Below are 57,671 nucleotides of genomic sequence, written 5' to 3' on the forward strand. Positions count from 1 at the left end.
TTTAAATAGTACAATTCTGTTAATTTTTTAGTGCTATTTTTTTCGGAATAAATAGAAACTTCATAGTTTTCATTGATAGAAAATACCTTAACTTCTTCGCCATCTCCATTGCTATTACTTATTTCCAAACCATCTATTAATTTACCATTTTGTGTTGTAATTAGATACATTAATTCACTATCTCCACTAATATTGCTTATGATATATAAGTCATAGTTACCGTTCGATGGAAGTTTGGCCATAGCATCTATACCTAACTGATATTTTTGTTTAAATAATATCTCAATATTTTTTTCAGATTTTGCCTCTAATTGGATTTTAGTCCCAATATCTTTATAATCAAATGGTAGCAGTTGTTTTGATACTGAGTTTTTCTGAGTGTTTTCTATCTTACTTTCTCTTTGCAATATACATTCATCAGGACTATAAAATAGTCCTTGTGGAGACTTAATAACTTTCCATTTTAAAGTACCGTCATTATTAATGATAATTTCTGCTTTTCCCTTATCATTTTGACTACTGAAAAAACTATAAAAATCAACAATAATTTTTCCTCTATTTACAGTTCCTTTAACATTATATTCTATGTCATTTTCACAATCTATTTTCCCACCACTATTTGCAATTGCACAATATTGAGCTTTTATATTATTATCAGTTTGAATTATATTTAATGTAAACATTTCTTCAGGGACAGTTGAATTTTGATCCTTTTTAACATATTTCCATTTCCCTGATATATCAATGAAATTTTTATCAGATATTTTTATTATTGAATCTTTTAAATTTATTTTATCACCATTAATGGCTTTCGAATTATTCTCTTTACAGCTTAAAAAGAAAGATATAAGAGGTAATAAAGTTAAAAAGGGTTTCATCATTTAGTTTTATTTATTCTTTTTCTAATTCCTGCCAATCTTTATTTATAAATCTCTTACTTTTTATAAAATATTTTTTATTCTCATTTTTTAAGTAAAAGTCATCGATATCATCTTGATCACATTTTCCTTTTGCATGTAAAATATTATCCTCGTTAATTAAACGATATTCTCCTTCACACCAATAATCTTCCACATTTTTTGCTCCAATACTTAAAATTGCTTTTTGGTTCGATTCGACCGTTATTGAATAAAGAATATTTGTTTCATTATTATCAAATTGACTGATGGCTTTGGTTGAAATTTTATAAGAGCCTTTCCAATCATTATTGCTAGTTGTAAATTCTGTATTTTTAATACTTTGATTGTCAGTTGTATTGCTGTCAATATTTTTTGTTTCAGTTTCTTTTTTTACTGTTTTCTCTTCTAGCTTCTTTGAACATGAGAGAAATATAATTAATAATAGAATTGAAAAGGTTTTTATCATTGTGTTTTATTTATAAGTTTTTTATTCAATTTCATTTCCATATAATGAAAGTTTATTGAAAAAATCACTGTTCAAATTCTCTATATATATGTTTTGAAGTTCTGAAGCCCAACCGGATGTTTCTTCTTTTTTACCATCAAAAGATGATGTAGAATAAAACTTTCCGGTAATAAAATTAAATGATTTTGAATAATTTTTTTACCTTTTTTATAGCTTAAATCATATCCGATAACCTGTATTTTTTTGTTCTTATTATCAAATCTAAACTTCATTTTTTCAATTACATTTTTTTTCTCGCCGGAAATATTAGGCTTTGTAACTTGGTCTGCATAATCTACTCTAATGGTAATAATTTTATTATTAATAATAGGATCACTTAAATAATAATCAGCTTCAGTATTGTTATATAGAATACTATTGTTTAATATAGGGATTTCAACCGTTTTGTTTAATGAAGATAAGTCGATTGATAGTATAAAACTAGATAGTTCCGTATTTTGTTTTGCCTTAATTATAGCTTTATCTTTAATATGATCATCATCAAAATATGGTGTTTCATATTGTGTTTCATTGGTGTCCATAGCCCTCACATTGTTCTCTTTACAGCTTAAAAAGAAAGATATAAGAGGTAATAAAGTTAAAAAGGGTTTCATCATTTGATCAAGTTATTTATTCAGATTTTATTCTACTTTTATGAACATATCCTTTTTTACCTGCCTTAGAAACCACTAACCACCAATCTCCGTTTTGGTCTAAAACTTCAACTTCTTCACCTGTGTTGATTTTTTCCAGGATTTGGGAAGAAGAGTTTTTCTCCTTCCTTAGATTGGTAAAACCATCACTATCCTGAATGATAAAATTGGTATTACTTTCTTTTTGGTAAATGTATTTCACATAGTCTTTTAAAGTAGGTAAATCATAAAATTTATTTTTTTCCAGATTTGATTTATATGTTGGATTTTTATTTAAATAGCTCTCAATATCACCTTGTATTCCAACTCTTAATTCTCTCTCAAATAAATAAGATATTGTTTTTTCAGGTTCAAAATATTCTTTTGGAGATGATGATATTTTACTTATAATATCACCTATTCTTAAATAACCATCACCTTCTTTAGCATAAGAAAAGTCTTCAACTTTACCTTTATAAATAATAGTTTCTATGTCGTCAAATATTTGTTTTTTCAATTTTTTATACCCGCCAGAATCTATAAAAATTAACTGCTCCATATCGGAAAGACTATTAAAATCGAATTTTTTAAATACTGATTCTACAAGCTTTTTATCCTTATTGTATCCATAGTAAACAACTAAATCGTATAAAAGACTGGAATTGTTTGTTTGCAGCCAAACATAAGATACGGGAGTATTATAAAATATATAAGAATTAAAATGATACAACAAGTCAGGATTCATAAACTCTGGTTCGGCAGCACCAGCATCCTGAATGAAAATAAATTTATTTTCTTTAATAGCTACCTCTGGAAACATTGCCGGACGTAAAGCAATTATGGAATTTTTATAATCTTTCAAATTGAAAGAAAATACATCCAAAATTTTTTGATTAAAGGTATTTTCATCAGGAAATTGAAATTTTCTTTGCTCTAATACTTTTTTTGCTTTATTGATAAATTCAGGAGACAGGTCATCATAGTTTGATTTTGTGCCGTCTCCTGCATCTGTAATGTTACAAGGTTTGTCTTTTAATGAGTTTATTTCTTTGATATTCTGCAATTGAAGTTTACTTTCTTGTCCAGTGCAAGAAAGTACAAATGAATACAAAAGAGCTAAAGAAATGTTTTTTATCATTTGTGTTTATTTTAGAATCCAGCAATCAATTGCAGAAGTTCTATCTTAATCAAATTGTAATAATTATTTTTATTTTTTTAATATTACATTTTTTAATCCATACTTTTTTTCTGTGTATTCACTCTCAAACAGTAATTTGCCTTTATCATATTGAAGAATACCAAAATAAAGTGGTTTATCTGCATCACCAGTGTATCCATTAATCACCTCTGAATATTTTAAAAATATTTTTCCATCAATAGTCTTAACTTGTTTAAGCAGGTATTGATTATACATTTTCCCCATATTTCCAGATTCTGTATAAATGATCGAATCTTTATCAATTTTCAATGAAATTCCATAATCATCTAACTTCTCGTTGGTTGCAAAATATTCTCCTGACGGAATTGAAATCTGTTGTTTTGATAGTGGAATACTTCCTACAATTTTCTGTAAATCAGATTCAATGGTTTGGGTATTAAGGTCATCTTTTTTTTCTTTATTCAGTACGCAGCTTTTTCCCTTTTGATTATTGACTGTTTTAAAAGAGATTCCCTGTTTTTGCTCAATACCTTCAATTTTTTCTTTTGAAAAACTTAAACAATTAGGATCATTTGTGCTAATATTTTCGAGATAAGTAATTCTATCTTTATCAAAAGCATAAACGTTAAAAACGGGGTATTCTTCTGTATAACCTGGTAAAAGTAAAAAACCTTTATTTATGCTTGAATTATATAAAATTTTAATATCTGCTTCTGCATCTTCATAAGAACTATCATAATTGAAATTGTAAGAAATTTGATGCCAATCAGAAATTATCTTATCATCTAATTTATACTGTAAATATGTTCTGTCTTCAACAAATTTTAATGTATAAGTAATATTTTTAAATTTTAAAACTAAACTTTTTAGGTTTGTATTTTGATAATCGCTTTTTTTATCAAAAGAAATTTCAGAAAATATGATATTTTCTTTCTTTAAACTTTCAGATAGTTCCTTCTTTTGGTTAGGGGTTTCTTTACAACTTGATAATGTAAAGAAAACTAAAAGAAGTATTGTAAACATGTTTAAAATAATGCTATTTTTTACCATATAAATTTTTAATTCTTGTTTTAGCCGTTTCTTTTTGTAAATTTAATTCATTCTCTGATTGCTCATGTGGTGCTTTAAAGTGAATGTAGAATCCAGGATTACATCTATAATTTAATCCCATACCTACTGCATAGACAGTTGTAAATATTTCAAAATGTAAATGTGGAGCGCAAGTTCCTTTTTCAACACCTGAAACTCCACTTTTTGCAATAACTTTTCCTGCATTTACTTCTGTTCCTTCTTCAACCAAAACTTGTTCTAAATGTGCATAAAATAAAAATATATCTTTTGTTTTATCAAAATTACTACTTTGATTTATTTCTCCATTAGAAGGATAGAGTAGTGAATAATCTCTTTTATGATTAAAAAATGATTCTTTATCAATTATCTTTATTGTCATAGTATTACCATAGCCAGCATGCCATTTTACTTTATGAACAATTCCTTTTACACATGCATACACATTACTTCCTGGTATGACAAATAAATCTAATCCTTGATGTTTGCTTCCATTTCTAGTATTTCCAAATAATCCCCAATGTTCTCCAATAGTTCCTTTTCCACCACCTCCACTTTGCATGTATAAGGTACAGATTGGATTATCAACTGGATCATGCCATTTATTTGTTTTTACAGGTTCGAGTTTTGTTTCTTGTGCATTTTGACAAGTAAACTTTTGTACCTTATTTTGTTTACCTTTATCGTACCATATTTTTATATTTTCCGCAATTTCCCAAACATAAGTTTTTCCTTTTTCTTTTGCCTCTTTATGAAATGATGGGTTTGCAGCATAACCGACATTTCTCCAATAGTTAAGATTTTTAATAGCTTTTCCATTTTTGTACGAAATGGGTAAACTATCATCAAAAACAATATGATTAGGCTGATTCCCTTTTCCGCAATCAACAGGAAATAATACAGCTAAATAAAAATCTGTTAATGTATTTAGCTTTCCTCTAACTAATGGCAGATATAAATATTTTTCAATATAATCTAACTGCTTTATCTGATCCATTGCTAACAACTCTGTTCTTGTAATTTTCAAATCAGTAGCTGCATCTTTTCCGATTTGCAATAAACCAACATATCCTTCTTCATCTTCATTTTTTTTCTTTTTAAATGTTCCGCATGTAGGATCGAAAGTTCCTCCTGTTTCATGAGCCATGGCTGCCATAAGATTGTTGGGATCAATGCCAGCTCTTTTACTTATTTGAAATACTTTCTTCCTAAACTCACAACTTACTTTTCCACCCCATATTAAGTCTTTGTATTGTTCCTGACATATACAACTTCCTGGTTTATCTGGTTTTTGTGTATTCTGCACCCCCGCCGCACTTTTCACCTTCTCCACCTGCATCAGTCCTTCCGAATTTACCCCAAATTTCTGAGATTCCGCAGAAAGATCCTTGGAGATAATTTCGATGAAATAATTTTGTGTACCGGAGTCAGGGTCACCGATAGGGGAGTCTATTCCTTTTCCGAAAATGTCTTTGGTAATGACAAATCCTGAAGTATCACATACATCGGCAGGAATTTTAATATTTCCGCTTCTGTAAACTTCATCATTGGAAGTGGTATCATATTCCCAGACTACATATTGGATGTGTTTTCCCACCATATTTTTGGAGTGGATTCTTACCCTAACTTTATCTCCTACAGCAACTTTGGAAAGTTCATTTCCTTTATCATCTATGAAAACAGCTTCTATAATATTACCTTTAGGATCCGGCTGTTTGGGACCACCTCCTTGTCCGGCCGGGAATTTTGGCGTGTGTTTCTCAGGTTGCGGCTTGGGTTTTGGCTGATTTTGAGGCTGCCCTTTATAATCAGGGTTGGCTACATCTACATTCACCTGGCTGGCTCCCTGAATTTGCCCTGAATAAGTGGCTGTAACATAATATTCATGATTCGCGCCTTCATTCCTGTCACCTTTCATCAGAAACTGATTGGCCATCTGACGAAGGATTTTTTCATCAGACATCAGGGGTATTGACACTTCTGCAATCCCTTTTTCATTGACGCGAGCCTTATAGCTGCGGGTGTGACGGTTGTTTTTGTTAATACTGGCATCGTGCCCTTTTCCAGGAGCGTCATCTTCCCAAAGATGAAACTCAATCTCTTTATTAAACATTGCAATACAATGAGCCTGCGCAATAAGAGTATCGCGGTAGCTGGCTTTATTGACGTCTTTTGCTCCTCTGTTGAAGAGTACTACTTTATCAATCTTCGGAACTTTGTTGCTTGTTGGTATTAATACACAGCTTCCAGCCAGTTCTCTGGTAGAGGGAAGACCAGGTAAAATACCTTTTTTAGTTTCATAGACTTTCATTTGAAACTCTATTCCCAGTGCTATTTCCCCAAAGTTGTACGTTACCTTCTCACCGGTCTTTGGCTTTCCGGTGATGTCTTTCCAGCTTCCGTTCTTTTGTTTCTTAAAAAGATACCATTCATAATCACCTTTAAGACCAAATGAAAGGCCTGAAGGTTTTATTTCGTAGGTATAGGTTGTTCCTACCAGAGGATTCTGATTCCCAATAATAGTTCCTGTCATGGCTTAGCTGTAATAAAGTTCGTCTGTATCTTTTGTATCTTCCTTGAATTCATCAAAATCCACAACAGGATTATAAACCTGCTGTTCCTGCGTATTTGCTTTGGGAACCTGGCTTTTACCGACTTCGCTTTGCTGTCCGTGTTTGAGGATGGTAATTTTCCCTCCCGTACTGCACATGAGTTCTGAGATTTCCGTAAGACAGCTTTTCCCCATCACTTTTACTTTTTCATACGTCTTCTGCCACTTTCCGGCTGGAGCATAAGCACACGGAAGATATCCTCCTGAAGTTGGCTTGAGCTTGCATTGTCCAAACGGCTGTGCCGCAGGATCGAGCTGAAGATCATCCTCTGTTACGGCCAGATAATCAGCGTTTCCTTCTTCATCATTCCAGTAGTGTTTCTGATGGCTGGTCACTTTAAATTTTGGAAATTTAAATCCCTGATTACATTGCACGGTTCCTTTCTGCACAATGAAATATTTTCCTTCATGAGGACTAGAACCACTGTCTTCTTTTTGATCTTCCTTTTCTTCTTTATCACTTTGTTGTTCCGTTTTTCCGGATGACTGCTCTTCATTTCGTGGAGTTTCTTCCGTTGAATTCCCTTCATAAGAACCTACATTTTCTGTAGATTCCTCCTGGGAAGATGCAGCTATATTTTGAGGTTCTGTTTCCTCAGCCATGAGCTGTGGATCTTCCGGAATCAAGATCGTTTTTCCCGGAACAGGTTCCTGCATGACATCTTCCGGCGGACAGTGGAGATTATGGTAAGTTTTTAAAATACCTTCATTTTTCAGCTTAAACTGCCGGGCCAGAGAACTGAAAGTATCGCCTTTTTGTGTGACATAATTTTTCATATTATCCTTGTGTTATATTGATGTGATGTTGGTGTATCAATACCTCTTCATGACTGAGTAAAAACGAGGCTTTAGCCTGAAGAAGATTCTTATTTTTAGTGTGAGTGGTGTATTCTAATACAATATTTCCTGAAGCAGGTCTTGCAGCCGGTTTTTTGAGCCTGATCCCGCGCATGATCTCCTGTGAGGTACATAATTCAGTGATTTTTCCATGTAAAATAGTCAAAACAGAGTCCTCTTCTTTATTTTTATGTTCAGGTTTGATTTCACAGGCTACCGGAAATGAATTTTGTACAAAATAAAAAGATTCTGTCCACTTTATTTTTCTCCTGAACCAGTCTGTTTGGGGAAACAGAGTCTGAAACAGCAGTGTGCTCTGAAATTGCTGTAATAAAAACGCTTCATTGCTGATGTTCCTTTCAAAAGAATCCATATAATTTCGAGCGACTTCACCTACATAAAACTCTTCAAGATCTTTACGCTGTCTGCTAAAAGTTTCCGTGATTTTTTTATGATCTGCCAATCCTTTTATCCTGCCATGTTCATTAAGAATAAATTCAAGCGGCATAATACTTTTCATGCAGGCTATCGAAAGGCCGCTTACCTTATCATCCGGTTCATTTCCTCCGGATTTAAAGTCTCTCTGACTGTAGCTAAGGATATACAGACCTGTGTTTTGGTCTTTTCGGAGATTTACATCAATGGTATAATCGATGTTAACTGAAGATTCGAAAGAGGTTTCAAAAGTCTCATTAATACTATAAGTTTGGGCCCAAAAGGAATCAGAGAACTGGCCGGGAAGACTGTTATTCCTTTCATTTTCCTTCTGTGATTCTGTTTTAAAATGAGTAGGGACAAAAATATTTTTAACGTCATTAAGGTTTTCAAACCAGACTTTATCCATTTTCGGGCAATGGGAATTATGAAACAGCTTAAGCTCCTCACCGGTCATACCCAGCCGGGAAGCGATGGAGGTGAGCGTGTCTCCGTTTCGTACCTGATATTGTAAGAAATCAATTTCCATCCAATGTGAATTATCAGATAAAGCTATTAAAAAACACTGTTGGAAATAAATTTTTGGGGTTAAATTTTAAAAATTGTAGTAGAATTACGACATGAAACTGATGGTGTGAAGAAACCACTCCGAAAACGACCCCGTCAAAAATTCTTTGAATTTTCGCCACCTCTCCGGAGGATGGGAATTGTACGTCTTCAATTGTGATGCTGGTCAGGATTGGAGTTTTGTTGATGCTTTTCTTGTTGGTTTAAAGTGGCTGGATTTCTACGGAATGGCAAACTAATGGTAAGACAAGTATTCCAATTGTATCATTCTGTAGGAATCTTAGCTGGTATAAGGATTTTCAAAGCTAAAACAGTTATTTGTAACTTTTGTGGTTTCATTATATGCAGTACAACCAAAAGTTATTATTAATTTTAAAGCTACAAAAAAGAAAATATGAGGAATAGATTCTTGCATGGAGTTTTCATAATATTGATCAGTTTGAGTTTTGCATATGCTCAGAAGTCCGGAGATCAGTCGCCCGTTTTTTTCACTATCCAAGCACAGGATACTGTAAAGAAGGGAGAAGCATACAATGAGAAAGATACAACAGGAAACAAGAGTTTAAAAAATAGGATAAAACCTATTCAGGCAAATTTTAAAAGAATCAATTCCGTGACAAAATGGACTGCTGTCAAAAAGAAAGATATTGAAGGAGAATCTGCAGAAGGCGGGGAGGCCACATTTTATTACACAGATGAAGGTCTGCAAAAGGTAATTGCGAAACATTATGGAGAAATCGGGCAGAAGCTGACAGAATATTATCTTCTTAACGGACAGCTTTCTTTTGTTTTTGAGAAAGAGTATAGGTATAACCGGCCGCTTTTCTATAATGCTAAAGCAATGAAAGAGAATAAGGATACGGAAGCCTTTGATTTCAATAAGTCCGAGGTTATCACAACAAGGAATTATTTTGAAAACGGAAATATCATTATGATCACCAATACTACAGGACGCGGATTTAGTATCGGTGCGGATTATCCCGCTGAGCAGGAGGAAAAAATCAAAGAGGATTTTAAAAGGCTTCTGAAGCTTGTAAACTAGAGTAGTGTTATGATTTATCAGCCTTGATAATATTGAGCCTTTCTTCCACCTCATTGATTCTTTTAAGCCAATAGTTAATACCTTCCTGATTGGTCACTGTTTCTTTGAAAGCATTACGGTTGACGGCCCATAGGTGTGAGCTGTTTTTCTGATAGTCCAGTTCGCGTTCTTTTTTATTTTCAGGCTCTATGCGGTATCTCCAGAATACCAGAGATTTCATGTATTCTGAACGAACTTTTTCCAGATGATCAATAATGGCCTTCCGGTCCTGAGGAATATATCCGGGACCAGAGCATCCACATGAATGAAAAGTGATTCCAACCGTATACAAATCCCGGATATGAGCCCATTGCTTATCATCATTTTTGGGCGGGGATTTAAAGTCAAGTCCCATATTGGCCATCAGATTCCCACATTCCGGACACTTGGCTTCCACAGAGGTCTGAGCATCCCGGTCCACATCTTTCAGGTGGCGGCGTTTGAATGTTTTCTGGCAGTTGAAACAGGCATAATGACCTTTGTAAACCATCATGGCATATCGGCACATAGTGTTCTCTTATTCTTTGGTTATAAGTTATTTTTATTTGTTTTCCTCCTCATTAAAATTGATTCCCATAAAGCTGGCGGCGCTTCTCGGGTCGTAAACCGACCACACATCTCCCCAGGGAAATCTGAAGGTGCAGCCGGGATAAGGTTTTTTCTTTTTTTGGGTGGGTGATATTCCAAGGACTTTGGTCAGGAAAGTATTATTCCGGCGGAAAACATTCATTTCTTTTTCCTCTGTCCATTCATTCCAGTCTTTGGCATCGGTCTTTTCAGAGGTATTCATATGGATGAGATCCAATTGATCTCCAAAAAAACACAGACTGAAAGATACCTGGTAGCCTGCTATTTCTATACTTTTAAAATAATACCAAAAATATCCGGTTTTTACGTCCCACAGATCATGATACTTTTCTTTATAAAAATCAGACTGTTTCAGCTGATCAAGACTCATTCCTTTATAAAGTGTGGTAGCAAAGGCTTCCAGCTCAATAACTCCATTTTCACTGTTAATCAGCATGTCCCAAAAAATTGAAGCTATAAATATACCCGTTTTTTCTTTACAGACAACGACTAATATTTACAGCTTCAATAGAAATAGAAATATCGGTATGTGTTAAGTGTTATGGATTTGATATTATTAATGTTGATGGGATGTCAGACAGCCATAGACTTTTTGTATCAATCAGGTTTTTCCAGCTTTTACTGCTGATGAGCATCAGATCCTGAGAACCCAGAAAATCTTTTTCAATCTTTTTCTCATTGTACAGCGTGATGTGATTGGGAGCTACCTGTTCAATGCTTCTGATCAGTTCTTTTACTTCAATATTATTTCGGATCTGTCCTGCCGCATCCAGAATGATAACCTGGGAATTATTGTTATTAATCAGCCTTTTCGCATATTCAAGAAGGTAAAAATCACTCAGATTGAAGATCGGAACAAATACTTTGTCGGCTGCTTTAAAGTCCTTTTCCACCAAAATTCCTACGGGAATATTGGTTTTGTCGAGAATCTGAAGAGTAAAATCGTCAAAAGGAGAATTGTTGAATATATTTCCTTTGCCTTTTACCGTGTTCAATAGTTTTTCAGGATTAATAATTTTGGTGGTAAAGCCTAATAATCTTCCTAATAAACTTCCCTCATACATAGATTTTCCAAGCATGATCAGGAGAAGGTCATAATGTCCTTTGTTGGTAATGCTGGTAAGATCACTTTCGATATCAGTAGACGCTTTGAAGAGGGTAGTGACTTCCAGATTCAGATCTTGAGAGGTTTCAATGACATTCTGAAACTGTGACTCTTCATACTCGTTGATGTCATAGGCATGCATTTCATCTACCGGAGCAATATTCATCGCAGTGATGCTTTTATTACCGTTCATTTTATGGGTGAAATTGTGTGCAAGTTTCAACAAAGTACTTCCGGATTCCGGTTTATCAAATGAGAGAAGAACGCGGTATTTGGAATCATTATCCTGAACAGACTCGTCCTGATTCTTTTTAGATTTAAAAATAAAATTAATAAAATCCAGCGCCGGCCCAGTCATGAAAGTAGTGAAGAGCGCCATGATTACAAGCATTGCAAAAATTTCAGGACTTAAAACGCCAAGGTCATATCCAATGTTGAGTACAATAAGTTCCATAAGGCCTCGTGTGTTCATCAGAGCTCCTATCGTCAGACTTTCTTTCCAGTTAATACCTACAAATCGTGCCGTCAACGCACTTCCTGCAAACTTTCCGAGAACCGCGGTCAGAATAATAAATCCGGCGGTCATCCACAGATGACTGTCGTTAAGAAGGCCGATCTGGGTACGGAGTCCTGTGAATACAAAGAATAATGGCAGCAGAAGTACTAATGCCACATCCTCTACCTTATCAATAAAAAGGGTACGGAACTTTGTATTTTCCGGCATAATAGCTCCCGCCATAAAAGCTCCGAATAAGGCGTGAATACCAATGACCTCAGTAGCGTATGCAGACAGGATCAGAGTCAGGAAAAAGATAGCCACCATGGGTTTGCTGATCGTATTTTTTCCGGCCTGAAGGTCTCCGACTCTTTTCAGGAAGGGTCTTACAATTTTAATCATTAAAAATACATAAGCAACAGCCATGATAATCACATAGATAGAGCTTGCAAAAGAACCTGCTTTTACAATAGCAATTACGGCAGCAAGAATACACCATGCGGTAATATCATCGGCAGCAGCACAGGTAATAACAATTGTTCCCAGTTTGGTTTTCTGGAGGTTTCTTTCCTGTACGATTCTCGCCAGTACCGGAAATGCTGTGATACTCATCGAAATGGCTATAAATAAAGCAAAAGAGGTAAACTGGATACCATCCGGAGCAAATTCCTGATACACAAAATAGGAAAGTCCTATTCCCAGAGCAAAAGGAATAATAATACTTGCATGGCTGATGACAACCGCATCATGAGCTTTTTTCCTTAATACACTCAGATCCAGCTCCATTCCAACAATATACATGAACAGGATAAGACCTATCTGGCTCAGAAACTGAAGGTTGCCTAATGATTCTTTTGGGAAAAGAAAGGCGGAAAACTCAGGGAAGTACATTCCCACAAGTGAAGGACCGAGTACAATCCCTGCAATCATTTCTCCGATAACCGTAGGCTGTTTTATTTTCATACAAATCCATCCGAAAAGCCTTGCTGTCATAATAATCGTGACAATTTGTGCCAGTAATAGCGCAAGCGGATGGTGAAGATTGGTTTTAAAGGATTCCAGGAAATTATCCCAGGTAGAGCCGCTGCTGGTATTGGCAACGATATTTTCTTTTACTTCCAGCGTCTGCCCTTCGATGATGAAATAATACATCAGAGCGGAAAAGACTGCGATGGTGGTAATGTAGAAAATTAAATTTTTGTATTTCCCCAAATTCATGATTCCAATATTTTATGCAAATTTGATAAGAATATAGTTATGTTAAATATCCTTTTTTTTTAAATGTAACGAATGCTCTGAAAAATGTAATAAAATCTATATGAAAGAATATTTCATTATAAAATCAAATAAATTTATGCAAAAGTAAAGGGATTACTTACTGAAAAAGGGGAGTTGTAATAAAGGACTTATATTCTGTAATGAAACCGGAAAGATTTGAAAAGATCTATTTTCCGAAGAGCTCCATCAATGAATTTTTATAAGCATCTCCGATCTGAAGTTTCAGAAAAGAGTGATCTTCCGCATGAATGGTGGTAATAATTTCGTTGGTTGAAAATACCTTAATGGAAGACAGCGCAATGATTTCTTTTTTATTCACCTGAGCAAAATCTTTTGATGGCAGCATTTCCAGAAGGTTTTTGAAATTCAGGTTTTTTAAAACGATGGTTGTTCCGTCAATAAGCATAATATCTTTATCCCTGCTGTCGATTTCAGAGGTTTTGATGTAGGAAATCTGTTCTGTGAATATAACGGTTTTTCCAATATTGGTATTCCACTCGATAAAAGTTTTTTTAGGAGCATTTTCTACCAGTTCTTTAGCTTTTTCGAAAGCTTGAATCAGTCTTTCTTTTTTGATGGGTTTCCTTACATAATCCACCACATTCAGATCGAAAGCTTCAGCAGCATATTCTTTGTAAGCTGTTGTAAAGATGATTTTTTTAGAACCTGAAATAATCTCAGCCACCTGAAGACCTGTCATTCCGGGCATTTCAATATCCAGAATGCACAGATTACAGTCGAGGCTGTCTATTTCATTCAAAAAAATTTTAGGATCATTGAATGCTTTTACCACCTCTACATTCTCAATCTGCTCGCATAGAAGTTTTAAATAGCTGATCGCCAGTAATTCATCATCCAGAATAACGCATTTTATCATAGAATTCTCCTAAATTGATTTTTAATTCCGCCGTAAATATTCCGTTTTTTGAGCTTCTTTCCAGCTGATAATAGGTACTGTAGATCATTTTAAGCCTTTGATCAAAAGACTGGCTTCCAAAGCCGCTTTTTTCTTTTTCCAGAATATTTTTAAGAGACGCTTTATTACTGACTTTCATAGTGAAAATGCCGTCTTCAAGTTCCATATAAATAGAAATAAAAGAATCCTGAGCCAGAAAATCTGTATGTTTGAAGGCATTTTCAATAAGATCCACAGAGATCAGCGGAGCAAATACCTTTTCTTCATACAAAGCATCAGATTTATTGATTCTGGATTTAATTCTGAAGTCAAAAAGTGGATTGATCTTGATTTTATTAATCTCAATAAGGCTTAAAGCAAAATTAAGCTCTTCTTTCGGGCTTACATACTTATTGTTGCTTTCGTATAAAATATAATCAAGCACATTGGCCAGCTTATCCAGTGACATATAGGTCTGATAGGCATGAGACTGCACCGAATTCAGAATATTTTTAAACAAATGCGGATTCAGCTTTGTGCCGATATGTTCCAGACGGACTTCATTCAGGCGCTGCTCAATAAGTTTATTGGTTTCCGATAATTTGGTATTCCTCTGTTTCAGCTTCTGATTCTGGCTGAAGAGATAAATACTGATAGTCAGAAACAGGAAAATGGCAAAAACTCCGATGAATATCAGATAATCATGAATCATGTAGTAATTGCCGTCCATAGCTTGTACTTGAAACTATTTCAGTTTTTTAAGACTGTTTACCGTCACCGTTTCTTCACATTTTTCATACGTGATCTCATAAGACGGATTTTTTTCAGGATAGGTTAAAAGATAGTCCGGACATGGTTTCTTTTGTGCATGGCTGCGGTCAAAATCTACCTTTCCGTTGGTAATGATGCTGTCTTTTATAAATTTCTCATCAATCTTGTAGGTTGCCATTGCATTTTTAGCTTCTTCAGAATATTTGAATTCTTTGGAAAGACTTTCAGCAATCACACGGCTGTTCGGTAAATATCCGCTGCAGCTTGCTCCTTTTTTGTTTAAAATAAAAAATACGATCAAAAGCCCCGGAACGAAGCCTATTGCATAAAATTTCAGTTTCTTCATTAGAAAATTAAAAGATTGATATCGTGGTACGTAAGTCCGAAACGATCGCAGATGATCTTCTTGGTATGTCTTCCTTTGTACATATATAAGCTCTGCTTCATTTCGTTTTTGCGGATCAGCATGTTTTCAAAGCCGCCCTCTTCGTCATAATTTAAAATATAGGAAAGGAAGAAATTCGAGATGGCCTTAGTGGTAGTTCTCGGCATTCTTGAGGTAAGATTCGGAAGTCCGCAGTGGATGACACCGTGTTTGATGACATAAGGATCCTCCATGGTAGTAAGCTCTGAAGTTTCGATCACTTTACCGTTATCTATGGTAATATCGATGATGACACTGCCTTTTTTCATTTTCATCACCATATCTTCAGTAACGATAGGGGTCATATTCAATCTTGGAAGAGCTCCGATCACTACATCAGCACGTCTTAGACTTTTGCTGAGCTCTTTAGGATCAATAATAGAAGTCGGTACACGGCTGTCAACAATCGTGTGAAGCCTTCTAAGCTTGGATAAAGAATTATCGAAAACTTTTACACTTGCTCCTAAACCAATGGCTGCCTTTGTAGCAAACTCACCTACAATTCCGGCTCCAAGGATAACAACTTCTGCAGGTCTTACTCCTGTAATTCCTCCCAGCATTAACCCGTTTGATAAGGCTAATAATTCGGAGGCATATAAGATTGAAACGGTTCCTGCAATTTCCCCGACTAATCTTACCAAAGCCAGCTGCTTGTATTCATCAACGATAAATTCAAAAGCGATGGCGTTTATTTTTTTCTCTGCAAGCTTTAAGAAATACTCCTTGTCTCTAAGATTAATTTGAAGTGCCGAAACCAGATACGTATTAGGCTTCATGTACTCAATTTCATCTTCTGTAGGAGGGTTCACCTTCAGGATAAGATCCTGCCCGAAAGCTTCTTTTGGATCATTGGTGATCTTCGCTCCAGATTCGGAATACTGTAAATCTGTAAAAAATGAACCTTGTCCGGCCCCTGATTCAATAATGATCTCATGGCCGTGCTCTACCAACACCTGTACGGCGTCAGGAGTAATACAGGTTCTCCTTTCGTTGAGACAGGTTTCTTTAGGAATTCCAATACTGAACTGTTTCCCTTTCTTTATAACCTCCAATTTTTCCTCTTTCGGCATTAATTCTTCTTCTGTGAAAGGAGTAAAAATATTTGTACTCATCCTTAAATTAAATTATGTCTTACAGATTGTTTTTTACACTCAATTAATGAGCAAAGATACATAATATTTAATCGAATGAAATCTCTCTGTTTTCACCCGTATTTACAATGCTCATTGTATGGTAGTTAAGACCGTAAAGGTCCTCTTCATAGACTTCCGGCCATTCGATGATGCATAAAAAAGAGTTGTCCAGATATTCTTCAATTCCGATATCATAGACTTCTTCAATGTTTTTTAAGCGGTAAAGATCAAAATGAAATACTTTCCCTTTTTCGGTATTGTATTCATTGACAATAGAGTAAGTGGGAGAGTTTACTTCGTCATTACTGCCCATGTTTTTAAGCAGAAATTGAGTGAATGTGGTTTTACCTGCTCCCAGGTTTCCCTTTAATAAAAGAATATTATGTTGTAATTGAGGAATGATGGTGTCAACAACTTCCTGCCAGTCTTCGATTGTATTGATAGTGAACTGCATATAGTAGCAAATTTATTTTGCAAAAATAATGATAAAACTTACTAAATATAATGCACTTGTATTATATAATTGTAAGGTTTTTTTTTATGTGTATTTTTGTACTATGATTTCCAAACAGACCATTGATAAGATATTCTCCACGATCCGCGTTGAAGAGATTGTGGGCGAATATGTGCAGTTGAAAAGAGCAGGGTCTAACTACAAGGGGCTCAGTCCTTTTCATGATGAAAAAACACCCAGTTTTGTAGTTTCTGCCAGTAAGCAGATCTGGAAGGACTTCTCCACAGGAAAAGGAGGAACGGCAATCTCTTTCCTTATGGAAATTGAAAATTTTACGTATCCTGAAGCACTACGCCACGCTGCAAAAAAATACGGAATTGAAATTGAAGAAGACCAGCGTGAAATTTCTGAAGAAGCAAAAAATGCCCAGACAGAAAAAGATCTGCTGTATAAAATTCATGAGGTTGCCAATACGTATTTTCAGGAGATCCTTTGGGATGATCAGGAGGGCAGAAGCATAGGACTTTCTTATTTCAAAGAGAGAGAATTAAGGGATGATATTATTAAAAAATTCCAGCTGGGATATTCTCCGGAGAAAAAGAATGCTTTCACGGCTTATGCGCTTGAAAAAGGTTATAATAAAGAAATTCTTGAGAAATCCGGACTTTCCATCTTCCCGGAAAATACACCTGCAGGGGTTGACCGTTTCAGGGAAAGGGTAATTTTCCCTATTCACAGTTTTTCAGGAAGGGTTTTAGGTTTCGGAGCAAGAATCCTGAAGAATAATGTCAAAACAGCAAAATACCTCAATTCACCGGAAACGGAGATCTACCATAAATCCAATGTTCTTTATGGATTAAACCAGAGTAAGCAGGCGATTTCAAGAAAGAATGCCTGTCTTTTGGTGGAAGGGTATATGGACGTGATTTCACTTCATATGTCTGGAATTGAAAACGTAGTGGCAAGTTCCGGAACGTCTTTGACGACAGAGCAGATCAAACTGATTAAGAGGCTTACGGAAAACGTAACGATTCTTTTTGACGGTGATAATGCCGGTATCAAAGCCAGTTTCCGAAGTATTGATATGCTGCTGACTGAGGGAATGAACATCCGTGTCTTGCTTTTCCCTGATGGAGATGACCCGGATTCCTTTGCCAGAAAACACCCGCAGGAATACGTTGAAAAGTATATCGAAAATGAAGCGATGGATTTCATCGATTTCAAGGCGGAAATTCTCCTGAGAGATATCGGAAATGATCCGATTAAAAAGGCTGAAGCAATCAGAGATATTGTGAAATCTGTCTCTTTCGTACAAAATGCCCTGAAAAGAGAGGTTTATCTGAAAGAGGTTTCCAATAAATTCGGGCTTTCTGAGCAGAGTCTTTTCAATGAACTGGATGTTCAGAAGCAGATCACACAGAATCAGACCCATCATGTTCAACAGCAGCAGAAAGAGAAAACAGCCGCTCCAAAGATGGAGGTTGTGCCTTTGGATCAGGAAAAAGAAGATCCTTTTCTGTATGATGTACTGTTCATGGAGAACAAACTTGTTGAACACATGCTGGCATTTGGAGATATTATTCTGAAACGTAGAAATGAACAAGGAGAAGAATATCAGATTACAGTAATTGAGGAAATTCTTCATCATTTTGAAGAAGAGCAGTATGAATTTTTAGTTAAAGGGAATGAAATCATTATTACTCAGGTGAGGGAAGGAATTCAAAAAGATGAGTTGAGAAGTGGAAACTTTTTTGTATCTTTTATGGACGAAGAAATTACCACAAAGGTTGTAGACGCTCTGATCCCGTTGGATGAGCTTGAAAACTGGGCTTCCAGAAATATTTATCCTCCCAATTACGGTGATAAAGTGGCAGATCAGATCAAGGGAGATGTTTTGCTGCACAAATTCAGATATATTGATTATTTAATTACAGAAACAGATAAAGAGCTGGATGTGTACAGGGATACTGATGAAGGAAAGTACTATGAGCTTATCAAGAAAATTACGTTATTGAAACAGGCTTCCATGCGATTGAGTAATATCATTGAATATTCACCTATCAAAGGAATCTATGGTAGAAAACGGTAATTTTTAAGTCAGTTATTTTAATATTCTGTGACAAAAAGTCCTATAAAATTTTAGGAATAAATATTGTAATTTAAACTTCGAGAATATTTAAAAAATAATACATAATAGAAATATGGACATTAAAAAAGAATTCAGAGATTTCTCTGTAAAACATTTAGGAAACAACGGTTTGGTTACCGATCAGTATATGGGAATGTATGGCCCAACGAATCTTACTCCGTACATCATGGAAGAAAGAAGATTAAACGTTGCTCAGATGGACGTTTTCTCCCGTCTGATGATGGACAGAATTATCTTCCTGGGAACAGGTATTGATGATCAGGTAGCAAACATCGTTACGGCTCAGCTTTTATTCCTGGAAAGTGCTGACCCTTCAAAAGATATTCAGATCTACATCAACTCTCCTGGTGGTAGTGTATATGCGGGTCTGGGTATTTATGACACCATGCAGATCATCAAGCCGGATGTAGCAACCATCTGTACAGGTATGGCTGCTTCAATGGGAGCTGTATTACTGGTTGCCGGAGAAAAGGGAAAACGTTCTGCGCTTAAGCATTCAAGAGTAATGATCCACCAGCCTTCAGGAGGTGCTCAGGGAGTTGCTTCTGATATGGAGATCAACTTAAGAGAAATGTTGAAGCTGAAGCAGGAGCTTTATGAAATCATCGGTCATCATTCAGGACAAACGTATGAGTGGGTAGAAAAATCTTCTGACAGAGATTACTGGATGACTTCTGAAGAAGCTAAAGGTTACGGAATGGTAGACGAGGTTTTACAAAGATCTACTGAGAAAAAATAATTGATGATACAATCATTAGAACCGCACCCATCTGGTGCGGTTTTTTTGTTGGATGATGTTTAAAATTTCTACTATTTAGCTTCTGCGGAATGACACAATTGGAATGGAGGTTTATCAATACAGCTTATCATTCCGAAGAAATCCGGCTGCAATAATCCGGAAAAAAATACTTCACAAGAAATCTACAATTCTGACCAAATTCCAACTGAAGACGTTAAAATTCCCATCCTCCGGAGGGGTGGCAAAAATTCAAAGAATTTTTGACGGGGTGGTTGTAAAGGTCTATAACCATTCAACATTTCTGTCCTGTAACAGAATCGCTTTTCTTTTTAGATCCTATTGTTAAAAAACAATTATCATTATATTTAAGATCAGTTTACAATCGATTTATACTTTCGCAGCCATAAAAGTGAATATGAAAAAATTACTATGGTCTGCAGTCGTGCTGGTAGTATTGGCTTCATGTAAAAGTGATGATGATACAGCCATAATTAATCAGGATATTAATTATTCCAAACTCCCTCAGGAGTTTCCATTTTCAAAACTGACTACGATAAACGGAGTGGATGTTATCAACGGAGGTTTTGGGTCCGGAGCTGCGGCTCATCCTACCAGAAAAGGCGAATTCTATGTCATTACCGATAGAGGACCTAACACCGACTTCCAGAATGGAAAAAAGTTTCTTACTCCTAATTTTACTCCAACCATTATGCATTTTAAAATCAATGCTGACGGAAATGTAGAGGTCATCAAATATATTAAACTTAAAAATCCATCCGGACAGCCTATTACCGGACTTCCAAATCCTGTTGGAATGGGGAGCACAGGGGAAGTAGCATATGATGCTTCCGGAAATGTCTTAGGTACTGATCAGTATGGTCTTGACAGCGAAAGTATTGTTGCTGCCGCTGACGGTACATTCTGGGTTTCTGATGAATATGGACCGCATATTGTGCACTACAGTGCTGATGGAATGGAGATGGAAAGGATAAGCCCGATCGGAGTAAATACAGGACCTAGAAAATTACCTGCTGTTTTAGCGAAAAGAAGAGCTAACAGAGGAATGGAAGGACTTTGTATGAGCCCGGACGGAAGAACGCTGGTAGGAACCATGCAGTCGATGATGTATGTTCCCAGTAAGGCATTGGCTACCAATAAAACTTTAACGAGAATTGTCACATTTGATACGGTTACAGGGCAGACTAAACAGTTTCTATATAAGCAGGAAGGAGGAGCTTCTGATTCAGTGTGCGATATTACCGCATTAAGCAATAATGAATTCCTGGTGATTGAAAGAGATGGAAATTTCGGTTCTCAGGGAGGAATAAAAAAAGTATACAGAATCAATCTTAGCAATGCAACAGATGTAAACGGAGCCGATATCACCGATGTGGACGGAATGAAAGTTAACGGAAAAGCTTTAGAGCAATGTTCATGGGATGAAATTACCAATGCCGGAATAAAAGCTGTTACCAAAACATTAGCCGTAGATCTGGTGGCAAAGCTGGGGTATGAACATGATAAATTCGAGGGAATTGTTTATCTGGGAAATAATAAACTGGCTGTTTTCAATGATGATGACTTTGGAGTGGTAGATGATGGAAACGGAAATCCAAAATCCAAAATTTTACCTAAAACGGGTAAAGTAGACAAGGGAACAATGTATGTAGTCGATATTCAATAATTAGATTTTTTTAACGGAAAACGGCGGAATCGAAGATTCCGCCGTTTTTATTGTTAGATCAATGAATTCTAGTTAAAAGCTTCAATAATCTTAGAGAAATCCTCTAATTTCAAAGCTGCTCCTCCGATAAGACCTCCGTCAATATCCGGCTGAGAGAAAATTTCTTTTGCATTGTCTGGTTTTACAGAACCTCCGTAAAGAATAGAAACTTCGTCAGCAACTTCCTGTCCGTATTTTGCAGCAATAATGTTTCTGATGTGAGCGTGGATTTCCTGAGCCTGCTCCGGACTTGCCGTTTCTCCTGTTCCAATAGCCCAAACAGGTTCGTAAGCAATCACTACTTTTTTGATCTCTTCAGCAGAAAGCGTGAAAAGAGCTACTTCAGTCTGGTTTTTTACGACTTCAAGGTGTTGCCCTGCTTTTCTCTGTTCAAGAGTTTCTCCGTTACAGTAAACAGGAATAAGACCTTTATCAAGAGCCAGTTTGATCTTTCTGTTACAGTGAGAATCTGTTTCTCCGTGATATTGCCTTCTTTCAGAATGCCCGATCAAAGAACCTGTAGCGTCAATAGATTCCAGCATATCTGCAGAAATTTCACCTGTGTAAGCACCGCTTTCATGCTCGCTCATATCCTGAGAAAATACTCCGATCTCATCCTTTTCAAAAACGTCTTTTGCCATCATCAGGTATAATGCCGGTGGAGCAATCCAAACTTCACAGTTGGTAGCGTTATTGTTTTTATAGCTTAGTAACTGAATCATCAATTGCTGTGCATCAATTACATTTTTGTTCATTTTCCAGTTTCCTGCAACTATTTTTCTTCTCATAAGATTTAAATATAGATTTATTTTATTTTTCGTTGTTGTTTATAATCCCCAAAGGTTTTTCAGCAGAACATAGAATGTATGTTCCTCTTCCGTTACTTTATTGTCCGCTTTGATTAAAGATTTTGCAAACTGAACAAATTTCACACGTTCATCCTCTGTAGAATCTTCGTGGAAACATCTTGCATGGAATTCAAAATGATCTTTCCATTCTTCAGGCTGTAAAAGGGCCAAAGTATCCAATTCATTATCAAGGTTCATTCTGAAAGGAAATTCATCCGCCAGGTATTGCTGTACCAGCATTCCTTCCTCAGGAGCAAACTCTCCGTCTACAGAAGAAAGAATCATTAATAAATGATAACCGGCGATTGATTTATTTGATTTTTGCATGAGCTTTTATATGTTTAAGTTTAGTGTTTAAATTTGATATTTGATAATTGATCCACGATTAGCTTTCGTTAAAAAGATCATTCATCATTTATAATTAATTAACGTAGTCCTTTGCAGGTTGTTTATCTACAATTTTTCCATTCTCAAGAATCAGTACAAACGGGTTGCTTCTTGCTATTGTTTTAATGGCAGTTCCGTCCATTAGTACATTTTTGATGGTTTTAAAAGTATTAGGCTCTGTTGAAACTCCGTAGATAAGGGCGCCTTTCTGGGCATTTACTTTTGCCTCCACTTTCTGAAGCAGGTCAGCAGGGATTTCTTTTGGATGATAGGAAAACACCAGAACAGCTTTTGGAGCGTTGATGATCTCATTGGTAACTTCCATTCCTGTAGGATCTTCAATCTTAAATTTTACAATTTCAGATTTGTAACCTTCCTTGATCAATACAGATTCATTTTTTCCATCTTCAATTTTCCATGGAGAACCTTCTGCCCAATATTCTGTTTTTTTGATATAATCATCCTGATTTACCTTTACTAACTGTCCTGTTTTTTCATTTTTCAGAGAGTAAAATGTCTTATATTCAGAAGGGTTTTTGTCAATTTTAGCTTTTTCACCTTTAATATCTGTCCCGATTTTATAATCACGGAAATCAATGATCGGTTCATGCATGATTCCCTGTGCCATAACATAAATCATTCCCAAAGAAAAGACTGTTAAAAGAATATATTGGAACGTATGGGAAGACTCTTTTGAAGTAACTCCATACTCATCTTTTTTACGGAAATCTTTTCTGTAAAGGACAAATAAGATAATCAATCCTACCAGCAGTACAACATCTTTTAAGAAGCTTTGCCATGGAGTGAATTTGATAGCATCTCCAAAACATCCACAATCTGTTACCACATTGAAATAAGCCGAATAAAACGTCAGGAATCCAAAGAAAATACAAAGAGCAATTAATATGGATAAGGTAAATTTAAGCTTTAACTTAAGCAGCAGCATAAATCCTAAGAAAAGCTCCAGTACCACCACGATAATGGAAAACAGCAGGGCAAACTTTTCAAAAAACGGCATATTGAAAACAGCAGGAGAGAAATATTCTTCCATTTTGAAAGAAAAACCTACCAGATCCACGGCTTTCACAAAGCCTGAAAGGATAAAAATGACAGCAATAATAAAGCGTAATAAACCTTTGAGCATATTAAATATTTTTGGGTTCGAACTGATTTTCTTTTTCCGAGAACTTGATCAGACAGAAGACGGCATAATTCAGCATGTCGAAATAGTTGGCATCAAGCCCTTCCGAAACGATCGTTTGTCCCTGGTTATCCTCAATCTGTTTGGTTCTCAATACTTTTTGATAAATAAGATCCGTAATCGAAGAAATCCTCATATCTCTCCATGCTTCACCGTAATCATGATTTTTTCTTTCCATCAAAGCTTTCGCTTCGTTGGCATATTGGTCATACAGACCTAAAATTTCTTCTTTATTTTCGTTGAAATCATTGGAAAGACCTTTCTCCAGCTGAATAAGTCCAATGATAGAATAGTTCACAATGGCGATAAATTCATCTTCTTCACTCTCATCCACCATTTTTTTATCAGTCATCTGCAGCGTACGGATCCTGTTGACTTTAATATAAATCTGATCCGTAATGGAGCTTGGTCTTAAAACCCTCCATGCCGCACCATAATCCTGCAATTTTTTGCCGAAAAGATCACGGCACTGACTGATAACTTTCTCAAACTGTACTGATGTTTTTAACATAAATCTTCTTAATCTTCCAAATATACGAATTCGGTTTTAGATTTTTCAATTTGATAAGCTGAGTTTGTGTGTCTGAAGGTTTGAGGGTGGGAGAGTTTTAGAGTTCCGGGATTCGGGATTCGAGTTGTGGGGTTTGAGAGTTTGAAGGGTTTTTAGGGTTAGAGAGTATTTGAGGAAAGAGTTTCAATATCCGATTGATCTGGTTTTGAGGTTTAAAAGGGCTCATTTAGCTTCTAACTTTCAGCCGTTAATTTCTAACTTCTAGCTTCTAACTTCTAATTTCTGATTTAAAACTCATAAATCACTAATTTTGCACTACAAAAATCATTCATCAATTATCATTCATCATTTATAATCTACCCTCATCAATAATAATCTCAATGTTCTCCAACCCTAAAACTCTCCCACACTCAAACCCTCCAACTCATTCAATCAACTGCAACGGCCGTTTAGTACAACTGGACACCCCGAAAATCATGGGAATCCTCAATATGACCCCGGATTCCTTCTCTGATGGCGGAAAGTTTAATAATGAAAAATCAGCATTAAAGCATGCTGAAAAACTGTTGAAGGATGGAGCAGAAATACTGGATATTGGCCCTCAGTCTACACGTCCCAATGCAGAATTTTTAAGTGCTGAAGAAGAGATCAGCAGAATCGGAAATACCATCTCTCTGATTAAAAAAGAGTTTCCGGCAGCCCTGATTTCCCTGGATACTTTTTACGCAGAAACAGTGAAATTCGGATTTAATGAAGGAATTGATCTGATCAACGATATCTCAGGCGGTCAGTATGATACGGAAATGTTCAATACAGCTGCTGAAACGAAACTTCCTTATATTCTGATGCATGTAAATCCTTCTTACGAAACCATGCATGATAAAATAAAGTTTGAAGATATTACACTGGAAGTGAACCAATATTTTTCAAAAAAAACAAAAGAACTTTTAGAAAAAGGAGTGAATGATATCATTCTTGATCCCGGTTTTGGTTTTGGAAAAACAGTGGAAGACCAGATGAAAATGATCCATGAAGTTGAATACCTCGGGTTCGGAAAATTTCCTCTGCTGATAGGGATTTCCAGAAAGTCATTTATCTACAGGCCTCTGGGAAAATCACCGCTGGACATCAATGAGGAAACACAGAAACTGCACATGAAAGTATTGGAACAGGGAGCTAAAATTTTGAGGGTTCATGATGTGGCTGAAGCAAAGGAAACACTGAACCATTTTTTACGAAAAAAATAAAAAGTACAAAAAAAACTTGTGAGTACTTAAAAAGTTTATACATTTGCAATATGAATTTTACGAATCAGAAAAATATTATTGTCATTTCTATTATTGCTGTTGTCATTAACAACAGTAAGGAAACGGCATTTTAAATAGATTTTAATTTAAATTATATATAAAACCGTTTCAAACTATGAAACGGTTTTTTTGTTTTTAATTTTTTATAGTGTAAAAGTATGTATCAGTTATTATCAGTAATTATTATCGTCATTATTATTCCCTTACGGCTGTGAGAAGGAAGGTGTATGACTGTACATATATTGAGCCCTCTCACAGCGTGAGAGGGTTTTTTTTATTTCCATTTGTTAATTTTTTAAACCTCTATAACATGTATTACAACGATGACACGACCATCTACTTTGACGGAAAATTTACGAAAGCAAAAGATGCGGGAACTGATCTTTACAGCCAGTCACTTCACTATGGTTACTCTGTTTTTGAAGGCATAAAATCCTACAGCACAGATCATGGAACTCAAATTTTCAAAGCAAAAGAACACTACGAAAGACTGAAAAGATCAGCAGAACTCATGCATATTCCTTTTGATTATTCCGTAAATCAGCTTACAGAACTTACCTATGAACTTCTGGATCGTAATGGGTTTACAGATGCTTACATCCGTCCGTTGGTTACGTGTTCGCCCAATATGTCACTTTCAAAAGGACAAAAATCTTATCTGTCTCTTCTTGCATGGGAATGGAACAACGGCTATCTGGCGGATAAAATGAAAATTATGACTTCCCCCTTTCAACGTCCTAATCCTAAGGCATTCAAGGTGGAAGCCAAAGTAGGAGGACATTATGTAAACTCAATATTGGCCTGCCAGGATGCGAAAGATAAAGGCTATGATGAAGCGCTGGTTCTTGATGAAAACGGAAATGTTGCCGAAAGTTCAGGAGCCAATGTGTTCTACGAAAAAGACGGAGTTTTATATACTCCCGCCAAAGGAAGTATTCTTCCGGGCATTACTAGGCAAACCGTTATGGAAATTTGTAACGAGCTAGCTATTCCGGTAAAGGAAACTTTTTTCAAACCTGAAGAAATGAGAGGTGCAGATGCAGGCTTTTTCTGTGGTACGGCAGCAGAAATTGTTGCCCTGGATTCACTTGATGATGTTCCATTTTCCAAAAATTGGGAAAATACGGAGAGCAGGAGAGTACAACAGGCATATTTGAAATTGGTAAGAGTTCTGTCATTGTAAATTTTAAGAATATAAACATTTGATTATCAAATAAATAAATTCATTTTTTAAACAATTGAATATTGTAGTTTTTTGGAAAAACGAAAATGAAAAGAATATTACAAAATGTAGTTTTGGATCAAAATTTAGTAAAAAACTCTATTTGAAGAAGAGAAAAGAATAGAAAATGTAGGAAAAGTATGTTAAATAAATATTCAAAAACATTCACGCAAAACAGTGAACAACCCGCAGCCAAAGCCATGTTGTACGGGATAGGATTTACAGAAGAAGACATGCACAAAGCTCAGGTCGGAATTGCCAGTATGGGCTATGACGGAAACACCTGCAATATGCATCTGAATGATCTTGCCCAGGTAGTAAAAAAAGGAACATGGAACCACGGATTAGCCGGATTGATTTTTAACACCATCGGAGTAAGTGACGGAATGAGCAATGGAACAGACGGAATGCGCTATTCTCTGGTAAGCCGTGATGTGATTGCCGACAGCATCGAAGCCATCTGTGGAGCGCAATACTACGACGGATTAATTGCATTGCCGGGCTGCGACAAAAATATGCCGGGAACCATCATCGCAATGGGAAGACTGAACAGACCATCCATCATGGTGTACGGAGGAACCATAGCTCCCGGATGCTACAAAGGAGAACAGCTTAATATCGTTTCTGCTTTTGAAGCTTTAGGAAAAAAGATTGCAGGAGAAATTACTGAAGAAGATTTTGATGGGGTTGTAAAAAATTCCTGCCCCGGAGCCGGTGCATGTGGTGGAATGTATACAGCAAATACAATGGCTTCCGCGATAGAGGCTTTAGGAATGAGCCTTCCATATTCTTCTTCCAACCCGGCTTTAAGCAAAGAAAAACAGGAAGAATGCCTTGAAGCAGGAAAATACCTGAAAGTATTACTGGAAAAGGACATTAAACCTTCGGATATTATGACCCGCAAAGCTTTTGAAAATGCACTGCGCATGATTGTTATTCTTGGAGGAAGTACCAATGCCGTTCTGCATTTTATAGCTATGGCAAAAAGTGTGGGAGTACCGCTTACTCAGGATGATTTCCAAAAAATGAGTGATAAAACTCCGGTGCTGGCAGATTTAAAACCAAGCGGGAAATACCTGATGCAGGATCTGTATGAGCACGGGGGAATACCATCCGTCATGAAATACCTTTTGAACCAGGGATTATTACATGGGGATTGTTTAACGGTAACCGGAAAAACAGTTGCAGAGAATTTAGAAAATGTTCCCGATCTGGATTTTACTACTCAAAAGATTATTAAACCATTATCAGAGCCTGTAAAAGAGACAGGTCACCTGAGAATATTATATGGAAATCTTGCTGAAAAAGGAAGTGTGGCAAAGATTACAGGTAAAGAAGGAGAACGTTTCGTAGGAAAAGCGCGTGTATTTGATGGCGAAAAAAATCTGATCAGAGGAATTCAGGATGGAACCGTCCGGCATGGCGATGTGATTGTCATCCGTCATGAAGGTCCGAAAGGCGCTCCCGGAATGCCTGAAATGCTGAAACCCACGAGCGCGCTGATCGGGGCAGGACTGGGAAGCAGTGTGGCTTTGATTACCGATGGAAGATTCAGCGGAGGAACTCATGGTTTTGTAGTAGGACACATCACTCCCGAAGCTCATGAAGGAGGTCTTATCGCTTTTGTAAACGATGATGATCTGATTGAAATTGATGCTGTCAACAACACCATACAGCTCAAAGTTTCAGAAGAAGAAATAGAAAGAAGAAAAAAAGGGTGGCAAAAACCAGCTCTTAAAGTACAGAAAGGACTGCTTTATAAATATGCATTAACAGTATCATCAGCGGCAGAAGGCTGTGTAACGGACGAAATCACTCAATAAAAAATATGGAAAACCCGAATTTATCAACAGAAATACAACTGAGCGGAAGCCGGATCATTCTTGAAGCATTTCTTCAGGAAGGAGTGAAAACCGTTTTCGGATATCCGGGAGGTGCCATTATTCCAATTTATGATGCCCTTTACGATTATAAAGAGAACCTGAAACATATCCTTGTACGTCACGAGCAGGCGGCAGTGCATGCAGCACAAGGTCTTGCAAGAGTCTCAGGAGAAGTCGGTGTTGTACTGGCTACCAGCGGCCCGGGAGCAACCAATCTTGTCACAGGTTTGGCAGATGCTCTATTGGATAATACCCCCTTGGTATGTATTACGGGACAAGTTTTTGAACACCTTCTCGGAACTGATGCCTTTCAGGAAATAGATGTTATGAACATCACAAGTCCGGTTACCAAGTGGAATTATCAGGTGACGGATGCTCATGAGCTTCCCGAAGTATTGGCAAAAGCATTTTACATTGCAAAGTCAGGCCGTCCCGGGCCCGTAGTGATTGATGTGACTAAAAATGCCCAGCTGCAGTCTGTTGCTTATAAAGGCTATTCACCATGCCACGCATTACGAAGCTATAAACCGGATCCCGATCCATGTATGGAAAATATCGGAAAAGCTGCAGCGTTGATCAATAATGCAGAAAAGCCATTTGTTATTGCAGGACAGGGGATTATGCTCGGAAAAGCTGAAAAGGAGTTCTTACAGTTTGCAGAAAAATCAGGAATTCCGGTAGCATGGACGGTTCTGGGAATGAGTGCTATTCCAACTCATCATCCACAAGCGGTAGGAATGGTAGGAATGCACGGAAACTATGGCCCGAATATATTAACCAATGAATGTGATGTTCTGATTGCTGTAGGAATGCGGTTCGATGACCGTGTGACCGGAAGATTGGATCAGTATGCAAAACAGGCAAAGATTGTTCATCTGGATATTGACAATGCGGAGATCAATAAAAATGTAAAAGCAGATGTTCCCGTTCTGGGAAACTGCAAACATACGCTTCCTCTTCTTACAGAAAAGATCGTAAAAAGAGAACATCATCACTGGCATAAAAGATTTAAAAAATGCCATGAAATTGAAAACATCAACCTGATTCATACGGAGCTCTACCCTGAAGAAGGTGAGATTACAATGGGAGAGGTGATCCGCCAGTTGAATGAGATAACAGCAGGTGAAGCAGTAATTGTAACAGATGTAGGACAGCATCAGATGGCGACTTGCCGATACTCTCAGTTCAAACATTCCCGAACCAATGTCACAAGCGGTGGGCTGGGAACCATGGGTTTCTGTCTTCCCGCTGCGATAGGAGCGTCTTATGCAGAAACAAACCGTCCTGTTATTGCTGTAATGGGAGACGGGGGAGCTCAGATGAATATTCAGGAACTGGGAACCATTATGCAGTATCATCCGGAAGTGAAGATCTTAATTCTGAATAACTGCTATCTGGGAATGGTAAGGCAGTGGCAGGAATTGTTTCACGAAGAAAGGTATTCCTCAGTAGATATCCAGAGTCCCGATTTCGTTCAGGTGGCGAAAGGATACAATATTCCCGGAAAAAAAGTATCCGAGAGGGAAGACTTAAAATGGGCGCTCCGTGAAATGTTGGATCACAAAGGATCTTTCCTCCTTGAAGTAATGACAGGAAAAGAACACAATGTATTTCCGATGATCCCTCAGGGAAAAAGTGTTTCGGAAATTGTATTAAATAATAAATAAAATTTAAAAATAAAAAAGATGAAAACAGATCATAAAGAATATACCATTACAGCGTATACAGAAGATTATTTAGGATTAATCAGCCGCATCAATGCTATTTTTTCGAGAAGAAGAATCTCTATGGTGACCTTTAATGTTGGTCCTTCAGAAATGGAAAAAGTAAAAAAGTTTGTTATTGTTATCAGAGAAACAGAAGATTCTGTTCAGAAGATCAGCAGGCAAATGGAAAAGCAGGTAGACGTTCTGGAAGTACATTACCACAGAAATCCATATCTGACCGCAGTAGAATATGCTAGTTAAGCGCAAAAAATTAAACATCAATAAATAAAATCAAAAAAAATGGCAAAATTGAATTTTGGAGGAGTAGAGGAGAACGTAGTAACAAGAGAAGAATTTCCGTTGGAAAAAGCTCAGGAAGCACTAAAAGATGAAGTTGTAGCAGTAATTGGTTATGGAGTACAGGGGCCCGGGCAGGCTTTGAACCAGAAAGATAACGGAATTAATGTGATTGTAGGGCAGAGAAAAAACTCCAAATCTTGGGATAAAGCAATAGCAGACGGATTTGTACCGGGAGAAACATTATTTGAAATTGAAGAAGCATTGGAAAAAGGAACCATTATCTGCTATCTTCTGAGTGATGCTGCACAGATTGAATACTGGCCGAAAGTAAAACAGCATCTTACTCCAGGGAAAGCGTTGTATTTTTCTCATGGTTTCGGAATTACGTTCAGCGAGCGTACAGGAATCGTTCCTCCAGCCGATGTAGATGTATTTCTTGTAGCACCAAAAGGTTCAGGGACATCCTTGAGGAGAATGTTTTTGCAGAACAGAGGTCTGAACAGCAGTTTTGCCGTATATCAGGATGCTACAGGAAAAGCCAGAGAAAGAGTAACAGCATTGGGAATTGCTATAGGAAGCGGATATCTTTTTGAAACCGATTTTAAAAAAGAAGTATACAGCGATCTTGCCGGAGAACGCGGAACGCTGATGGGAGCCGTACAGGGAATATTTGCTGCTCAGTATGACGTATTGAGAAAAAATGGGCACAGCCCTTCTGAAGCCTTTAATGAAACCGTAGAAGAACTGACTCAGTCATTAATGCCATTGGTAGCAGAAAACGGAATGGACTGGATGTATGCCAACTGCAGTACAACCGCTCAGAGAGGAGCTTTGGACTGGTGGAAGCGCTTCAGAGATGCTACTTCGCCTTTGTTTGAAGAACTGTATGACAACGTAGCCAAAGGAAATGAAGCTCAACGTTCCATTGACAGCAACAGCAAACCGGATTACCGTGAAAAACTGGAAGCTGAACTTAGTGAACTAAGAGAAAGTGAAATGTGGAAGGCCGGGAAAACAGTACGAAGCCTGAGACCAGAAAATAATTAATAAGTAAACGGATGATGAAAGAGGGAGTAAGTTCCTCCGTTTTAGAGAATGTCTATAAAGCGGAGGAACGATTAAAAAATGTAGTGGTAAAAACACCTTTGGCTGTCAATAACAATCTGTCAGCTATTTATGAGTCGAATATTTATTTTAAAAGAGAAGATCTTCAAAGGGTCAGATCCTATAAAATAAGAGGTGCTTATAACAAGATGGCCACCATGTCTGAGGAAGAACTTTCAAAAGGTGTTGTGTGTGCCAGTGCAGGAAATCATGCGCAGGGAGTTGCATTTGCATGCCGGACCATGAAGGTGAAAGGAACGATTTTCATGCCTTTGCCAACTCCCGGGCAAAAGCTTGAACAGGTGAAAATGTTCGGTGGAGAATACATTGATGTTGTTTTATTTGGAGACACATTCGATGAATCCAAAGATGCTGCGATGAGGTTTTGTAAAGACCATAACAGCGTATTTATCCATCCTTTTGATGATCCGGCGATTATTGAAGGACAGGCAACAACAGCACTGGAGATTCTGGAACAGACAGAAGGTGTGGTTGATTATCTTTTTGTACCGATCGGCGGCGGCGGACTGGCAGCAGGAATCTGCACTGTATTTCAGCATCTGTCTCCGCAAACAAAGATTATCGGGGTAGAACCTTCCGCAGCAGCAAGCATGAAAAAAGCCCTTGAAAAAGGAAAACCTGTTCTTCTTGAAAAGATCAGTCGTTTTGTAGACGGAGCAGCGGTACAGCAAGTGGGAGATATTACATTTGAACGCTGTAAAGATATCCTGTACGATATGGCTACCGTGGATGAAGGACTTGTCTGTGAAACCATATTGTCTTTGTATAATAAAGATGCTATTGTTGTTGAACCGGCGGGAGCACTTTCAGTAGCAGTATTGGAAAAATACAGGGAGGAAATAAAAGGTAAAAACGTAGTATGTATTATCAGCGGGAGCAATAATGACATTACCCGGATGGAAGAAATCAAGGAAAAAGCATTGCTTCATGCAGGACTAAAGCATTATTTTCTGGTCAGATTCCCACAGCGTCCCGGAGCATTGAAAACCTTTGTAATGGATGTACTGGGGCCTGATGACGACATCACTTATTTTGAATATACTCAAAAAAATTCAAAAGAAAAAGGAATTGCAGTCGTAGGAATTGCTCTGAAGCAAAACAAAGATTTCATTCCTTTAATTGATAAGATGAAACAATATGATTTCTTTGTCAACTATCTGAACAATGATCCTTCTCTGATGAATTTGCTTATTTAAAATCATATTCAATACTAAATTATTTCGTGCACAAATCAGATTCTAAAAACACAATGATGAAAAAGCTTCACAATCAGTGAAGCTTTTTTTTGACAGAATCAATGACATAAGAAACTGAAGCGTTAAGAAAATGAATTCTGTGAACGTTAAAAAACTCTATTGTTTTAGTGCGGGACCAAATATGATTCTAAACATAGATCGTTTCCGCACGAGTTCAGAGTTTTTAGAGAACAGATTTCATTTTTAGCTGAAGTTTCTGAGTCTTGAATTTTTGATTCTTTTGTTTCAAGACAAAAGAAGTAGATTAAAAATAATTTTTGAACCATTAAGAATAATAAAGTTTTTAAGAATAGTGAAGAAAACATCTTCGATATTTAGTAAGCAGGATGGCTTCAGTGATGAAAAAAAGCTTCACAATTTTTGTGAAGCTTTTATGTTTCTGGCAATATCAAATGACATAAGAAACTGAAGCGTTAAGAAAATGAATTCTGTGAACGTTAAAAAAACTCTGGTGTTTGAGTGCGGGACCAAATATGATTCTAAACATAGATCGTTTCCGCACGAGTTTAGAGTTTTTAGAGAACAGATTTCATTTTTAGCTGAAGTTTCTAAGTCTTGAATTTTTGATTCTTTTGTTTCAAGACAAAAAAAATATAATTCTTTTTATAAATTATCTTTCAAGCGAAAAATTCGAAATTACTTTCGGACGTTCAGCTTCATTAGCAACTTTCCAGGATGTTCTGTACATCCATTCCGTCATTTTATACAGCTTTTTATAATTGATATTTTCTGATTCATCCTGCGGAGTATGGTACTGATCATGCAGAACACTGGTAAAGAATACAGCAGGAATACCAATTTTAGCATATGGAAGATGGTCACTTCTGAAATAGAAATACTCAGCATGGCTTGGAGAATCCCAATCTTTAAGGTATTTGAACTTTGTACTTTCATTGTTGGCATCTTCGGCCATTTTTACCAGTTCTTCAGAATTTTTGTGAGGAGCATTTCCTCCTAATAAAGCAGCTTCATTATTGTCATTTCTCCCGATCATGTCACCATTCAGTACGGCAACAATTTTCTCTTTCGGAACAACAGGATGTGCTGCATGCCATCTTGAACCCAGCAATCCTCTTTCTTCAGCGCCATGGAAAACAAACAGGATACTTCTTTTTCCCGGCTGTTTTTTGTAAGCTCTGGCCATTGCTAACATGGCAACACAGGTGCTTGCATTATCATCAGCACCGTTATAGATGGTGTCGTTTTTTACAGGATGTCTGATTCCGTCATGATCCTGGTGTCCGCTTAGTAAAACATATTCATTCTTAAGAACAGGATCTGTACCTTCTATTTTTCCGATAATATTTACTGAAGGGTATTTGTAAGTTTCAGTGATCAGGTTCAGAGAGGCTTTAGGATTGTTTTTTACCCAGCCGGCATTTTCTCTTTTGATCCACACAACAGGAATATTATTGGTGATTTTTTCTCTTAATCCTTCTACGCCATAGCTTCCTCTTGTCATTTGAGGCAGTACTTCTACCCAGCTTTGCTCGGAGATATCATCGGTGATGAAGATAATGGCTTTGGCTCCCAGTTCAGAAGCTTTATTGTAATATTTATTTCTTACAAATCCGGGATATCTTCTTACAAAAAGAGTCATATCCTTAGAAATATTTTTGTCGGATGCGTTTACTGCAAGAACTTTCCCTTTGATATTCAATTTCACAAGCTCTTCAGGTTCTGCGTTTCCGGCATATACAACTTCAGCGTCTACAGAAGCATTTACAGGTTCTGCAACCAGAAAATCCTTCCATAATTTTAAACTGTTATCTCCGATTTTCAGGCTGCTTTGTGGGATCACCTGATGTCTGTACATATCAAAGAACTGGAAAAATGTTCCATTATCTCCGGCAGGTTTCATTCCGGTTTCTTTGGCTTTATCAGCCAGCCACATAGAGACTTTCAATTCATCCAGTGTTCCGGCTTCGCGTCCCCAGAACTGGTCTGCAGCAAGCTGATACATATCGGTGCGGAGATCAGATTCTTTGATAGCAGAAACAAGAGGCTTCTTATAATTCTGAGCATTTCCAAAGGCAAATAAAAAAAGCCCAAGGAGAGAAAAAACATAATTTCTATTCATAAGAACTCTTAATTGAAGTTAGCCAATTTCTCTGAAAACTGTTTTGAAAACTCTTTTCTGTCTTCTTCCAGTTTTTCCTGTGTAGAAGGTAGAATATAATTAAAAAGGATCTTGTCTTCATGGTCTAAAAAGATAATTTCCTTTTCATTTCCATCGATCATCTGTGAGAAAATTTCCCACATCGGAGTGTCTTTTAATTTTAATAATTCAAAAAACTGTTCTGCTTTGATTTCGATTTTCTGCATGTTCTTTTTTATATAGTATCGTTGATATTTCTGAATTCTCATCCAAAAATAAAGATTTAGTATTTTCCGGACGATTAAAACTCGAGAAATTTCAGCTTAAACTGAATGGCGAAGTTTTCCTTGAAATGAGGCGTTGCATAATAACCCACTCTGTAGAATACCCCAAGATTAAAATAGCTGGATAGGAAATTGTTCCATTCCACACCGACTTCCTGATACAGGTGATCCAGTTTTCTGAATTTAAACTGGTGGTATTCCGGATGTTTCATATCACCGATAGTTCCTCTTAAGACAAAATCAAAGCTGGAAACATTGTGTCCGAAACTTTTCAGATACCATGGAAGTTTATGTGTAAAGTAATACGCTATGAACCTGTCATTATAGTATTTTCCGCCTTCCAGTGTGGCAAACCCAAGGTAAGATGTAAGGTTAAAATTGAAATCTTTACCAGGAGAGGCAAGTCCGTTCATCGTAAAGTTTTTCCAGATAGGCGCTCCGCCCAGCACAAGACCTCCGTACAATCTGAAACCGGTAGTCCCGACCGGTGTTTTGAAATTGTGAACAAACAAACCATCAAAACGGGAATAATTAAAATCTCCCTGCAGTATTTTGTAGCTCTGCTCATAATTAAAATACAGTTCAGGATATTTCTGATCAATCAGAGATTTTCCCTGAGGGGTCATAATATTGGTAGAATTCGGAGAATATTTCAGGGTGAAAAGGGTATTGAAGTTTCTGTAAGATGTTCCCCGGTCTCTGAACTGATAATCGAATTCAGCTTCTTCTGTGTTTCTTCTTACGGCAAGAGCAACGGTAAGTCCGTTGGTGACATCGTTCAGGTAAGATAATGACATTCCTTTAAAGTGGAAATACCGGTCATTGTTCAGATTATTCCCGAAGTTCATCATTCTCATCTTGAAATTCCACATTTTTCGGTTGAATTCTCCGGATGCTGTCACATCATCATACACTTCAAATCTGAAAAAGGAATTCTTTTCCAGTGTGGTTTTCATATCAAGCCCCATTCCGTACTTCCATTTTCGGTCTTTCACACCATATGCAAAATAGTAGTCGGGTGAAAAATAAGGGTTGAAATTTTCATTCAGCTTGGCTTTTAAACCTAATCTGAAACCTTCATAGGAGTTATAATTGACAATTTCATCCACAGCAAAGTCTACAGAACCGACTCTGATCTGCCCGTTCAGTAAACCTGATAAAATCTGTGCTTTGCTGTCGATTTTATATTTTTTACCTAAACTGTCGATGGTTTTATAGGTATTTTGTTCCCTTTCGGTAAGGGGATCTGTCCTGTAGCGGTCCAGAGATTGACCGTCAATATTTTTTACCGAGAAAGTATAGCCTTTAAAATCCTTTGGATCTTCTTCAATAGGAGATTCGAAATCAAAATATTTTGAGGTAAGAAAGGCATAGGTCCCGAAGCTTTTTTTGTCTTTCTTATCATCGGCATGCACTTTGTCATCCATGGCCATTTTACCCATTTTAAGCTTGGCTTTTTCATGGGCAAGGAACCATTTGTTATTGTAGAATACCCAGGTACTGGTAATAATTCCTTCGTTTTTATTTTTACTGAAATTCTCGATTTTTTTGATTCCGTACGTTTCAGTATCTACATAAATAGCACCGTTATACTTTCGTTTTCTGTCCGGCTTTTTGTAATTTACCTCACGGAAGCGGATCACAAAGTTTTTCCTTCCGTCAAGGGTAACCGTATCTGAAAGAAAGAATCTGTACAGTCCTCTGTTTTCGGGTTTTATCTGTTCGGGAACAACATCCCTGTTACTTTGCTGTAGCGCGATCATTTCGTAAATAGGCTGCTTCAGACCGGAGATTCTGTTGTCCAGAATATTGATCTTTTCACCATACTTTTTGGAGTACAAAAACTCCTGAGCCCTTTCCCAAAGAAAGAGTTTACTTTTTGAAAATATTTTTCTTGCGTTGATATTATTCAGCGAGTCTTTTTCCCTTTTTTTCTTGAAAATATTTAAATCATTAAAATACTGATTAAACTGCGAAAGACTGTCCTCATCAATATCCAGAGAGATTTTTTCGTAGGATTTGTAAGAATAGGATCCTAAACTTTTGGGTGAGTTTTCTTTGAATAATTTATTGACTTTTTTAAGAATTTCCAGAGCCCTGGGATCACTTTTGTCTTCAATAACAACCGCTTCAATGTTGGTTGTCTTTGATGTTTTTTTAAGAAGGGAGACTTCCATGCTGCTCTCAACTGTGATACTTTCTCTCTGATAAGAATCTGCATCAATATCAATGTTTTTACATCCTGTTTTAAACTCCAGAATACCCTGTTCATTCGTATATCCGATAACGGAATTGTCACAGGATATTTTTGCATTACGGACAGGTTTTTGGCTGGCGTCATCCACAACCTTAATTTTTGATTGTGAATACCCCAAAAAGCAGATCAGGAAAAATAATAACAGTAAACCCCTTTTCATGTAAAAAAACTACGTCAAAAATAATGATATTTATTGTTGTAAAAAAGTTTTTAACAGAGTATAACATTGATTTAATCTAATGTTTTCATGGAAGTTCCAAAGGTAAAATCAAACAAAGAAATGAGCCACATAGTCTTTCTTTGTTTTACCAGAATTTCTAAATAAAAAAACTCCCGGACAGTTCATATTCAGGAGTTTTTATTGTTTATTTGTGTTTTAGAATCGTTTATTGATCATCCAGCGCTTTCATAAATTCAATAATATCATCAACTTCTTTGTCGGTAAGCTGTAATGGTGCATCAGAAAGTGTCTGATTATCTACTTTAAATCCGAAAGCTTTTCCACCGCCTTTGTTATAGAAATTCATCACTTCTTTCAGGGTTTTATACCCGCCGTTGTGCATATAAGGAGCTGTTTTGTTAATATTTCTAAGTGTTGGCGTTTTAAAGGAATGCTGCAGGGAAAAAACTGTTTCATGGAATTTTCCCCGTCCCGGATCCGTGTCAAATGTTTTATTTTCTCCGTTAATTGCTGCTCCCAGGACTTCCTGTTCTGTTTTTTTGAAATTCGGAGGAACCGTTCCATTGAATAAGGGAAGGAAATGACAGATGGCACACTGGGCTTTTCCCACAAAAAGATTGAAACCACGCTTTTGATTGTCTGTCATCGCTGATTTATTTCCTCTCATATATTCATCAAAATCTGAATTGAATTTTGCGAGCGAACGACTATAGCTCGCCAGTACATTCTGAAGCTGCCAGACCTCTGTTTTTTGTGAATGATAGATCTTTTTAAATGCGGCCTGATAGTTTTTATCCTGATTGATTTTGGAAAGAATAACATTCAGATCACCGTGCATTTCTTCTTTATTGGAGATTACATCAGAGCTTTGCCCTTCCAGGTCATCCTTTCTCATATCCCAAAACTGGCCATGCTGATAGCCTGCATAATTGAGCGAAGGGGTATTTCTTGCCAGTTCCGAATTTTCAAGGGACATTGCTCTGGCTAGACCGTCTGTAAATGCTTTCTCTGGAATATGGCATGTTGCACAGCTTCGGTTATTGCTGTTGGATAATATTTTATCATTAAAAAGCTGATGTCCAAGAGCTGCCTTTTCTTCAGAGTAGGCGTATTCTTTTCCGGGAGTGAAAGCATTAGGATTAAAAGCATTTTTACTAAAGAATGTAGCTGTATTTTTGTTTAAAGCAGTGGTTACCTCAACATCAGGAATGTTCTCCTGCTTTTTAAAATCAAGCATCAGAGCTGTGATCCTGTTCAAATGATCCGGAATGAAATTCACGTAGTCAAACGTATTTTTGTCTGTGTTTTTTTTCAGTATTTCAATGGTTGAATTGATTGCTGTAACAATATTTTTTAAAGCTTTGTTTTTAGAGTGGTCAGTGGAGATCTGTTCCAAAGTTTCTTTAATTCCTTGCAGAGAAGATGGCATTTCCTGTAAAAATGTTCCCGAAACCGGAGTGTCAAAACCTGAAATTCCCAGACTGGAAATTCTGAAAGCCTCCTGTCTTAAGGCATCAAAGACCTGATCTTTACTGATAGTAATAACCTGAAAGTTGGTTTCTATGGTATTGCTTTTATTGATGAGCTTATTGAGCATTCGGATTACTTCTTCTTTATTCGCTTTTTCGTAAGGGTAGAACATCTCTTCCAGCACCTGTAAGCCTTCAGGTTCTATTTCAGTATGTTCATCCATTTCTATTTCGGGAAGGGCCGGGCCATTGATAAACCTTGCAGAGTGGGGAAGGAAGTATTCTACAGCCCATTCCATTTTTTTGTAGGTTTTTCGGATATCGTGGAATTTCTCCTGAAGAAGTTTTTCATCAGCATCTTTAGCAACAAGAGCCTTCAGTTCATTGATCTGTTTTTCAAAATCAGCATTGGTTTTGATGATCCTGTTTTTTACAGAACCAAGATCTTCGTATACGGGCTGCTGCTTATCATTTTTGCAATGGTAAAGCGTAAAAAGTGCTGCTGCACAGTATAAGAAAAGGAGTATCGGGTATTTTGAAAGTTTACTCATAAGGATGAAAAAGTATCAACAGAGGTTTTCTATTGATACTTTAATTGAATTTGATATGAAGGAATTAAAACTATTTTTCTACGTTTCTGATGATAACAATCTGTCCGCCTTCTTTGTTGGCGTTGATTCCGGAACCGTCAGGATTTTTGAATTTATCCAGCTGCCAGGTATGAGAGTGAATATTCACAGAGAATGTATTCGGAATTCCGATGATGTCTGAAATATCAACCATTGCCCCGAATTCCCATGAACCGAATTTCTGAAGGTCTCCGGATTGGTTGTAAGCAGTCTGCCATGCAGAGTCACCTCTGTTGTGCCTCATGTTCAGCCATGGTTTGTATTGTTTGGTGGCAATATTCAGCTGCCAGATATAAGAATCGTGTTTTGCATTTTTGTAATAAGAATCTCCGTCTTCCTGGATGTATACGAAATTTTCAGTCACACATAAGTTATCAGGATTGATCAGATTATTTCCCGGATTAGAGTCTCCTTCAGCCACCACTTCCAGTTTTCCTGTCAGCATATTATTGGCGTTCAGAACAAGCTTGTAAACTCTTCCCCACATGGTTAATCCGGCTTTTGGATTAACACCGTCAGAAGATTCTCCGGTAGCAGTAAAGTAGATTTCTCTTCCTTTTCCAGCTCCTTTTCTGTAATCTACATCTTCTACTCTTGAAAAGCGGATCGCATTATTGTCAATATTTTTCTGGTTGATCTGAGCTCCGGTAAGGTTTTTAGCGTTCGGAATTTCTACGAACTCTACGTCGTAGCTGCTTCCTTTCGTCATATCCGTTTCAGTATAGTTGCTGTTGGTTCTTTTTAAAGAATACAACTTACCGTTATCAAGATCTCCTTGTGTATCTGCTACATACATGATCAGCTGTCCTGCAGATTGGTGTGAAGAAGAATAAGACTGGTCTTCACCAATGATGATATAGGTTTTTCCGTTAGAAACATCTTTAGGAAGCGGAACTGCATTTTCCATAGAAGCCTTTCCTAATGCCGGTTTTACCCTTGTTTTATCAGTTGCCTGAGACACTGGTGCCAAAGGGTTTAAAGCATGTACCATACTTTCTTCACCTGATTCTCCTGCGGTAAGGAATGCACTGAAACCATGAATTTCCGGAGTTGCCAATGTAGCGGAGCATAACCTTGTCATTCCTCCGGTTCCGTTTAAGATATATTCTCCTTTTACAGGCTTAAAAGTTTTGTCTAAATAGACTCTTGATACCGATTGTTTGATCTCGTGATTTGTGATCATCAGGTAACCGTCAGAGTTTGGATCTTTCATAAGTCCCATTCCGTCCGGCTGTCCTCCGAAAACGAAATCCGGTGAACCTGGAAGCATATCGGAACTGGAAATAAGGGTGGTTATATTTAAATTTTCAAAACCCTGCATTCCATAAACGAAAGCGGGTTCTTTAGAAAAATTTTCAAGTTTGATTTTATCATTGACAGGAGTGTCCGAGTTACCGTTGTCATCATTGCAGCCTTGAAATACAAGAGAAGCAAAGACCAGAGCTCCAATAGTTTTGTTTATTTTCATAATTACATTTTTTGAATTTCGATTATGGCAAAACTAAAGGTCTTGTATTAACTGAGTTTTAAAAAGATAAAACAAATAGTTTAAGATTAAGTAATGGTTTGTTAAGATAAGATCAATAATTAGAACGGATATAAATAGAAAGCCTTTGATGAATATGTTCGTAATAAGAATAATATATTATAACGCAGTGTACGCAAAATTTTTATTTTCCGCTTTTTCGTTCGCAAAGCGTTATACTCAGCTATGAAATAATAGCGTTTTTTGCTAAATAAAATGCCTTTGCGAACGAAAATATTGATGATAGCATGAGCGTTTCTTTGTGATCCTTAGCGTTAAATAAAACCTATATCCGGCTTGTGTAATTTTTCAAATTATTTTTATTTCCCGCTGATTTCCACAGATTATGCAGATGCTTGTGGAAAATCTGCGCAATCTGTTTCATCTGCAAGAAGTAAGAATACTACACACGCTTCGTCAGAATCAATGAAGTTGATTTTCTTCTCTGCTCCCTTCCATACGAAGTGCTATACGAAAAACTTTGCGTTAAGAATATAATAGGAGAGCTAGGGTAAAACAACTCCGGCTGTCTCAAAATTGAGACAGCCGGAGTTAAAATTTATAATAGAGGTTTCTATTTTAGATATTCAATGCTTTTTGGTAAGCGTCTTCTAACCCTTCAAGGTTTTTACCACCAGCAGTAGCGAAACCTGGGTTTCCACCACCGCCGCCTTGGATTTCTTTAGCAAGGTCTTTTACGATAGCTCCAGCCTGGTAATCTGCTGCCAGATCATCAGAAACTCCAACGGTAATCATTGGTTTTCCGTCTGCATCAGAAAGAATAATCGTTACTGAAGTAGGAATTTCTCTCTTTAACTGGAAAACGATGTCTTTTACAGAACCTGCATCCAGAGAAGTTTTCTTCACAAGAAGCTGCTTGTTGCCTTTCTGCTCATAAGCATTCTTCCATTCTCCGATTTCTCCTTTTGCTTTTTCCTTTTTAAGAGCATCTACTTCAGCCTTCAATGAAGTGTTTTCTTCGATCAGTTTTTCGATCGATCTTACCACATCTTTAGACTTTAATAGCTGGGAAAGCTCAGTGATCTGTTTTTCAAGATTGTTGAAATACTCTTCGGATTTATCTCCCGAAATAGCCTCAATCCTTCTGATTCCTGCAGCAGCAGAACCTTCGGAAGTGATTTTAAAATGACCGATTTCGCTGGTGTTTTTTACGTGAGTTCCTCCGCAAAGTTCTTTTGAACTTCCAAACTGGATCATTCTCACACTGTCACCATATTTTTCACCAAACAAAGCCATTGCTCCCTTATCCAGAGCTTCCTGAATCGGAATATTTCTGAATTCCTGTAAAGCAATACTTTCTTTGATCTTTTTATTTACTTTTTCTTCAATTAATGCTAATTCTTCTTCCGTCATTTTGTTGAAATGAGAGAAGTCGAAACGAAGATAATCAGGACCTACATAAGAACCTTTCTGTTCTACGTGAGTTCCTAACACCTCTCTTAAAGCTTCGTGCAGAAGGTGAGTCACAGAGTGGTTGGCCTGAGAATTTTTTCTTTCGGAAGCGTTTACTTTAGCATAGAAAACAGCACCGGCATCTTTAGGAAGACCGTTGATCAATGAAATAATCAATCCGTTTTCTTTTTTAGTTTCCAACACTTCAAAACTTTCAACAGCGTTTTCAAGAATACCTTTGTCTCCAACCTGTCCACCTCCTTCAGGATAGAAAGGAGAGCTGCTTAATACCACCTGATAGAATTCTCCGTCTTTGTTTTCTACCTTTCTGTATCTTGTAATATAGGTTTCAGATTCAAGCTGATCATATCCTACAAAGTTTTCATCTCTTTCCTCCAAAGTAACCCAGTCGTAAACTTTCTGGGCAGAATCAGCTTTTGAACGAAGCTTCTGTTTCTCCATTTCAGCTTTGAAACCAGCTTCATCAATTGTTAATCCTTTTTCCTCAGCAATAATTCTTGTTAAGTCATCAGGGAAACCGTACGTGTCATACAGTTCAAAAACTTCTTCACTTGGTAATACTTTCTGGTTATTGCCAATTGTTTGCTGGATCAGTTTTTCTACTCGGATCAGACCATTTTCAATAGTTTTTAAGAAAGAATCTTCTTCACTTTTGATCACTTCAGCAACAAGTTTTCCCTGTTTTTCGATTTCCGGGAAGAAGGTTCCCATCTGCTCCTGCAGTACAGCCACCAGTTTGTAAAGGAAAGGCTCTTTCATATCCAGGAATCGGTAAGAATAAGAAATTCCTCTTCTTAAAATTCTTCTGATAACATATCCCGCACCTCCGTTGGAAGGCAATTGTCCGTCTGCAATAGCAAAAGAAACTGCTCTGATGTGGTCTACCACAACACGGATCGCAATATCCTTTTCGTCTTGTAAAATTCCGGTATATTTTTTACCTGAAAGTTCCTCAACTTTAGCAATAAGTGGAGTGAAAACATCCGTATCATAGTTGGAAGACTTCCCTTGAAGCGCCATACAAAGACGCTCAAAGCCCATTCCCGTATCTACGTGTTGAGCAGGAAGCTTCTCTAAAGATTTATCTGCCTTTCTGTTGAATTCCATGAAAACCAGGTTCCATACTTCAACAACCTGCGGGTGGTCCTGATTCACAAGGGAAATTCCCGGAACTGCTGCTTTTTCTTCAGGAGTTCTCAGGTCAATATGGATTTCCGAACACGGCCCGCACGGTCCGCTTTCTCCCATTTCCCAGAAGTTATCTTTTTTATTTCCGTTGATGATTCTGTCCTCTGAAATGTGAGATTTCCAGAAGTCATAAGCATCCTGGTCTCTGTCCAGATTTTCTGAAGCATCCCCTTCAAAAATGGTAACGTATAAATTTTCTTTTGGAATTCCGTATACTTCAGTCAGTAATTCCCAGGCAAAAGCAATAGCCTCTTTTTTGAAGTAATCCCCGAAAGACCAGTTTCCCAACATTTCAAACATAGTGTGGTGGTAAGTATCTCTCCCTACATCATCCAGGTCATTGTGCTTCCCTGAAACTCTCAGACACTTCTGTGTATCGGCAATTCTAGGGGCGGTAGGGGTTTTGTAGCCAAGGAAAAAATCCTTGAACTGCGTCATTCCGGAGTTGGAAAACATAAGGGTAGGGTCGTCTTTCAGCACAATAGGAGCTGAAGGAACGATCAAGTGCTCCTTACTTTTAAAATAATCTAAAAATTTTTGACGTATCTCTTGTGATGTCATAGTATTGCTTTTGCTTTTTTTAGTATCAAATTTTGATAAGATGCAAATTTACTATTTTTAAGCGATTTGTAATAATTTTATGCTATGTTTTGAATGGTGCCCGGCTTTGGATATGGATGTGTCCTAAACCTCACGGGTTTTCAAAACCTGTAAGGTTTGAGATGGCAAGTTTGTAATGACTGTAATCAATAATAATCGATCTCATTTTGCAATTTTCCATTTAACTTCCTACCTTCGTTGCGATCTGAAAAAAGACAAAAAATCCTTCCAATGACAAAAGATGAAGAACTGAAAAGCTGGATAGAACAGTATTCAGGGCCGCTTTTGAAGCGGGCACTGTACGTACTTTCAAATAAAGAAGATGCACAGGATGTGGTTCAGGAAGTTTTTCTTGCTGCTTACTCAGCTTATGATTCTTTTGAAGGGAAAAGCAATGCGCTTACATGGCTGATGGCTATTCTGAATAGAAAAGTGGCCGATTTTTACCGGAAAAAATACAAATCTGAACCCAATATCCGACTCGATCATTTTTTTGATGAAACAGGATCATGGAAACACAATGATGTTTTAAATGACTGGAATGTATCAGGAGAAGGGGATGAGCTTTTAGACAACAAGGATTTTAATAAAACACTCGAGGAATGTATTGAGGAATTGCCCTCCAAATGGAAGATTCTGTTGAAAATGTATTATATTGAAGAAAAAAAAGCACCGGAAGTAAGTCAGGAATTGAATGTTTCCACGACTAATCTATGGAAGATTTTGCAGAGAAGCCGCATGCAGCTCAGAGAATGTCTGGAGTTTAACTGGTTTTCAAAATCATAAGAAATCATGATACGAAGAATACTACATATATTATTTTTACCGTGCAGTGAAGCTACTTTACTGATGGAAAAAAGGAATGCCCAATCTATTTCTGCCAGAGAAAACAGGATGCTCAGCATGCACCTGATGATCTGTAAATGGTGCAGGATGTACAATGAAAAGCTGGCTCTTCTGGATAAAGCTTTTAAAAAGACTTTTTCTGAAAAAGAAACTGAAATTAATGATTCTGAAATTCAGGACTTTAAAAATAAAATGATCGATAAATTAAATTTCTAGGATAATTTCTGTCAGGATTTTAAAATAGCACCGACTATACTTTTGAAAACAATAAAGTATTCATTTAAAATCTTAAAAATATGGTCGGAACAGTACAGGAATCTAAAAATCAATTAACCCGAATCGGGTATTATATTTCGCTTTTCGGAGCAGCACTTATTTTACTGTGGATTGGTATATTCAAATTCACTCCCACAGAAGCAGCTGCAATAAAACCTTTGGTAGAAAACCATTTCTTAACTTTTTTCGTATATAAGATTATGAGTGCTCAGGCAGTGTCAAATCTTATCGGAGCGATAGAAATTATCATTGCATTACTCCTGATATTTAGTGCGAAATTTGCTGTACTCAAAAAGTATGCAGGTGTAGGAATGATCGTAACTTTTCTGGTAACATTAAGTTATTTATTGACAACACCGGGAATGTGGAAAATAGTGGACGGAGTGCCTGTGACGGATTTCTTTATTCTGAAAGACCTTATGTTTTTAGGATTTGGAGTAATGATCATTCAAAATAATAAGTAATGAATAAAAAAGTAAAAATGAAGAATATATTAATTGCACTCGGAATCATTCTGGGTATAGCAGTATTTGCTGCGGAATCAGGGCTTTTCAGAAAAGCAAAGTCCAATGTGGTGGAAATAAAAAAAGAAAATGAGGAAATTATGGATAACAAGAACGTTAAAGAGATTTATTTTGCAGGTGGATGTTTCTGGGGAACAGAACATTTTTTTCAACAGATTCGTGGCGTGGTAGGAACAGAAGTTGGTTATGCCAACGGTAATACCAAAAATCCTACTTATGAAGAAGTCGTAAGCCATACAACAGGTTTCGCAGAAACCGTAAAAGTAAAATATGATCCTGAGCAGGTAGATCTGAAACTATTGATTGATCTGTATTTTAAAACCATTGATCCTACAAGCAAAGATCAGCAGGGAAATGACAGAGGAAACCAGTACAGAACAGGAATCTATTTCACTGATAAAACAGATGAAGCGGTGGTAAAATCGGAAGTTCAGAAGCTGGCAAAGAATTATCATAAACCAGTAGTCGTAGAAACTATTCCATTGAAAAATTTCTACAGAGCTGAAGACTATCATCAGGATTATCTGGATAAAAATCCAGGCGGTTACTGTCATATTGAACCGGGACTTTTTGAAATGGCCAAAAAAGCCAACCCGCTTCCAAAACCGGCTTACCAAAAGCAGGATAAAAAAGTTTTAAAAGAAAAACTGACTGCAGAACAATATAATGTTACCCAGGAAAACGGTACCGAAAGACCTTTCCAGAATGAGTACTGGAATGAAACCCGTGAAGGAATTTATGTAGATATTACAACAGGGGAACCTTTGTTTGTCTCTACCGATAAATTTGAATCCGGATGCGGATGGCCAAGTTTCTCAAAACCGATTACCAAAGGTTTGATTGATGAAAAACTGGATCGTTCCCATGGTATGGATAGAGTAGAAGTAAGAAGTAAAACGGGGGATGCTCACCTGGGACACGTTTTCACAGACGGGCCGCAGGATAAAGGAGGACTTCGTTACTGTATCAACAGTGCTTCACTGAAATTTATTCCGAAAGCTGAAATGGAAAGCAAAGGATACGGAAAATATCTTCCGTTGTTAGATAAAAAGTAATATGAAAGGAAGGCTGCCGTTGGGCAGCCTTTTTATATTGAATTAATGATGTAGTTGAAATCTTTCTTTGATGCTGAACATGGAGATGTTCAGAAATAGGAGAAATCCGAAAATAAAGTAATAGGTATCTTTCGGAAGTTCTGCGAGACGCAATTGTATTTTTTCAAAAAAATCAGGTTTATATTCTGGTCTGATAACATCATTACAAAGTAAACATTCATATTCAGGATATTGCACCTTAGGATCAATATAGCTATAAACCGCAAAAATATGTCCTGTTTTCTCAAGGTCAACGGCATACTGTTCCTGTTTGGCAATTGCAAGATCATTCAAAACTGAGACAAAATCACCATAACTATTATTTTGATCTAAAATAAACTCAATACCAGACTCTTTCTCATTTCTTTTCTGGAGTTTTTTCAGTTCAGAAACATATGATTTTGAATTTTCTTTAGCAGTACCAGGGGCTATTTTTATTTTTTGGTAATTCCAGTTTCTTACAGGTTCAAAACTTGCAAAAGTATTTTTAATCCCCTCTCTTTCTTTGGCAGGAAGTCCAATATCTATCACAGAAACATTAATATCTTCAAACTTTTGGTTTCCATAATACCAGAATAAAACAGGAATCAGCAAGGCACTGATCAATCCTGGAAAGTAGTATATTTTTTTCATGGCTGGTTTTTAACAGTACCGAATGAAAATTTTAAGCCAAAAAAAGTGATCCGAAAACGAACCACTTAAAAATAATCTTTAAATATTTTAATTTTTTAAATCTTTAAATCCTAAATATAGCCGTCTACCAATCCCTTTTTCTCAGAATCCAGTACGAACCGAATATAAAAATAGCACACCACACCAGACAAGCGATAAGGCTTTCCGTAGGGTAGTGGAACTCATATTGTAAGCCCATCATTTTAGCCATATTTAATCTCATCATTGGGTTAGGAATAAGGCTGGACATGCTTTCAAGCGGTAAAAGGTGCGAGATAAAAAAATCATTCTGAAGAACCTCATTTCTTTGCGGTCCCTGCATTCCCTTTACTTTTGAATACGTTTCAAGAGCGGTTAAAATTCCTTCGCCAATCCAGAAAACGAAAAGGGCAAGAAAAACAAAAACAGATTTTCTCAGTAAAATGGAAAGGAACATTAAGAAGCAAAAGAACGTAAATAGCTTCACAAAATAATTTCCAATAAAGAACATTTCAGCAAAAGCCTTGGTAGAGTCCGTTGTATTCGAATATTGATAGCCCAGAAACAAAGTAATTCCCAACACAATGGCTGTCGAAACAATAGTGAAAATGCTTATCGTCAGCAATTTTGAAGTGATGAATTCCTTTCTGCTTAGCCCATCAATCGTGTTTTGCTTGAACATTCTGTTGCTGAATTCCTGGGAAATAGAGAAAACAATGATCAGTCCCAGGAAAATTTTCAATAAAGCAACAATCCATGTGGTGAAATTCCAGATTTCCGGGAAATTATAAATTCCCTGTTCTTTTAAATTGATCGTTCCTCCAAAAACATCAAAGTCAACCAATCCAATGAAAAGTAAAGCAATAAGAATGGCGAAATAAAGTATCGTGAAAACTCTGAACGGTTTATAGTTCAGGTTTTTGTAATATTCAAGTTTTAATAATTTGATCATGATTAATTGGTGTTTTTTACAAGTTCAAGGAATTGAGATTCTAGAGATAATTTTTTCTTTGTTAAATGAGAAAGATAGATTCCTTTTTCAGCTAGTTTCTGATTCATTGCCGAAGCTGAAATAGAAGCGTCATCACGGATCTGAGCTTTGATAAGATCACCTTCCTGATTGATGGACGAGAACCACTGAAGTTCGTTCAACGCATTTAAAAGTAATGTGTTATTATCAGCTTTCAGCTCAAAATATCCGTTGTTGGAAGTCATTTCATCCACCCTTCCGCAGTAAATGGAATTTCCTTCCTTCAAGACAATGACATGGCTGCAGATTTTTTCAATTTCATCCAGAAGATGGCTTGCAATGATAATGGTGATTCCCTGCTTGGCAATATCACTGATAATTTCTCTGATCTGAATGATTCCTTCAGGATCCAGTCCGTTGGTGGGTTCATCCAATATCATCACTTCAGGATTGTTGAGCATCGCTGAAGCTATGGCCAGACGCTGTTTCATTCCTAAAGAGAAAGTTTTGAAAGTATCTTTTCTTCTTTCATATAGATTAACCGTTTTCAGAACTTCGTCAATCCTTGAGTAGGGTGTTTGCTTAATTTCAGCGACAATCTTAAGGTTGGTTTCTGCGCTTAAATAAGGATAAAAGTTAGGCTGTTCGATAATTGCTCCGATCTTTTTTAAGGTGTCAGGATCAGTTCCTTTCTTGCCAAACCAGAACCAGTCTCCGCTGGTGGGATTGATGGTTGAAAGCAGCATCCCGAAAGTAGTGGATTTTCCGCTTCCGTTCGGTCCCAAAAGGCCATAAACATTTCCTCTCTCGACATCAAAAGAAATATTGTTGACCACAACTCTTTTGAATTTTTTCGTCAAATTTTTTACTGATAAAATCTTTTCCATGTAATTTGTTTTACATAGTAGTAGTCTATATAAATTAGAGAATGTTACAGAATTATCATAAATCAATATTAATTTATGGACAAATACATTAAATTTGATAGAATTAATCAACAGTTATGAAGCTAATTGAACTGGCAGAAGAATTAAATGTATCTGCAGAAGCCATAAAACAGTTTATCCAGGATTTTGATCTTGAACTGGTAGATTGTATCAGTACCAATTTTGAGGTAAAAAAAGATTTTGAAAAATTTGCCCGCGAAAATGTAGATTTTTTAAGATTGTATGAAAAAGATCTTGATAAGAATAAAACCCTGGAGCAGATTGCCGAAGTCATTAAGCAGCCAAAAGACAAGGTTGAAAAGGTGATCAAAGACAATAATCTCAATATTTTCGATAATGGTTTTTACAAATCCTCCATATCAAGCTATGGAATTGATAATAAACTGGGAGGGAATTATCAGTTTGTCTACGATTATTTTGGGCACAAAACCAGCCTTCAGCAAAGAGATTTTATCGGATACAGAGACCTGTTTTTTTATACATCCACTGTTCTGGAACCCTTCCTGAATCCGCAGCAGATCAAAGACTGGGGCATCAACAAGCCTGCAGGGATTATTCTGTACGGACCTCCCGGAAGCGGTAAGATATTCTGGGCCAACAAAATTGCTGAAATTATCGGATATCAGTTTAAGGAAGTCAAAAAACATTATTTGGGAACTTCGCTGATTGATGGAAATGAGATCAATTTCAGTGATTTCCTGGTGAGTATGATGAAGGAAAACAAAATGCTTCTTTTTATGGATGATTTTGATGAAATTATGATGCAGAGAAGGGCGGAAACAGACATTGCTTCCTGCAATCTTGAGGCTCAGGAACTGATTCTTCACTACATCGGAAAGTTTGAAAAAGAAGGTGTTTTAATGGTAGGTTCAGCTAATTCTGTGGCTGAAATTGATGAGGAAATTCTTGCACCCGGAAGATTTGATGTGCTGATTCCTATTTTTCCACCCAATGCTGCTGAGCGCTCGGAAATCATTCTTTACGCCATGACCAGAGGATTGGAAGAAGATTCTTTACTCTATAAAATACTTAAAAACAACAAGGCTGATAAGGTTCCATTCTGGCATGAAATCTCTTCAAAGATGAAAGCCTTCAGTAACACAATGCTGATAGACTTTACCCAAAGTTTAAAGAAAAGAATCAAAAACCTTTATCAGAGAACCAGAAACGAAAAGCTGAAAATTGATCAGAAAATTTTAGACAGCGCATTAAGGGATGCAGGATCAAAACTTACTGAAGAATATCTTGATCAGGTAGCACGATTTCTTGCGGATGCCATTATCAATAATTTTGATGACTTCAGGTTTAGGATTCAGGCTCTGAAAAATGAACTGGAAACCTACAGAGTTGTCGAAGAGCCGCAAAGAGCAATAGGATTCCAGCATAATCAAGAAGGAGATAAAGGATAACCGCGTTTAAAGTTCAAGGTTAAAGTTTAAGGCTTTATAAAAATTACTCATTACCTATTACTCATTATTTATGAACAGTATTTGGGAACTGGATACTTTCTACAGAAAAAGAGACATCATCATTATTGGTGCGGGGTTTTCCGGGCTTTGGACAGCCATATCCATAAAGGAGAAGTATCCTGAAAAATCTGTTCTCATTATTGAGCGGAATAGCATTCCATTGGGTGCTTCCACAAGAAATGCCGGATTTGCCTGCTTTGGAAGTCTTACCGAAGTCATTGCCGATTCTGAGAAAATGGGCTGGGAAAAAACACTGGAGCTTGTTACAATGAGATTTAACGGACTTCAGAAAATCCAGCATTATTTTAAACATGATGAAATTGATTTTGAACTGAATGGAGGTTATGAAATTATAAATAATGAAGACCCTTTATCTCATATTGAAGTAGTCAATGAAAAACTGAAAACAATAACCGGATTGGCTCAGACTTATGCTTTGAATCAAAATAAAATACAGGAATTCGGACTCGGAAAATCTGAATTCCTGATAGAAAATCCCTGTGAAGGAGGTCTTCACTCCGGAAAGTTAGTACAGAAACTGCTGGAGAAATGTCACGAACTGAAAATTGAGTTTTTATTTGGAACGGAAGTTCAAAATATTGAAGAAACAGACAAAGTTGAGGTGCAGCTTTCAACTGATCTTTCTGTAATCGCCGACCAGCTTATTTATTGTACCAATGCATTTACTTCAAAATTTCTGGAAAAAGAAAATATCATTGCGGCCCGTGGGCAGGTTCTTCTGACAGAACCAATAGACGGTTTAAAACTTAAAGGTACTTTTCATTACGATGAAGGCTACTATTATTTCAGAAATGTAGGAAACCGGATATTACTAGGTGGCGGGCGAAATAAGGATTTTAAAACAGAAGAAACAACGGTTTTTGAAACAACGGAATTTTTACAGGATCATCTGGAAAAGTTTTTAAAAGAAATTGTTCTTCCCGGTAATAATTTTAAAATTGCCCTTCGCTGGTCAGGAATAATGGCTATGGGCGAAGAAAAGTCACCCATTGTAAAACAGGTTTCAGAAAAACAGTTCTGTGCCGTAAGACTTTCAGGAATGGGAGTTGCTTTAGCTCCGAAAATAGGAGAGATAATAGCAGAAATGATTTAATAGATGGATTGGTAGTATAAAATTTGTGATTAATAAGTTTTTATTGAAAAGAAATTAGAAGTTGGCTGGAAGCTAGAAGCTGGAGGTTGGAAGCTAAGGGCACATTCCCGACTCCAAAACTCTATAAATCGAATCTTGAAACTTTTTCCTCAAACACGCTCTAACTCTAAAATCCTCAAACCTCACTACCCGAATCCAAAACGGATGCATTCTCAAACTCTAAAACTCTCAAACTCTACAACTCGAATCCCGCACCTCGAAAACTCGAATCCTAAACCTCTCCACTCTAAAAGAATTCCTTATTTTTGCAAAAAAGAAACATTCGTGATTAACAACGACCAGATAAAAGAAGTTCAATCCAGAATTGAAGACTTACACAGATACCTTCAGATTGAAAAAAAGAAGATTGAAATAGCCAATGATGATGAAAAAACTGCGGCACCCGAATTTTGGGATAATCCAAAAACTGCTGAAGCATTTCTAAAACAGCTTCGTTCCAAGAAAAAATGGGTAGAAAGCTATGACGAAATTCAGACACAGTTTGAAGATTTACAGGTTTTGGCTGATTTCGCTAAAGAAGATCCGGATTCTGAAAAAGAACTGGATGAGACTTTCCCGCAATTGGTAGAAAAAATTGAAGACCTGGAATTCAAAAATATGCTTTCCAACGAAGGTGATGAACTTTCTGCAGTACTTCAGATTACAGCAGGGGCAGGGGGAACAGAAAGTTGTGACTGGGCATCCATGCTGATGAGAATGTATACCATGTGGGCAGAAAAACAAGGCTATAAGATCCGTGAACTTAACTTCCAGGAAGGAGATGTAGCAGGTGTGAAGACTGTGACCCTTGAAATTGAAGGTGAATTCGCTTTTGGATATTTACGAGGTGAAAACGGAGTACACCGTTTGGTAAGAATTTCCCCGTTTGACAGTAATGCGAAACGCCATACCAGTTTTGTTTCGGTATATGTTTATCCTTTGGTGGATGATACCATTGAAATCAACATCAATCCTGCCGATATCAGCTTTGAAACGATGAGAGCTTCCGGAGCAGGAGGACAGAACGTAAACAAGGTGGAAACGGCTGTACGTCTTCGCCACGCTCCTACAGGAATTATTATTGAAAACTCAGAATCCCGTTCTCAGCTTCAGAATAAAGAAAAGGCAATGCAGCTCCTTCGTTCAAGACTCTACGAAATGGAATTGGAAGAACGTATGAAAGCCAGAAACGAGATTGAAGCCAACAAGATGAAGATCGAGTGGGGAAGCCAGATCAGAAACTACGTTATGCATCCTTACAAGCTGGTAAAAGATGTACGTTCCGGTCATGAAACGTCAGATGTGGATGCGGTAATGAATGGTAATATCACTCCTTTCCTGAAAGCATTCTTAATGGCCGATGGAACCGCAGTTTCCGATGATGATCTCGACTTATAAAAATCATGTTTGAATTTTAGTTAAAATCTTATAATTAATTTTTGTTTCAGACATTTTAGACTTACTTTTGTTGTTCATCGATATTTATGGAAGATTTCAATAGCTGGAAGGATTTATTAAACCCGGAGTTTTATATAAAAATGGGAGGGTTTTGGCTGATTTTATTTATTGTTTTTGCTGAAACGGGTCTTTTTGTAGGATTTTTTCTACCTGGAGATTCTCTACTTTTCGTTTCGGGAATTTATGCCGTTGAAATCATCAAAGAGACTTTTGGCTCTACAGGGAGCGATTTTTTAGATACCACCTTATTGGCTTCAGGAGTAGCTCTTGCTGCTATTATTGGAAATGAAGTAGGATATTACTTCGGAAGAAAAGCAGGACCAGCTTTGTATAAAAGACCGGATTCAATGCTATTTAAGAAAAAATACCTTTACCAGGCACACGATTTCTTTGAAAAACACGGAGCATTAGCAGTTATTATGGCAAGATTCTTACCGGTTGTAAGAACTTTTACTCCTATTGTAGCAGGTATCGTAAAGATGGATAAAAAAGAGTTTTTAAGAGATAATATTATTGGAGCTGTATTATGGTCTTTTATTCTGATCTTTGCAGGACATTATCTTGACAAGCTTTTTATGGAGCAGTTTGGCATCAACCTGAAAGAGAAACTGGAATACATCATTATTGTAATCGTATTGGTAACAACACTTCCGGTAATTATCAAATTTGTTTTCGGGAAAAAAGAAGATCTTTCCAAATATGAAGACCAGGACTTTGAATAGATAAAGAATTCAATCAAAAAATATAGAGCCGTCTCAATCATGAGATGGCTTTTTTATTGCTTATCAATTAATTTTTTAGCATATTTATTTACAAGTTAACATAGAACGTTTAATAATCAAAAAAATTCTGTTAGACATCTTTACTTTTTAATCCATTCCAAAATATTAGGATAGATAATGCTGTCTCTTTTTCTTTTACTGAAGAATCTGGGGGCATGCCCGGCTCCTTTCATGAAAATGAATTTATGCGGAATATTCATTTGGGTAAGCGCTGAATCCATGGCGATTCCCTGATGCTGGTTGACCAGTACATCATTGTTTCCCTGAAACAACAATGTAGGAACATTGGTAATATTAGCAATAGGACTGGCTTCTTTGAAGGCTTCAGAAATATTTTTCCGGTCAAACTTAGTTCCTACTACTTTCTGAAAAGTAGGAGAAGTATATTTTGAATAAAACGATTTAAGATATTCTGAGCTGTAAAAATCTGTTGGGCCGCTTAAAGAGATGATTTTTTTGATCTGCTCGGGATGCTGATAACCGTAAAGTAAGGCGAGATGTCCGCCGGCACTTTCTCCCAGAAGAATGTAATTATTGGGCTGAAGCTCTGCTTTTTCCGCCAGAGAATTGAATTTTTCAATGGCAAGGGCAATATCTTCAAGCTGTTGTTTATAAGTGATTTTTTCTTTTGGAGAAACCAGCCTGTAATTCATATTGATGCTTGGAATCTTGTTTTCAAAAAGCATCTTCTGAACCTGGATCATATGCTCTTTTTTACCCAAAGTCCAGGCGCCGCCATGAACGATAAGGACTACAGGGGAATTTTCAGCATAATCTTTGGGAAGAAAGACATCCATTTTCTGTCTTTTATGCTCACCATATTTCAGATTGTAAATCTTCTGCTGGCCTCCGGGGCCTACCCAGACCCTGAATTTCGTATTACAGGACTGCAGCACGAAGCCAACACATCCCATAGCGAAAAAATGATACCGGAGAATGAGCTTTTTCATAAAGTAAAAATAAAAAAATATTATTACAATTCCTTATTCAGACCCTTGGCATAGTTGTAAACAGATCGGTTGTATCTTGGCAGATGGTGGGAAAGTGCCTTTAAAGTTAATGATAATGCTTCCTCGTATTTCCCGGCCGAAGAAAGAGACAGCGCTAAAAAAGAATCTACCGCATCGTTTAATTCATCAGAATAATGGGCTTTTTCTTCCCTTAAAATATGAATGCTTTCTTCTGTTTTTCCAATATTTCTTAAGGTGCTTGCCAGCTGGATTCTTGCTCTTCTTCTTCGTAAGCCGGTTAATCCGTGATCTAATGCCGATCTGTACAAAGGCTCTGCTTCCTTTTCATGTCCGGTGGAGTCAAAAGCACAGGCTCTTTCAAAATCGGCAATAGCCTGGGAATTGTTGTCTGTAAGTAACTCTACATGATTTTTAATTTGCTGAATAAACGCTTCATTACTTATCGTTCCCAGTTGTAGCCATAAACTTTGTAATTGGTCTTCCCAGTTTTTATCCATTGAATAGGTTTTAAACAAAGATATAAAATATTGAAAGTGAAGGACTGCTTAATGATTCTCATAATTTTGAAAATTATTGTCATATTATGAATCCAAAAACGGAATTAAATAATTATTTTTGCTGAACTTAACAAAGATTAAAAAATTATTAAAATATGGCATCAGGCTTTTTTGCTATTTTGGATGATATTGCAGCATTGATGGATGATGTAGCAGTTACCAGTAAGATTGCTACACAAAAGACAGCAGGAATTTTAGGGGACGACCTGGCTGTGAATGCAGAAAAAGCCACGGGCTTTCTTTCCTCCAGAGAACTTCCGGTTTTGTGGGCTATTACCAAAGGATCATTTATCAATAAACTGATCATTCTTCCTATTGCCTTTCTTCTCAACTGGCTGTACAAACCGGCTATTGAAATGATTCTTATTTTAGGGGGAATATATCTTGCCTTTGAAGGAGTAGAGAAAATTATAGAATTCCTGTTCCACCGTTCCAAAAAAGGGCACGAAGTCATCGAAGAAAGTGAAGAAGAAGAAAACTCTGAAGTTTCTGAAAAAGCAAAAATAAACTCAGCGATCAGAACAGATTTTATTCTTTCTATTGAAATTGTAATTATTGCATTGGGAACGGTTATCCAGCAGGAACATCCGCTTCTTACACAGATTTTAACGGTTACTTTTGTATCATTTATTGCAACAGTAGGAGTGTATGGAATTGTTGCATTGATTGTAAGAATGGATGATGCAGGTTTCAGTTTAATTAAAAAGAGTCATGACAAAGGATTCTTCTCCAAGCTTGGTCATTTATTGGTAAAGGCATTACCAGTTATCATCAAACTTTTAGGAGTTGTAGGAACGATTGCTTTGATCCTGGTTTCAGGAGGAATTTTTGCTCATAATATTCATTATTTACATGAGCTGCTTCCAACGTGGCCTTCTATGCTGAAAGAATTTACTTTCGGTCTTGTAGGGGGAATTGCTGCAGTATTGGTTTTCACTTTAGGAAAAGCAATCTATTCCCTGGCGACAAAAAAATAAAACAGAATTAAAATTAAATAATCAAAAAGTCCTGTA

Annotated in this window: 52 protein-coding genes; 21 read left to right on the forward strand and 31 right to left on the reverse strand. The window is 36.9% G+C overall.

The annotated features are described in order from the left end of the window. From FFS26_RS19795 to FFS26_RS19830, 8 genes are all read right to left on the reverse strand, one after another. Positions 1–881 (reverse strand): hypothetical protein (locus FFS26_RS19795; RefSeq protein ID WP_228449466.1); only part of this gene is annotated, 881 nt, incomplete at its 3' end. A gap of 10 nt (positions 882–891) precedes the next feature. After that, positions 892–1,365, reverse strand: coding sequence for a hypothetical protein (locus tag FFS26_RS19800; protein ID WP_110009224.1), 474 nt, complete (start codon positions 1,363–1,365; stop codon positions 892–894). Positions 1,366–1,445: 80 nt separating this feature from the next. Continuing rightward, positions 1,446–1,946: a hypothetical protein gene (locus FFS26_RS19805; RefSeq protein ID WP_110009225.1), complete on the reverse strand. Its 501-nt coding sequence runs from the start codon at positions 1,944–1,946 to the stop codon at positions 1,446–1,448. Positions 1,947–2,034: 88 nt separating this feature from the next. After that, positions 2,035–3,174, reverse strand: a complete 1,140-nt coding sequence (locus FFS26_RS19810) for an SH3 domain-containing protein (RefSeq protein WP_137905918.1) — start codon at positions 3,172–3,174, stop codon at positions 2,035–2,037. 69 nt (positions 3,175–3,243) lie between these two features. Beyond that, positions 3,244–4,218: a hypothetical protein gene (locus FFS26_RS19815; protein ID WP_110009227.1), complete on the reverse strand. Its 975-nt coding sequence runs from the start codon at positions 4,216–4,218 to the stop codon at positions 3,244–3,246. A gap of 13 nt (positions 4,219–4,231) precedes the next feature. Continuing rightward, entirely contained in the window at positions 4,232–6,796 is a 2,565-nt protein-coding gene (locus tag FFS26_RS19820) for a M23 family metallopeptidase (protein ID WP_137905919.1), read from the reverse strand. Positions 6,797–6,799: 3 nt separating this feature from the next. Next, complete coding sequence (locus tag FFS26_RS22645; RefSeq protein WP_171006358.1) at positions 6,800–7,651, reverse strand: PAAR-like protein; 852 nt, start codon at positions 7,649–7,651, stop codon at positions 6,800–6,802. Position 7,652: 1 nt separating this feature from the next. Next, positions 7,653–8,675 (reverse strand): LysM peptidoglycan-binding domain-containing protein, encoded by a 1,023-nt coding sequence (locus FFS26_RS19830; protein WP_137905920.1) that lies wholly within the window; start codon positions 8,673–8,675, stop codon positions 7,653–7,655. A 145-nt stretch (positions 8,676–8,820) separates the two neighbouring features. Between FFS26_RS19830 and FFS26_RS22910 the strand changes: the two genes are divergently transcribed. Together FFS26_RS22910 and FFS26_RS19835 are read left to right on the forward strand one after the other, a co-directional pair. Then, positions 8,821–8,952: a hypothetical protein gene (locus FFS26_RS22910; protein WP_262710329.1), complete on the forward strand. Its 132-nt coding sequence runs from the start codon at positions 8,821–8,823 to the stop codon at positions 8,950–8,952. Between the two features lie 155 nt (positions 8,953–9,107). After that, positions 9,108–9,755: a hypothetical protein gene (locus FFS26_RS19835; protein WP_137905921.1), complete on the forward strand. Its 648-nt coding sequence runs from the start codon at positions 9,108–9,110 to the stop codon at positions 9,753–9,755. Between the two features lie 7 nt (positions 9,756–9,762). Here FFS26_RS19835 and FFS26_RS19840 read toward each other — a convergent pair whose 3' ends face one another. The 8 genes from FFS26_RS19840 to tsaE all read right to left on the reverse strand — a co-directional run bounded on the left by FFS26_RS19840 (position 9,763) and on the right by tsaE (position 16,938). Continuing rightward, positions 9,763–10,302, reverse strand: a complete 540-nt coding sequence (locus FFS26_RS19840; protein ID WP_062671280.1) for a hypothetical protein — start codon at positions 10,300–10,302, stop codon at positions 9,763–9,765. A gap of 33 nt (positions 10,303–10,335) precedes the next feature. Beyond that, entirely contained in the window at positions 10,336–10,818 is a 483-nt protein-coding gene (locus tag FFS26_RS19845; protein WP_137905922.1) for a hypothetical protein, read from the reverse strand. Between the two features lie 103 nt (positions 10,819–10,921). Further along, entirely contained in the window at positions 10,922–13,195 is a 2,274-nt protein-coding gene (locus FFS26_RS19850) for a cation:proton antiporter (protein WP_137905939.1), read from the reverse strand. Between the two features lie 232 nt (positions 13,196–13,427). Then, entirely contained in the window at positions 13,428–14,138 is a 711-nt protein-coding gene (locus tag FFS26_RS19855; RefSeq protein WP_137905923.1) for a LytR/AlgR family response regulator transcription factor, read from the reverse strand. After that, positions 14,113–14,886, reverse strand: a complete 774-nt coding sequence (locus tag FFS26_RS19860; protein WP_120233115.1) for a histidine kinase — start codon at positions 14,884–14,886, stop codon at positions 14,113–14,115. The genes FFS26_RS19855 and FFS26_RS19860 overlap by 26 nt, the downstream gene beginning before the upstream one ends. Before the next feature lie 15 nt (positions 14,887–14,901). Next, on the reverse strand, positions 14,902–15,273 hold the full coding sequence (locus FFS26_RS19865) for a DUF4258 domain-containing protein (protein WP_062671273.1): 372 nt from the start codon (positions 15,271–15,273) through the stop codon (positions 14,902–14,904). Continuing rightward, on the reverse strand, positions 15,273–16,463 hold the full coding sequence (locus FFS26_RS19870; protein ID WP_062671272.1) for an alanine dehydrogenase: 1,191 nt from the start codon (positions 16,461–16,463) through the stop codon (positions 15,273–15,275). Before FFS26_RS19870 ends, FFS26_RS19865 begins: the two co-directional genes overlap by 1 nt. Positions 16,464–16,530: 67 nt before the next feature. Further along, complete coding sequence (gene tsaE / locus FFS26_RS19875) at positions 16,531–16,938, reverse strand: tRNA (adenosine(37)-N6)-threonylcarbamoyltransferase complex ATPase subunit type 1 TsaE (protein WP_110009234.1); 408 nt, start codon at positions 16,936–16,938, stop codon at positions 16,531–16,533. Positions 16,939–17,041: 103 nt separating this feature from the next. Here tsaE and dnaG point away from each other — a divergent pair, with 103 nt between their 5' ends. The 3 genes from dnaG to FFS26_RS19890 all read left to right on the forward strand — a co-directional run bounded on the left by dnaG (position 17,042) and on the right by FFS26_RS19890 (position 21,510). Next, positions 17,042–19,027, forward strand: coding sequence for a DNA primase (gene dnaG / locus FFS26_RS19880; protein WP_062671270.1), 1,986 nt, complete (start codon positions 17,042–17,044; stop codon positions 19,025–19,027). A 112-nt stretch (positions 19,028–19,139) separates the two neighbouring features. Next, positions 19,140–19,826 (forward strand): ATP-dependent Clp endopeptidase proteolytic subunit ClpP, encoded by a 687-nt coding sequence (clpP, locus tag FFS26_RS19885; RefSeq protein ID WP_027373257.1) that lies wholly within the window; start codon positions 19,140–19,142, stop codon positions 19,824–19,826. A 415-nt stretch (positions 19,827–20,241) separates the two neighbouring features. Continuing rightward, positions 20,242–21,510 carry an esterase-like activity of phytase family protein gene (locus tag FFS26_RS19890; RefSeq protein WP_137905924.1) on the forward strand — a complete coding sequence of 423 codons (1,269 nt, stop codon included), beginning with the start codon at positions 20,242–20,244 and terminating at the stop codon, positions 21,508–21,510. Between the two features lie 68 nt (positions 21,511–21,578). Here FFS26_RS19890 and tpiA read toward each other — a convergent pair whose 3' ends face one another. The 4 genes from tpiA to FFS26_RS19910 all read right to left on the reverse strand — a co-directional run bounded on the left by tpiA (position 21,579) and on the right by FFS26_RS19910 (position 24,496). Next, entirely contained in the window at positions 21,579–22,337 is a 759-nt protein-coding gene (gene tpiA, locus FFS26_RS19895; protein ID WP_110009237.1) for a triose-phosphate isomerase, read from the reverse strand. Positions 22,338–22,376: 39 nt separating this feature from the next. After that, the gene (locus FFS26_RS19900; protein WP_110009238.1) at positions 22,377–22,724 is read right to left on the reverse strand and encodes a TerB family tellurite resistance protein; all 348 of its coding nucleotides are present in this window, start codon (positions 22,722–22,724) and stop codon (positions 22,377–22,379) included. A gap of 94 nt (positions 22,725–22,818) precedes the next feature. Beyond that, positions 22,819–23,928 carry a BT_3928 family protein gene (locus FFS26_RS19905; RefSeq protein WP_137905925.1) on the reverse strand — a complete coding sequence of 370 codons (1,110 nt, stop codon included), beginning with the start codon at positions 23,926–23,928 and terminating at the stop codon, positions 22,819–22,821. Position 23,929: 1 nt separating this feature from the next. Beyond that, the gene (locus FFS26_RS19910) at positions 23,930–24,496 is read right to left on the reverse strand and encodes a DUF1599 domain-containing protein (RefSeq protein WP_110009240.1); all 567 of its coding nucleotides are present in this window, start codon (positions 24,494–24,496) and stop codon (positions 23,930–23,932) included. Between the two features lie 476 nt (positions 24,497–24,972). Between FFS26_RS19910 and folP the strand changes: the two genes are divergently transcribed. The 7 genes from folP (at position 24,973) to ilvA (ending at position 33,235) form a co-directional block, all read left to right on the forward strand. Continuing rightward, a complete protein-coding gene (folP, locus tag FFS26_RS19915; RefSeq protein WP_171006359.1) occupies positions 24,973–25,743 on the forward strand; it encodes a dihydropteroate synthase in 771 nt (256 codons plus the stop codon). 370 nt (positions 25,744–26,113) lie between these two features. After that, positions 26,114–26,986, forward strand: coding sequence for a branched-chain-amino-acid transaminase (gene ilvE, locus FFS26_RS19920; RefSeq protein WP_110009242.1), 873 nt, complete (start codon positions 26,114–26,116; stop codon positions 26,984–26,986). A gap of 179 nt (positions 26,987–27,165) precedes the next feature. Beyond that, on the forward strand, positions 27,166–28,848 hold the full coding sequence (gene ilvD, locus FFS26_RS19925; RefSeq protein ID WP_137905927.1) for a dihydroxy-acid dehydratase: 1,683 nt from the start codon (positions 27,166–27,168) through the stop codon (positions 28,846–28,848). A 5-nt stretch (positions 28,849–28,853) separates the two neighbouring features. Beyond that, complete coding sequence (gene ilvB / locus FFS26_RS19930) at positions 28,854–30,575, forward strand: biosynthetic-type acetolactate synthase large subunit (RefSeq protein WP_137905928.1); 1,722 nt, start codon at positions 28,854–28,856, stop codon at positions 30,573–30,575. Positions 30,576–30,593: 18 nt separating this feature from the next. After that, complete coding sequence (locus tag FFS26_RS19935) at positions 30,594–30,875, forward strand: hypothetical protein (protein ID WP_110009245.1); 282 nt, start codon at positions 30,594–30,596, stop codon at positions 30,873–30,875. Positions 30,876–30,914: 39 nt separating this feature from the next. Then, a complete protein-coding gene (gene ilvC, locus FFS26_RS19940; RefSeq protein ID WP_110009246.1) occupies positions 30,915–31,961 on the forward strand; it encodes a ketol-acid reductoisomerase in 1,047 nt (348 codons plus the stop codon). A gap of 11 nt (positions 31,962–31,972) precedes the next feature. After that, positions 31,973–33,235, forward strand: coding sequence for a threonine ammonia-lyase (ilvA, locus tag FFS26_RS19945; RefSeq protein ID WP_137905929.1), 1,263 nt, complete (start codon positions 31,973–31,975; stop codon positions 33,233–33,235). A gap of 670 nt (positions 33,236–33,905) precedes the next feature. Here the strand turns inward: ilvA and FFS26_RS19950 are convergent. The 6 genes from FFS26_RS19950 to alaS all read right to left on the reverse strand — a co-directional run bounded on the left by FFS26_RS19950 (position 33,906) and on the right by alaS (position 44,921). Then, a complete protein-coding gene (locus FFS26_RS19950; protein ID WP_137905930.1) occupies positions 33,906–35,375 on the reverse strand; it encodes a M20/M25/M40 family metallo-hydrolase in 1,470 nt (489 codons plus the stop codon). Between the two features lie 8 nt (positions 35,376–35,383). Then, positions 35,384–35,620: a hypothetical protein gene (locus tag FFS26_RS19955; protein ID WP_110009324.1), complete on the reverse strand. Its 237-nt coding sequence runs from the start codon at positions 35,618–35,620 to the stop codon at positions 35,384–35,386. A gap of 74 nt (positions 35,621–35,694) precedes the next feature. Continuing rightward, positions 35,695–38,022 carry a hypothetical protein gene (locus tag FFS26_RS19960; RefSeq protein WP_228449467.1) on the reverse strand — a complete coding sequence of 776 codons (2,328 nt, stop codon included), beginning with the start codon at positions 38,020–38,022 and terminating at the stop codon, positions 35,695–35,697. Positions 38,023–38,320: 298 nt separating this feature from the next. Then, positions 38,321–40,135, reverse strand: coding sequence for a cytochrome-c peroxidase (locus FFS26_RS19965; protein WP_137905932.1), 1,815 nt, complete (start codon positions 40,133–40,135; stop codon positions 38,321–38,323). A gap of 70 nt (positions 40,136–40,205) precedes the next feature. Continuing rightward, the gene (locus FFS26_RS19970) at positions 40,206–41,681 is read right to left on the reverse strand and encodes an alkaline phosphatase PhoX (RefSeq protein WP_110009252.1); all 1,476 of its coding nucleotides are present in this window, start codon (positions 41,679–41,681) and stop codon (positions 40,206–40,208) included. Positions 41,682–42,317: 636 nt separating this feature from the next. Next, complete coding sequence (gene alaS, locus FFS26_RS19975) at positions 42,318–44,921, reverse strand: alanine--tRNA ligase (RefSeq protein WP_110009253.1); 2,604 nt, start codon at positions 44,919–44,921, stop codon at positions 42,318–42,320. 270 nt (positions 44,922–45,191) lie between these two features. Between alaS and FFS26_RS19980 the strand changes: the two genes are divergently transcribed. The 4 genes from FFS26_RS19980 (at position 45,192) to msrB (ending at position 47,661) form a co-directional block, all read left to right on the forward strand. Continuing rightward, positions 45,192–45,746 carry a sigma-70 family RNA polymerase sigma factor gene (locus FFS26_RS19980; protein ID WP_137905933.1) on the forward strand — a complete coding sequence of 185 codons (555 nt, stop codon included), beginning with the start codon at positions 45,192–45,194 and terminating at the stop codon, positions 45,744–45,746. 6 nt (positions 45,747–45,752) lie between these two features. Then, positions 45,753–46,022 (forward strand): hypothetical protein, encoded by a 270-nt coding sequence (locus FFS26_RS19985; RefSeq protein WP_062671232.1) that lies wholly within the window; start codon positions 45,753–45,755, stop codon positions 46,020–46,022. A gap of 80 nt (positions 46,023–46,102) precedes the next feature. Further along, positions 46,103–46,546, forward strand: coding sequence for a DUF417 family protein (locus tag FFS26_RS19990; RefSeq protein WP_110009255.1), 444 nt, complete (start codon positions 46,103–46,105; stop codon positions 46,544–46,546). A 17-nt stretch (positions 46,547–46,563) separates the two neighbouring features. Then, positions 46,564–47,661, forward strand: a complete 1,098-nt coding sequence (gene msrB, locus FFS26_RS19995) for a peptide-methionine (R)-S-oxide reductase MsrB (protein WP_137905934.1) — start codon at positions 46,564–46,566, stop codon at positions 47,659–47,661. A 42-nt stretch (positions 47,662–47,703) separates the two neighbouring features. Here the strand turns inward: msrB and FFS26_RS20000 are convergent, their stop codons facing one another. The 3 genes from FFS26_RS20000 to FFS26_RS20010 form a co-directional block, all read right to left on the reverse strand. Then, entirely contained in the window at positions 47,704–48,333 is a 630-nt protein-coding gene (locus FFS26_RS20000; RefSeq protein WP_110009256.1) for a hypothetical protein, read from the reverse strand. 124 nt (positions 48,334–48,457) lie between these two features. Then, on the reverse strand, positions 48,458–49,303 hold the full coding sequence (locus FFS26_RS20005) for an ABC transporter permease (protein WP_110009257.1): 846 nt from the start codon (positions 49,301–49,303) through the stop codon (positions 48,458–48,460). Between the two features lie 2 nt (positions 49,304–49,305). Next, a complete protein-coding gene (locus FFS26_RS20010) occupies positions 49,306–50,208 on the reverse strand; it encodes an ABC transporter ATP-binding protein (protein ID WP_110009258.1) in 903 nt (300 codons plus the stop codon). Between the two features lie 116 nt (positions 50,209–50,324). On the opposite strand from FFS26_RS20010, the gene FFS26_RS20015 reads away from it, so the two are divergent. The 4 genes from FFS26_RS20015 to FFS26_RS20030 all read left to right on the forward strand — a co-directional run bounded on the left by FFS26_RS20015 (position 50,325) and on the right by FFS26_RS20030 (position 55,070). Then, positions 50,325–51,677: an ATP-binding protein gene (locus FFS26_RS20015; protein ID WP_110009259.1), complete on the forward strand. Its 1,353-nt coding sequence runs from the start codon at positions 50,325–50,327 to the stop codon at positions 51,675–51,677. Positions 51,678–51,747: 70 nt separating this feature from the next. After that, the gene (locus tag FFS26_RS20020; protein ID WP_137905935.1) at positions 51,748–52,851 is read left to right on the forward strand and encodes an NAD(P)/FAD-dependent oxidoreductase; all 1,104 of its coding nucleotides are present in this window, start codon (positions 51,748–51,750) and stop codon (positions 52,849–52,851) included. 324 nt (positions 52,852–53,175) lie between these two features. Next, positions 53,176–54,288 (forward strand): peptide chain release factor 2, encoded by a 1,113-nt coding sequence (prfB, locus tag FFS26_RS20025; RefSeq protein ID WP_137905936.1) that lies wholly within the window; start codon positions 53,176–53,178, stop codon positions 54,286–54,288. Between the two features lie 86 nt (positions 54,289–54,374). Next, entirely contained in the window at positions 54,375–55,070 is a 696-nt protein-coding gene (locus FFS26_RS20030) for a DedA family protein (protein ID WP_110009261.1), read from the forward strand. 140 nt (positions 55,071–55,210) lie between these two features. Here the strand turns inward: FFS26_RS20030 and FFS26_RS20035 are convergent, their stop codons facing one another. Together FFS26_RS20035 and FFS26_RS20040 are read right to left on the reverse strand one after the other, a co-directional pair. Beyond that, on the reverse strand, positions 55,211–56,080 hold the full coding sequence (locus tag FFS26_RS20035; RefSeq protein WP_110009262.1) for an alpha/beta hydrolase: 870 nt from the start codon (positions 56,078–56,080) through the stop codon (positions 55,211–55,213). A gap of 23 nt (positions 56,081–56,103) precedes the next feature. After that, positions 56,104–56,598 (reverse strand): tetratricopeptide repeat protein, encoded by a 495-nt coding sequence (locus FFS26_RS20040; RefSeq protein WP_110009263.1) that lies wholly within the window; start codon positions 56,596–56,598, stop codon positions 56,104–56,106. Between the two features lie 155 nt (positions 56,599–56,753). Here FFS26_RS20040 and FFS26_RS20045 point away from each other — a divergent pair, with 155 nt between their 5' ends. Beyond that, a complete protein-coding gene (locus FFS26_RS20045) occupies positions 56,754–57,635 on the forward strand; it encodes a DUF808 family protein (protein ID WP_137905937.1) in 882 nt (293 codons plus the stop codon). Positions 57,636–57,671: the final 36 nt, after the last annotated feature.

Source organism: Chryseobacterium sp. 2VB (genome assembly GCF_005503635.1).
GTDB classification, from domain to species: domain Bacteria; phylum Bacteroidota; class Bacteroidia; order Flavobacteriales; family Weeksellaceae; genus Chryseobacterium; species Chryseobacterium cupriresistens.

Bases quoted from the DNA above. Each gene is read 5' to 3' on its own strand.
- FFS26_RS20005 (WP_110009257.1), bottom strand. From the start codon at position 49,303: ATGATCAAATTATTAAAACTTGAATATTACAAAAACCTGAACTATAAA.
- FFS26_RS19805 (WP_110009225.1), bottom strand. From the start codon at position 1,946: ATGGACACCAATGAAACACAATATGAAACACCATATTTTGATGATGAT.
- FFS26_RS19900 (WP_110009238.1), bottom strand. From the start codon at position 22,724: ATGCAAAAATCAAATAAATCAATCGCCGGTTATCATTTATTAATGATT.
- ilvC (WP_110009246.1), top strand. From the start codon at position 30,915: ATGGCAAAATTGAATTTTGGAGGAGTAGAGGAGAACGTAGTAACAAGA.
- FFS26_RS22645 (WP_171006358.1), bottom strand. From the start codon at position 7,651: ATGAAAAATTATGTCACACAAAAAGGCGATACTTTCAGTTCTCTGGCC.
- FFS26_RS19950 (WP_137905930.1), bottom strand. From the start codon at position 35,375: ATGAATAGAAATTATGTTTTTTCTCTCCTTGGGCTTTTTTTATTTGCC.
- msrB (WP_137905934.1), top strand. From the start codon at position 46,564: ATGAAGAATATATTAATTGCACTCGGAATCATTCTGGGTATAGCAGTA.
- FFS26_RS19890 (WP_137905924.1), top strand. From the start codon at position 20,242: ATGAAAAAATTACTATGGTCTGCAGTCGTGCTGGTAGTATTGGCTTCA.
- alaS (WP_110009253.1), bottom strand. From the start codon at position 44,921: ATGACATCACAAGAGATACGTCAAAAATTTTTAGATTATTTTAAAAGT.
- FFS26_RS19905 (WP_137905925.1), bottom strand. From the start codon at position 23,928: ATGCTCAAAGGTTTATTACGCTTTATTATTGCTGTCATTTTTATCCTT.
- FFS26_RS19910 (WP_110009240.1), bottom strand. From the start codon at position 24,496: ATGTTAAAAACATCAGTACAGTTTGAGAAAGTTATCAGTCAGTGCCGT.
- tsaE (WP_110009234.1), bottom strand. From the start codon at position 16,938: ATGCAGTTCACTATCAATACAATCGAAGACTGGCAGGAAGTTGTTGAC.
- FFS26_RS19845 (WP_137905922.1), bottom strand. From the start codon at position 10,818: ATGCTGATTAACAGTGAAAATGGAGTTATTGAGCTGGAAGCCTTTGCT.
- FFS26_RS20010 (WP_110009258.1), bottom strand. From the start codon at position 50,208: ATGGAAAAGATTTTATCAGTAAAAAATTTGACGAAAAAATTCAAAAGA.
- FFS26_RS20030 (WP_110009261.1), top strand. From the start codon at position 54,375: ATGGAAGATTTCAATAGCTGGAAGGATTTATTAAACCCGGAGTTTTAT.
- FFS26_RS19800 (WP_110009224.1), bottom strand. From the start codon at position 1,365: ATGATAAAAACCTTTTCAATTCTATTATTAATTATATTTCTCTCATGT.
- FFS26_RS19840 (WP_062671280.1), bottom strand. From the start codon at position 10,302: ATGTGCCGATATGCCATGATGGTTTACAAAGGTCATTATGCCTGTTTC.
- FFS26_RS20000 (WP_110009256.1), bottom strand. From the start codon at position 48,333: ATGAAAAAAATATACTACTTTCCAGGATTGATCAGTGCCTTGCTGATT.
- FFS26_RS19815 (WP_110009227.1), bottom strand. From the start codon at position 4,218: ATGTTTACAATACTTCTTTTAGTTTTCTTTACATTATCAAGTTGTAAA.
- FFS26_RS19810 (WP_137905918.1), bottom strand. From the start codon at position 3,174: ATGATAAAAAACATTTCTTTAGCTCTTTTGTATTCATTTGTACTTTCT.
- folP (WP_171006359.1), top strand. From the start codon at position 24,973: ATGGGAATCCTCAATATGACCCCGGATTCCTTCTCTGATGGCGGAAAG.
- FFS26_RS19820 (WP_137905919.1), bottom strand. From the start codon at position 6,796: ATGACAGGAACTATTATTGGGAATCAGAATCCTCTGGTAGGAACAACC.
- FFS26_RS19990 (WP_110009255.1), top strand. From the start codon at position 46,103: ATGGTCGGAACAGTACAGGAATCTAAAAATCAATTAACCCGAATCGGG.
- ilvB (WP_137905928.1), top strand. From the start codon at position 28,854: ATGGAAAACCCGAATTTATCAACAGAAATACAACTGAGCGGAAGCCGG.
- clpP (WP_027373257.1), top strand. From the start codon at position 19,140: ATGGACATTAAAAAAGAATTCAGAGATTTCTCTGTAAAACATTTAGGA.
- FFS26_RS20040 (WP_110009263.1), bottom strand. From the start codon at position 56,598: ATGGATAAAAACTGGGAAGACCAATTACAAAGTTTATGGCTACAACTG.
- FFS26_RS19835 (WP_137905921.1), top strand. From the start codon at position 9,108: ATGAGGAATAGATTCTTGCATGGAGTTTTCATAATATTGATCAGTTTG.
- FFS26_RS19955 (WP_110009324.1), bottom strand. From the start codon at position 35,620: ATGCAGAAAATCGAAATCAAAGCAGAACAGTTTTTTGAATTATTAAAA.
- FFS26_RS19855 (WP_137905923.1), bottom strand. From the start codon at position 14,138: ATGATAAAATGCGTTATTCTGGATGATGAATTACTGGCGATCAGCTAT.
- FFS26_RS20015 (WP_110009259.1), top strand. From the start codon at position 50,325: ATGAAGCTAATTGAACTGGCAGAAGAATTAAATGTATCTGCAGAAGCC.
- FFS26_RS19985 (WP_062671232.1), top strand. From the start codon at position 45,753: ATGATACGAAGAATACTACATATATTATTTTTACCGTGCAGTGAAGCT.
- dnaG (WP_062671270.1), top strand. From the start codon at position 17,042: ATGATTTCCAAACAGACCATTGATAAGATATTCTCCACGATCCGCGTT.
- ilvA (WP_137905929.1), top strand. From the start codon at position 31,973: ATGATGAAAGAGGGAGTAAGTTCCTCCGTTTTAGAGAATGTCTATAAA.
- FFS26_RS19970 (WP_110009252.1), bottom strand. From the start codon at position 41,681: ATGAAAATAAACAAAACTATTGGAGCTCTGGTCTTTGCTTCTCTTGTA.
- FFS26_RS20020 (WP_137905935.1), top strand. From the start codon at position 51,748: ATGAACAGTATTTGGGAACTGGATACTTTCTACAGAAAAAGAGACATC.
- FFS26_RS20035 (WP_110009262.1), bottom strand. From the start codon at position 56,080: ATGAAAAAGCTCATTCTCCGGTATCATTTTTTCGCTATGGGATGTGTT.
- FFS26_RS19830 (WP_137905920.1), bottom strand. From the start codon at position 8,675: ATGGAAATTGATTTCTTACAATATCAGGTACGAAACGGAGACACGCTC.
- tpiA (WP_110009237.1), bottom strand. From the start codon at position 22,337: ATGAGAAGAAAAATAGTTGCAGGAAACTGGAAAATGAACAAAAATGTA.
- FFS26_RS19965 (WP_137905932.1), bottom strand. From the start codon at position 40,135: ATGAGTAAACTTTCAAAATACCCGATACTCCTTTTCTTATACTGTGCA.
- ilvD (WP_137905927.1), top strand. From the start codon at position 27,166: ATGTTAAATAAATATTCAAAAACATTCACGCAAAACAGTGAACAACCC.
- FFS26_RS19860 (WP_120233115.1), bottom strand. From the start codon at position 14,886: ATGGACGGCAATTACTACATGATTCATGATTATCTGATATTCATCGGA.
- FFS26_RS20045 (WP_137905937.1), top strand. From the start codon at position 56,754: ATGGCATCAGGCTTTTTTGCTATTTTGGATGATATTGCAGCATTGATG.
- FFS26_RS19980 (WP_137905933.1), top strand. From the start codon at position 45,192: ATGACAAAAGATGAAGAACTGAAAAGCTGGATAGAACAGTATTCAGGG.
- ilvE (WP_110009242.1), top strand. From the start codon at position 26,114: ATGTATTACAACGATGACACGACCATCTACTTTGACGGAAAATTTACG.
- FFS26_RS19935 (WP_110009245.1), top strand. From the start codon at position 30,594: ATGAAAACAGATCATAAAGAATATACCATTACAGCGTATACAGAAGAT.
- FFS26_RS19870 (WP_062671272.1), bottom strand. From the start codon at position 16,463: ATGAGTACAAATATTTTTACTCCTTTCACAGAAGAAGAATTAATGCCG.
- FFS26_RS19865 (WP_062671273.1), bottom strand. From the start codon at position 15,273: ATGAAGAAACTGAAATTTTATGCAATAGGCTTCGTTCCGGGGCTTTTG.